71 protein-coding genes (1 of these 71 running past the window's edge) are annotated in these 52,140 nt (G+C 69.6%); 29 read left to right on the top strand and 42 right to left on the bottom strand.

All coding sequences use genetic code 11. From position 1 onward, the window contains the following. Window positions 1-245: 245 nt before the first annotated feature. The 20 genes from MED01_RS20490 to MED01_RS20395 all read right to left on the bottom strand — a co-directional run bounded on the left by MED01_RS20490 (window position 246) and on the right by MED01_RS20395 (window position 8,338). Entirely contained in the window at window positions 246-464 is a 219-nt protein-coding gene (locus tag MED01_RS20490; protein ID WP_238670164.1) for a hypothetical protein, read from the bottom strand. After that, a complete protein-coding gene (locus MED01_RS20485; protein ID WP_238670163.1) occupies window positions 457-882 on the bottom strand; it encodes a DUF3307 domain-containing protein in 426 nt (141 codons plus the stop codon). The genes MED01_RS20490 and MED01_RS20485 overlap by 8 nt, the downstream gene beginning before the upstream one ends. Further along, window positions 875-1,414, bottom strand: a complete 540-nt coding sequence (locus tag MED01_RS20480; protein ID WP_238670162.1) for a DUF1643 domain-containing protein — start codon at window positions 1,412-1,414, stop codon at window positions 875-877. The genes MED01_RS20485 and MED01_RS20480 overlap by 8 nt, the downstream gene beginning before the upstream one ends. 5 nt (window positions 1,415-1,419) lie before the next feature. Beyond that, a complete protein-coding gene (locus tag MED01_RS20475) occupies window positions 1,420-1,761 on the bottom strand; it encodes a hypothetical protein (RefSeq protein ID WP_238670161.1) in 342 nt (113 codons plus the stop codon). Continuing rightward, entirely contained in the window at window positions 1,758-2,066 is a 309-nt protein-coding gene (locus MED01_RS20470; RefSeq protein ID WP_238670160.1) for a hypothetical protein, read from the bottom strand. Before MED01_RS20470 ends, MED01_RS20475 begins: the two co-directional genes overlap by 4 nt. Then, window positions 2,056-2,433, bottom strand: coding sequence for a hypothetical protein (locus MED01_RS20465; protein WP_238670159.1), 378 nt, complete (start codon window positions 2,431-2,433; stop codon window positions 2,056-2,058). Before MED01_RS20465 ends, MED01_RS20470 begins: the two co-directional genes overlap by 11 nt. Then, on the bottom strand, window positions 2,430-3,032 hold the full coding sequence (locus MED01_RS20460; protein WP_238670158.1) for a hypothetical protein: 603 nt from the start codon (window positions 3,030-3,032) through the stop codon (window positions 2,430-2,432). The genes MED01_RS20465 and MED01_RS20460 overlap by 4 nt, the downstream gene beginning before the upstream one ends. Next, complete coding sequence (locus tag MED01_RS20455) at window positions 3,029-3,337, bottom strand: hypothetical protein (protein ID WP_238670157.1); 309 nt, start codon at window positions 3,335-3,337, stop codon at window positions 3,029-3,031. Before MED01_RS20455 ends, MED01_RS20460 begins: the two co-directional genes overlap by 4 nt. A 1-nt stretch (window position 3,338) precedes the next feature. Next, the gene (locus MED01_RS20450; RefSeq protein ID WP_238670156.1) at window positions 3,339-3,608 is read right to left on the bottom strand and encodes a hypothetical protein; all 270 of its coding nucleotides are present in this window, start codon (window positions 3,606-3,608) and stop codon (window positions 3,339-3,341) included. Window positions 3,609-3,641: 33 nt separating this feature from the next. After that, window positions 3,642-4,013, bottom strand: a complete 372-nt coding sequence (locus MED01_RS20445) for a hypothetical protein (protein WP_238670155.1) — start codon at window positions 4,011-4,013, stop codon at window positions 3,642-3,644. Between the two features lie 202 nt (window positions 4,014-4,215). After that, entirely contained in the window at window positions 4,216-4,431 is a 216-nt protein-coding gene (locus MED01_RS20440; protein ID WP_238670154.1) for a hypothetical protein, read from the bottom strand. 223 nt (window positions 4,432-4,654) lie between these two features. After that, window positions 4,655-5,458 (bottom strand): hypothetical protein, encoded by an 804-nt coding sequence (locus MED01_RS20435; protein ID WP_238670153.1) that lies wholly within the window; start codon window positions 5,456-5,458, stop codon window positions 4,655-4,657. Then, complete coding sequence (locus MED01_RS20430) at window positions 5,418-6,017, bottom strand: VUT family protein (protein ID WP_238670152.1); 600 nt, start codon at window positions 6,015-6,017, stop codon at window positions 5,418-5,420. The genes MED01_RS20435 and MED01_RS20430 overlap by 41 nt, the downstream gene beginning before the upstream one ends. An 89-nt stretch (window positions 6,018-6,106) precedes the next feature. Further along, window positions 6,107-6,286 (bottom strand): hypothetical protein, encoded by a 180-nt coding sequence (locus tag MED01_RS20425; RefSeq protein WP_238670151.1) that lies wholly within the window; start codon window positions 6,284-6,286, stop codon window positions 6,107-6,109. Next, a complete protein-coding gene (locus tag MED01_RS20420; RefSeq protein WP_238670150.1) occupies window positions 6,283-6,471 on the bottom strand; it encodes a hypothetical protein in 189 nt (62 codons plus the stop codon). Before MED01_RS20420 ends, MED01_RS20425 begins: the two co-directional genes overlap by 4 nt. Then, window positions 6,468-6,719, bottom strand: a complete 252-nt coding sequence (locus MED01_RS20415; RefSeq protein ID WP_238670149.1) for a hypothetical protein — start codon at window positions 6,717-6,719, stop codon at window positions 6,468-6,470. Before MED01_RS20415 ends, MED01_RS20420 begins: the two co-directional genes overlap by 4 nt. Before the next feature lie 119 nt (window positions 6,720-6,838). Next, complete coding sequence (locus tag MED01_RS20410; RefSeq protein WP_238670148.1) at window positions 6,839-7,621, bottom strand: phage antirepressor KilAC domain-containing protein; 783 nt, start codon at window positions 7,619-7,621, stop codon at window positions 6,839-6,841. After that, the gene (locus tag MED01_RS20405; RefSeq protein ID WP_238670147.1) at window positions 7,618-7,794 is read right to left on the bottom strand and encodes a hypothetical protein; all 177 of its coding nucleotides are present in this window, start codon (window positions 7,792-7,794) and stop codon (window positions 7,618-7,620) included. The genes MED01_RS20410 and MED01_RS20405 overlap by 4 nt, the downstream gene beginning before the upstream one ends. Next, the gene (locus MED01_RS20400) at window positions 7,791-8,105 is read right to left on the bottom strand and encodes a helix-turn-helix transcriptional regulator (RefSeq protein WP_238670146.1); all 315 of its coding nucleotides are present in this window, start codon (window positions 8,103-8,105) and stop codon (window positions 7,791-7,793) included. Before MED01_RS20400 ends, MED01_RS20405 begins: the two co-directional genes overlap by 4 nt. Then, window positions 8,102-8,338, bottom strand: a complete 237-nt coding sequence (locus tag MED01_RS20395) for a helix-turn-helix domain-containing protein (RefSeq protein WP_238670145.1) — start codon at window positions 8,336-8,338, stop codon at window positions 8,102-8,104. Before MED01_RS20395 ends, MED01_RS20400 begins: the two co-directional genes overlap by 4 nt. Before the next feature lie 184 nt (window positions 8,339-8,522). On the opposite strand from MED01_RS20395, the gene MED01_RS20390 reads away from it, so the two are divergent. Continuing rightward, window positions 8,523-8,882 carry a helix-turn-helix domain-containing protein gene (locus tag MED01_RS20390; RefSeq protein WP_238670144.1) on the top strand — a complete coding sequence of 120 codons (360 nt, stop codon included), beginning with the start codon at window positions 8,523-8,525 and terminating at the stop codon, window positions 8,880-8,882. On the opposite strand, the gene MED01_RS36160 is transcribed toward MED01_RS20390, so the two are convergent. Beyond that, window positions 8,879-10,255: a tyrosine-type recombinase/integrase gene (locus MED01_RS36160; RefSeq protein WP_308193528.1), complete on the bottom strand. Its 1,377-nt coding sequence runs from the start codon at window positions 10,253-10,255 to the stop codon at window positions 8,879-8,881. The genes MED01_RS20390 and MED01_RS36160 overlap by 4 nt on opposite strands. Window positions 10,256-10,515: 260 nt before the next feature. After that, entirely contained in the window at window positions 10,516-10,860 is a 345-nt protein-coding gene (locus MED01_RS20375) for a hypothetical protein (RefSeq protein WP_238670143.1), read from the bottom strand. Window positions 10,861-11,105: 245 nt separating this feature from the next. Between MED01_RS20375 and MED01_RS20370 the strand changes: the two genes are divergently transcribed. Further along, window positions 11,106-11,816, top strand: a complete 711-nt coding sequence (locus MED01_RS20370; RefSeq protein WP_238670142.1) for a hypothetical protein — start codon at window positions 11,106-11,108, stop codon at window positions 11,814-11,816. 47 nt (window positions 11,817-11,863) lie between these two features. Further along, window positions 11,864-12,223, top strand: coding sequence for a hypothetical protein (locus tag MED01_RS20365; protein WP_238670141.1), 360 nt, complete (start codon window positions 11,864-11,866; stop codon window positions 12,221-12,223). Window positions 12,224-12,287: 64 nt separating this feature from the next. Here the strand turns inward: MED01_RS20365 and MED01_RS20360 are convergent, their stop codons facing one another. Continuing rightward, window positions 12,288-12,929, bottom strand: coding sequence for a hypothetical protein (locus MED01_RS20360; RefSeq protein ID WP_238670140.1), 642 nt, complete (start codon window positions 12,927-12,929; stop codon window positions 12,288-12,290). 56 nt (window positions 12,930-12,985) lie between these two features. On the opposite strand from MED01_RS20360, the gene MED01_RS20355 reads away from it, so the two are divergent. Further along, window positions 12,986-13,696 carry a cytidylate kinase family protein gene (locus tag MED01_RS20355; protein WP_238670139.1) on the top strand — a complete coding sequence of 237 codons (711 nt, stop codon included), beginning with the start codon at window positions 12,986-12,988 and terminating at the stop codon, window positions 13,694-13,696. A gap of 6 nt (window positions 13,697-13,702) precedes the next feature. Here MED01_RS20355 and MED01_RS20350 read toward each other — a convergent pair whose 3' ends face one another. Then, window positions 13,703-14,119: a hypothetical protein gene (locus MED01_RS20350; protein ID WP_238670138.1), complete on the bottom strand. Its 417-nt coding sequence runs from the start codon at window positions 14,117-14,119 to the stop codon at window positions 13,703-13,705. A gap of 117 nt (window positions 14,120-14,236) precedes the next feature. On the opposite strand from MED01_RS20350, the gene MED01_RS20345 reads away from it, so the two are divergent. The 3 genes from MED01_RS20345 to MED01_RS20335 all read left to right on the top strand — a co-directional run bounded on the left by MED01_RS20345 (window position 14,237) and on the right by MED01_RS20335 (window position 16,009). Further along, window positions 14,237-14,743 carry a hypothetical protein gene (locus MED01_RS20345; protein ID WP_238670137.1) on the top strand — a complete coding sequence of 169 codons (507 nt, stop codon included), beginning with the start codon at window positions 14,237-14,239 and terminating at the stop codon, window positions 14,741-14,743. A gap of 173 nt (window positions 14,744-14,916) precedes the next feature. After that, a complete protein-coding gene (locus MED01_RS20340) occupies window positions 14,917-15,465 on the top strand; it encodes a hypothetical protein (protein ID WP_238670136.1) in 549 nt (182 codons plus the stop codon). After that, window positions 15,455-16,009, top strand: a complete 555-nt coding sequence (locus MED01_RS20335; RefSeq protein WP_238670135.1) for a hypothetical protein — start codon at window positions 15,455-15,457, stop codon at window positions 16,007-16,009. Before MED01_RS20340 ends, MED01_RS20335 begins: the two co-directional genes overlap by 11 nt. 30 nt (window positions 16,010-16,039) lie before the next feature. Here MED01_RS20335 and MED01_RS20330 read toward each other — a convergent pair whose 3' ends face one another. The 3 genes from MED01_RS20330 to MED01_RS20320 form a co-directional block, all read right to left on the bottom strand. Then, window positions 16,040-16,492 carry a hypothetical protein gene (locus MED01_RS20330; RefSeq protein ID WP_238670134.1) on the bottom strand — a complete coding sequence of 151 codons (453 nt, stop codon included), beginning with the start codon at window positions 16,490-16,492 and terminating at the stop codon, window positions 16,040-16,042. A 16-nt stretch (window positions 16,493-16,508) separates the two neighbouring features. Continuing rightward, on the bottom strand, window positions 16,509-17,129 hold the full coding sequence (locus MED01_RS20325) for a dihydrofolate reductase family protein (protein ID WP_238670133.1): 621 nt from the start codon (window positions 17,127-17,129) through the stop codon (window positions 16,509-16,511). 80 nt (window positions 17,130-17,209) lie between these two features. After that, entirely contained in the window at window positions 17,210-18,130 is a 921-nt protein-coding gene (locus MED01_RS20320) for a hypothetical protein (protein WP_238670132.1), read from the bottom strand. Window positions 18,131-18,282: 152 nt separating this feature from the next. Here MED01_RS20320 and MED01_RS20315 point away from each other — a divergent pair, with 152 nt between their 5' ends. From MED01_RS20315 to MED01_RS20295, 5 genes are all read left to right on the top strand, one after another. Beyond that, a complete protein-coding gene (locus tag MED01_RS20315; RefSeq protein WP_238670131.1) occupies window positions 18,283-21,033 on the top strand; it encodes an AfsR/SARP family transcriptional regulator in 2,751 nt (916 codons plus the stop codon). 94 nt (window positions 21,034-21,127) lie between these two features. Further along, on the top strand, window positions 21,128-21,847 hold the full coding sequence (locus MED01_RS20310) for a hypothetical protein (RefSeq protein ID WP_238670130.1): 720 nt from the start codon (window positions 21,128-21,130) through the stop codon (window positions 21,845-21,847). A gap of 43 nt (window positions 21,848-21,890) precedes the next feature. Continuing rightward, window positions 21,891-22,775, top strand: coding sequence for a hypothetical protein (locus MED01_RS20305; protein WP_238670129.1), 885 nt, complete (start codon window positions 21,891-21,893; stop codon window positions 22,773-22,775). Between the two features lie 146 nt (window positions 22,776-22,921). Beyond that, window positions 22,922-23,230 carry a hypothetical protein gene (locus MED01_RS20300; RefSeq protein ID WP_238670128.1) on the top strand — a complete coding sequence of 103 codons (309 nt, stop codon included), beginning with the start codon at window positions 22,922-22,924 and terminating at the stop codon, window positions 23,228-23,230. A gap of 230 nt (window positions 23,231-23,460) precedes the next feature. Continuing rightward, window positions 23,461-24,678 carry an Imm21 family immunity protein gene (locus MED01_RS20295; protein ID WP_238670127.1) on the top strand — a complete coding sequence of 406 codons (1,218 nt, stop codon included), beginning with the start codon at window positions 23,461-23,463 and terminating at the stop codon, window positions 24,676-24,678. Window positions 24,679-24,700: 22 nt separating this feature from the next. On the opposite strand, the gene MED01_RS20290 is transcribed toward MED01_RS20295, so the two are convergent. Both MED01_RS20290 and MED01_RS20285 read right to left on the bottom strand, forming a co-directional pair. After that, window positions 24,701-25,285 carry a hypothetical protein gene (locus MED01_RS20290; protein WP_238670126.1) on the bottom strand — a complete coding sequence of 195 codons (585 nt, stop codon included), beginning with the start codon at window positions 25,283-25,285 and terminating at the stop codon, window positions 24,701-24,703. A gap of 30 nt (window positions 25,286-25,315) precedes the next feature. Then, window positions 25,316-26,503, bottom strand: a complete 1,188-nt coding sequence (locus MED01_RS20285; RefSeq protein ID WP_238670125.1) for an NAD(P)/FAD-dependent oxidoreductase — start codon at window positions 26,501-26,503, stop codon at window positions 25,316-25,318. 252 nt (window positions 26,504-26,755) lie between these two features. On the opposite strand from MED01_RS20285, the gene MED01_RS20280 reads away from it, so the two are divergent. From MED01_RS20280 to MED01_RS20270, 3 genes are all read left to right on the top strand, one after another. Continuing rightward, window positions 26,756-27,343, top strand: coding sequence for a hypothetical protein (locus MED01_RS20280; RefSeq protein WP_238670124.1), 588 nt, complete (start codon window positions 26,756-26,758; stop codon window positions 27,341-27,343). A gap of 198 nt (window positions 27,344-27,541) precedes the next feature. Next, entirely contained in the window at window positions 27,542-28,555 is a 1,014-nt protein-coding gene (locus MED01_RS20275) for a sensor histidine kinase (protein ID WP_238670123.1), read from the top strand. After that, window positions 28,552-29,226 (top strand): response regulator, encoded by a 675-nt coding sequence (locus MED01_RS20270; RefSeq protein ID WP_308193527.1) that lies wholly within the window; start codon window positions 28,552-28,554, stop codon window positions 29,224-29,226. Before MED01_RS20275 ends, MED01_RS20270 begins: the two co-directional genes overlap by 4 nt. A gap of 16 nt (window positions 29,227-29,242) precedes the next feature. Here the strand turns inward: MED01_RS20270 and MED01_RS20265 are convergent, their stop codons facing one another. Further along, window positions 29,243-30,187 (bottom strand): RNA polymerase sigma-70 factor, encoded by a 945-nt coding sequence (locus MED01_RS20265; RefSeq protein WP_238670122.1) that lies wholly within the window; start codon window positions 30,185-30,187, stop codon window positions 29,243-29,245. A gap of 234 nt (window positions 30,188-30,421) precedes the next feature. On the opposite strand from MED01_RS20265, the gene MED01_RS20260 reads away from it, so the two are divergent. Continuing rightward, the gene (locus MED01_RS20260; protein WP_238670121.1) at window positions 30,422-31,015 is read left to right on the top strand and encodes an HD domain-containing protein; all 594 of its coding nucleotides are present in this window, start codon (window positions 30,422-30,424) and stop codon (window positions 31,013-31,015) included. 6 nt (window positions 31,016-31,021) lie between these two features. On the opposite strand, the gene MED01_RS20255 is transcribed toward MED01_RS20260, so the two are convergent. The 4 genes from MED01_RS20255 to MED01_RS20240 all read right to left on the bottom strand — a co-directional run bounded on the left by MED01_RS20255 (window position 31,022) and on the right by MED01_RS20240 (window position 33,891). After that, complete coding sequence (locus tag MED01_RS20255; RefSeq protein WP_238670120.1) at window positions 31,022-32,242, bottom strand: MFS transporter; 1,221 nt, start codon at window positions 32,240-32,242, stop codon at window positions 31,022-31,024. Window positions 32,243-32,315: 73 nt separating this feature from the next. Continuing rightward, on the bottom strand, window positions 32,316-32,795 hold the full coding sequence (locus MED01_RS20250) for a hypothetical protein (protein ID WP_238670119.1): 480 nt from the start codon (window positions 32,793-32,795) through the stop codon (window positions 32,316-32,318). A gap of 9 nt (window positions 32,796-32,804) precedes the next feature. Beyond that, window positions 32,805-33,278 (bottom strand): GNAT family N-acetyltransferase, encoded by a 474-nt coding sequence (locus tag MED01_RS20245; RefSeq protein WP_238670118.1) that lies wholly within the window; start codon window positions 33,276-33,278, stop codon window positions 32,805-32,807. A gap of 10 nt (window positions 33,279-33,288) precedes the next feature. Continuing rightward, window positions 33,289-33,891: a TetR/AcrR family transcriptional regulator gene (locus tag MED01_RS20240; RefSeq protein ID WP_372493690.1), complete on the bottom strand. Its 603-nt coding sequence runs from the start codon at window positions 33,889-33,891 to the stop codon at window positions 33,289-33,291. A 137-nt stretch (window positions 33,892-34,028) separates the two neighbouring features. On the opposite strand from MED01_RS20240, the gene MED01_RS20235 reads away from it, so the two are divergent. The 5 genes from MED01_RS20235 (at window position 34,029) to MED01_RS20215 (ending at window position 38,237) form a co-directional block, all read left to right on the top strand. Beyond that, on the top strand, window positions 34,029-35,048 hold the full coding sequence (locus MED01_RS20235) for an aldo/keto reductase (RefSeq protein ID WP_238670117.1): 1,020 nt from the start codon (window positions 34,029-34,031) through the stop codon (window positions 35,046-35,048). Between the two features lie 48 nt (window positions 35,049-35,096). Continuing rightward, window positions 35,097-35,651, top strand: coding sequence for a Uma2 family endonuclease (locus MED01_RS20230; protein ID WP_238670116.1), 555 nt, complete (start codon window positions 35,097-35,099; stop codon window positions 35,649-35,651). Between the two features lie 41 nt (window positions 35,652-35,692). Further along, complete coding sequence (locus MED01_RS20225; RefSeq protein ID WP_238670115.1) at window positions 35,693-36,487, top strand: class I SAM-dependent methyltransferase; 795 nt, start codon at window positions 35,693-35,695, stop codon at window positions 36,485-36,487. A 443-nt stretch (window positions 36,488-36,930) separates the two neighbouring features. Next, window positions 36,931-37,200: a hypothetical protein gene (locus MED01_RS20220; protein WP_124859437.1), complete on the top strand. Its 270-nt coding sequence runs from the start codon at window positions 36,931-36,933 to the stop codon at window positions 37,198-37,200. Then, complete coding sequence (locus MED01_RS20215; protein ID WP_238670114.1) at window positions 37,200-38,237, top strand: hypothetical protein; 1,038 nt, start codon at window positions 37,200-37,202, stop codon at window positions 38,235-38,237. The genes MED01_RS20220 and MED01_RS20215 overlap by 1 nt, the downstream gene beginning before the upstream one ends. 47 nt (window positions 38,238-38,284) lie before the next feature. Here the strand turns inward: MED01_RS20215 and MED01_RS20210 are convergent, their stop codons facing one another. Further along, window positions 38,285-38,815, bottom strand: coding sequence for an SRPBCC family protein (locus MED01_RS20210; RefSeq protein ID WP_238670113.1), 531 nt, complete (start codon window positions 38,813-38,815; stop codon window positions 38,285-38,287). Continuing rightward, entirely contained in the window at window positions 38,816-39,127 is a 312-nt protein-coding gene (locus MED01_RS20205; protein WP_238670112.1) for an ArsR/SmtB family transcription factor, read from the bottom strand. Window positions 39,128-39,225: 98 nt separating this feature from the next. Between MED01_RS20205 and MED01_RS20200 the strand changes: the two genes are divergently transcribed. Continuing rightward, window positions 39,226-40,155, top strand: coding sequence for an LLM class F420-dependent oxidoreductase (locus tag MED01_RS20200; RefSeq protein WP_238670111.1), 930 nt, complete (start codon window positions 39,226-39,228; stop codon window positions 40,153-40,155). A 33-nt stretch (window positions 40,156-40,188) separates the two neighbouring features. On the opposite strand, the gene MED01_RS20195 is transcribed toward MED01_RS20200, so the two are convergent. Beyond that, the gene (locus tag MED01_RS20195) at window positions 40,189-40,611 is read right to left on the bottom strand and encodes a hypothetical protein (RefSeq protein WP_238670110.1); all 423 of its coding nucleotides are present in this window, start codon (window positions 40,609-40,611) and stop codon (window positions 40,189-40,191) included. Window positions 40,612-40,761: 150 nt separating this feature from the next. Here MED01_RS20195 and MED01_RS20190 point away from each other — a divergent pair, with 150 nt between their 5' ends. Together MED01_RS20190 and MED01_RS20185 are read left to right on the top strand one after the other, a co-directional pair. Then, entirely contained in the window at window positions 40,762-41,484 is a 723-nt protein-coding gene (locus MED01_RS20190; protein WP_238670109.1) for a hypothetical protein, read from the top strand. After that, complete coding sequence (locus tag MED01_RS20185) at window positions 41,481-42,752, top strand: FAD-binding protein (RefSeq protein WP_238670108.1); 1,272 nt, start codon at window positions 41,481-41,483, stop codon at window positions 42,750-42,752. The genes MED01_RS20190 and MED01_RS20185 overlap by 4 nt, the downstream gene beginning before the upstream one ends. Here the strand turns inward: MED01_RS20185 and MED01_RS20180 are convergent. The 3 genes from MED01_RS20180 to MED01_RS20170 are packed head-to-tail and all read right to left on the bottom strand — an operon-like array spanning window position 42,737 to window position 46,081. Further along, the gene (locus tag MED01_RS20180) at window positions 42,737-43,882 is read right to left on the bottom strand and encodes a site-2 protease family protein (RefSeq protein WP_238670107.1); all 1,146 of its coding nucleotides are present in this window, start codon (window positions 43,880-43,882) and stop codon (window positions 42,737-42,739) included. The genes MED01_RS20185 and MED01_RS20180 overlap by 16 nt on opposite strands. A gap of 19 nt (window positions 43,883-43,901) precedes the next feature. Next, window positions 43,902-45,170 carry a 7-cyano-7-deazaguanine synthase gene (locus MED01_RS20175; RefSeq protein WP_238670106.1) on the bottom strand — a complete coding sequence of 423 codons (1,269 nt, stop codon included), beginning with the start codon at window positions 45,168-45,170 and terminating at the stop codon, window positions 43,902-43,904. Window positions 45,171-45,211: 41 nt separating this feature from the next. Beyond that, window positions 45,212-46,081, bottom strand: coding sequence for a hypothetical protein (locus MED01_RS20170; RefSeq protein ID WP_238670105.1), 870 nt, complete (start codon window positions 46,079-46,081; stop codon window positions 45,212-45,214). A gap of 264 nt (window positions 46,082-46,345) precedes the next feature. Between MED01_RS20170 and MED01_RS20165 the strand changes: the two genes are divergently transcribed. Beyond that, window positions 46,346-46,753: a hypothetical protein gene (locus tag MED01_RS20165; protein ID WP_238670104.1), complete on the top strand. Its 408-nt coding sequence runs from the start codon at window positions 46,346-46,348 to the stop codon at window positions 46,751-46,753. Between the two features lie 182 nt (window positions 46,754-46,935). Beyond that, window positions 46,936-47,397 (top strand): hypothetical protein, encoded by a 462-nt coding sequence (locus MED01_RS20160; RefSeq protein WP_238670103.1) that lies wholly within the window; start codon window positions 46,936-46,938, stop codon window positions 47,395-47,397. Window positions 47,398-47,500: 103 nt separating this feature from the next. On the opposite strand, the gene MED01_RS20155 is transcribed toward MED01_RS20160, so the two are convergent. Beyond that, on the bottom strand, window positions 47,501-48,274 hold the full coding sequence (locus tag MED01_RS20155; protein WP_238670102.1) for a hypothetical protein: 774 nt from the start codon (window positions 48,272-48,274) through the stop codon (window positions 47,501-47,503). A gap of 336 nt (window positions 48,275-48,610) precedes the next feature. Between MED01_RS20155 and MED01_RS20150 the strand changes: the two genes are divergently transcribed. Further along, entirely contained in the window at window positions 48,611-49,420 is an 810-nt protein-coding gene (locus MED01_RS20150) for a hypothetical protein (RefSeq protein ID WP_238670101.1), read from the top strand. 17 nt (window positions 49,421-49,437) lie between these two features. On the opposite strand, the gene MED01_RS20145 is transcribed toward MED01_RS20150, so the two are convergent. Next, complete coding sequence (locus MED01_RS20145; RefSeq protein ID WP_238670100.1) at window positions 49,438-50,292, bottom strand: alpha/beta hydrolase; 855 nt, start codon at window positions 50,290-50,292, stop codon at window positions 49,438-49,440. A 281-nt stretch (window positions 50,293-50,573) separates the two neighbouring features. Between MED01_RS20145 and MED01_RS20140 the strand changes: the two genes are divergently transcribed. Then, window positions 50,574-51,473: an ABC transporter ATP-binding protein gene (locus MED01_RS20140; RefSeq protein WP_238670099.1), complete on the top strand. Its 900-nt coding sequence runs from the start codon at window positions 50,574-50,576 to the stop codon at window positions 51,471-51,473. Window position 51,474: 1 nt separating this feature from the next. Next, window positions 51,475-52,140 carry the 5' portion of an ABC transporter permease gene (locus MED01_RS20135; protein ID WP_238670098.1) on the top strand. The gene runs 135 nt beyond the window's last position, so 666 of the gene's 801 nt are visible here — the first part of the coding sequence; its start codon is at window positions 51,475-51,477; its stop codon lies off the right edge, out of view.

Below are 52,140 nucleotides of genomic sequence, written 5' to 3'. Positions count from 1 at the left end.
CTCGGCCGCCCACCCGGCCAGCAACCCGCGCCGCTCCGCCAGCTTCCCGACGCACGCCGGGCACCATGACAACCCGGCCGGCGGCACCAACGGCATCGGATCCAAGATGATCGGGTCTGACCGGCGGCCAGCCCAACCGGGCACACCGCACAGCCCCTGCCGACCAGCGAAGTTGCCGTCTTCCCGCATGATGTGCAACCGGCAAACACGGGTTGACCGGTAGCCCCGGTAGAAGGCGCGGGCCATCAGCGGCCACCGCCCCGAGTCAGCCGGTCCCGCTGCTCCCGCAGGACGCTTTCAGCCCGCCACTGGAAGACACCGGCCAGCAGGAAACCGAGCCCGGTCCCCACCACAGAACCGGCGAGCGGCCAGCCCTGCGCGAGGGCACCGGCACCGCAGGCGACCAGCGTCACGCCGGTAGCCACCCGATCAGCGGCGGAAAAGGCACGGGTGCGATCAGCCACCGACACCCACCACCAGCAGCGCCGCCACGAACAGGCACACGATGTGAAGGCTCTGATCGGCCAAGTACGGGCCGTGCAGCGGGGTTTGTGAGGCGGCGAACGCGCGCGACCCGGTGTGTTCGAGGATCCAGCGCACCGGCCACCGGCGGTCAAGGAACCCGTGCGTGACCGCCGAGAAGACCAGCCCGACCGCGCAGCCCTGGAAGGTGAGGGGCACGCCAGCAGCGACCAGCCCGAGCAGGGCTGCGACCATGCAGGCGTGGTAGCCGAGCAGGTGACCGGCCATGGCTCGCACACCCAACCAACCCGGCCCGGCCTTGTGCTTGGCCTGCCAGTCGGTCTGAGCCACGTGATCGCCCACGTGATGCCCGGCGAACAGGGCGCAGAACACGGCGGCAATGACGGCAGCCTCAGCCACGACCATCACCGCCCGGCCACGTCGTCAGCTTCGTAGCGCCCGGCACGTACAGCGGATGCCGGGGGTGCCCTTCCTTCGTCGTGCCGAGACACACCAACTCCCGGCCTGCGGCACGCACCAGCTCGGTCACCTGGGCGGCCCGATCCTGGTAGGTGGCGTGCACACCCCACGCTGCGACGACCGGGCCCGACAGCCGCCCCAACCACTCGGCAATGACCGTGTCGTTGTCCGGGCCGACCGGGTCCGGGTGCACCTTGAGCGCCGCCGGGTCGGTTGACCGCAGCGCAAAGCAGTTCAGGACGAGCAAGCCGCCGAACCCCCATCTGCGGGCGAAGTCCATGCACCTGGCCACGGTTCGGTCGACCTTGAACGCGTCTGCGACCGAAGGGTTGAGCATCAGGAATGTGACGCCCGCGCCATTCGGCTGCCACCTGCGGGTCAGCGAGTACCGCCAGGTGCGGCACGCCGAGAACGTCGCGGTCGACCCGCCGAACAGCGACGGGGCTCGGTCGGTTACCAGATGGTCAGCCACGGCACTCATCGGCTGGCCGAACGCGGCCGTGGCACTCGCGGGTGCACCATCGTGGCGTCCGGCTCATCCGAGCGCAGCGCGAACAACTGGGTGGGGGCGTCGTCGTTGGCATAGGCGGCGTCTTGCAAAGCCGTCAGCCGGTCGTTTTGGCAAGAGTTCGCCCGGCGCTGCGGACCCATCACCGGGTGCCAGTAGCCCGGCGGCGGACCCACCTCGGCGTGAACCTCAGCCCGCACCCGCCGGCCACCGAACACGCACAGCAGCAACCCCACGGCGCACACGATCAGCACCCCGCCGGCTGTGAACCCCAGCGCACCCGGGTTGATCCACTGAACGGCGGCCGTCACGGGCGTGTCTCCGCCGGCTCGATGACCTGCGTGTCGTCGTTCGACCGGTGGTACTGCGGGGCGTGGATGGTCGCAACCACACGAGGTCCCGAACGGCGGGGGATCTCCCACGTCTTCAAAGCCTCGGGCGCGTCAACCTCAACCGGGGTCGGGGTGGTGTCCGGCTTCTCCGGCCAGAACACCCACGCCGTGACAGTGACCGCGAGCAGGGCAACGAGCATCCCCACCCCGACAGCCACCGCGTAGTCGGCGGCGGTAATCGTGTAGACCTCGATCGGCGTGGCAGCGTGCAGCTCAACGGACATGGGCGGCCTCCTCAGGCTTGGCAGTGAAAGCGGGGGACAGGCACCCGCGAAGATCAGCCGCAAGGTCCGGCGGCAGACGGTCGGCGAACTGGTGGGCGGCGGTATTGCGGTGGATGACCGTGTTGCTCCACGCCCGCTCCCGCTGGATCTCCGCGATCAGCGACTCGTTGGCCGCGTTCAGCGATTCCGCTTCACGGCGCAGCTCGGCCACGTCGGCGCGCGCCATCTCCAGCTCAAGTTCGTGGCGGGCGTCATCACGGCGTTTCCGCCGGGCCGCCCACTCCACCTGCTCCGACAGGGACACCACCCGGGCGGTCAGATTCGCCTGGGTGGTGAACCACGCCCGTAGGCAGCGAAGCCACCTCATCGGGCACCGTCCCGGCGGGTCGGCACCAACGGCATCCAGCCGGTGCGGTCCGGGTCCGCCAACCAGGCGTCCTGCTCGGCGCGCTTGCGGTTGATGTCATCCCACGACGGGCGCTCCACCACCTGCGCCACACCAACCGCACGGGGCTTCACCGCTAGCGGAGGCAGACCGGCGGCGATGAACTCCTGCTGCACCTGGGCGACCATCGCCTCCGACAGGTCAGCGCGGGCCTCAAGCTGGCGCCGCACCTCACGAGGCGACCACCCCTGTGTGTGCGTGTGCTTCCCCGACGACTCGGCGAACCGGTCACCGCGGCCCACCAACCCACGCAGCACCGTCCGCGCATCCGAGGCGTACCCCCGCAACCGGTCCGCCCGGGTCGGGGTGGGTGGTTCCGTGGCGGTCGGGAACAGGGTCGACTCCGAGCCGGTGGCGTCACCCCACGCGGGGCCAGGCTGGGGCGTGGATCGGGGCGCCGACACCCGGTTGATTCGGGAGTGCAACCACATGGCGAGCAGCAGCAGAATGCCCACACCCACCAGCCACATCAGGACAAGGCGGGTGCTCGCGTCAGCGACCGGACCGGCAGCGGCGATCATCGGGCCACCCCCACCGGCAGGTACGCGGCCTCGATCTGCGGTGTGACAGCCGCCAGGTCGTCGAGGCCGGCGATGGCGTCGAACCACAGGCGCATCTCCCAGTGGATGGCGTACGCACCCTCAATGCCCGTCGGGTAGTCGAACCGCTCGGGCTGGGGGCGGTCGGCGGGCAGGGTCAGCAGCACCACCTCGCGGTCTTGGCGGCGGGGGCGGGGGCCGGCGAACAACAACGCCACCGACATGACCAGCAGCCCGGCGGTCACCGCGTACACGATCACAGCGGGGTCGTTCAACAGGCCGCCCATGTCAGGCCACCCGCTGCCGTGTGAACCGGGCCGGCACCACGTTCGTGTCCGGCGCCCGGTGGCGGCCATCGCGGGGTGTGTACCGGCGGCCCTCGTTCACACCGGGCTCACCCGCACGGGGCAGGCGAATGGTCGGCCCGTCGATCTCCCGCACCCGCGGGACACGAACGGTGGCACGGCCGGCGGCCATGGGCAGCACGTTCGCGGGCAGGGGAGCGGGGGTGAGGGCTTCTCGGATTGCGTTGTGCAACTTGCCGGTCAAACGAGTCAACAGGTTCACTGTGGTGCTCCCCTCAAGGGACGGTCAGGGATTGGTGGTGGTGCGCTCCGACACCGGCACGCGCAGTGCGGCCGTGTCGGGCTTGCGGTCGACGGCAGCCCAGTCAGTGCGCGGACGATCAACGTCGGCGAACCGGGCGGCGTGCCGCCGGTCGTAATAGGTCGTCAGCTCGTCGCCCAGCCGGAACACCTCACCGCGCGACCGCTCCAACTCGGCGCCCACGGTGATCAGCGCCGCCGACACCACGGCCAGGCGGTGCAGCAGACGCCACCGGCCAGCCAGCACACCGAGCGGGAACATCAGGGCGGCGGCTGGCAGCCACAAGTCGGCGACAGCCAAGGCAACAGCAGCAGCGAACACGCTGCCGGCCGCGTAGCAGGCGAACCGGGTGCTCACGACGCCAACACCGGGCGTGGGGCGGCAACCCGGTCCGTGACCTCCCGGAACGGGCTCAAACAGTGCAGCCGGTTCGGGGTGTGCAACCACTGCGACGGGCTCGACCCCGCCACCACCAGCCGCACAATCGGCTCCCCGCAGTACGCGCACGGGCCACCACACTGATACCGGGCACCCAAAGGCGGCTTGGTCAACGCCCGGGTCACCGCACACCACCCGGGGCAGGCCGCTCAACTTGCAGCAGGACCCCCGCGATCAAAAACTGGGGCAGGAACACCGCCGCCAACGCCACAACAACCGCGCCCTGCGGATCGAAATCAACGTTGAGGACCGCAGCCGCGGACAGCGGCGCAACCACACCCGCCACAAGAGCGGCAGCCGACGCAGCCAAGCAGCGGCGCACCATTCGGCGGGTCATCGGACGTCACCAGCAGGCCGCCGAGCGGTCAGCACCGCCCGCCTGAACCCGCAGTTAACGCACCTCGGCTGCTCGCCGCCGTCACAGTTGCCGCAGAACCGCCGCCCGTCAGGCTGCACAAAGGTGTCGCCCGCACCGCTGCGGACCTTGCCGCAGCAGTCACATCGGGCTGCGCACTCTTCCGCCTCGTACCAAGCGATTGCCTGGCTCAGGTCGACAGCCATCACGCCACCGCCGCAAAATCGAACAACTGGCCCTGACTGAAAAGGTCGTCTGGTAGGCCACGTTGGGCATGCTGGGCGGTTGTCGGTCGCTGCTCGGCGCGCATCCACCGGAAGTCGTCCGGGTACAGCCAGCCGAGCAACCGGATCAGGTTGATGTCCGGACCCTTCGCGATGTACGTGCCGTCGCCGGAGTCGACGCCCATCTCCCGTGCCCGCCGGATGCGCTTATCGGAGTTGACCCGACCCATGTGCACCCACTTGCCGCGCCGCTTCGCCTCGGCGGTGATAGCGGCGGCCATTGCGGAGACCTTCCACTCCTCCATCCGCACACGGCAGCGAGGGCACGGGTTGCCTCGGGCTTTAAGGTCGCGCAGCTCGGCGAGGTCCGGCACCAGCCCGCAGGGCACACACTCGACGATCCCGGCCAGGAACACGGCGTCGATGTAGTCCCACGGCATGTCGTCGGGGGTGGCCCCGTTCTGGGCGCAGAGGGCGACGCGGCCGACGACCTCGCGGATGGGCCGCAGCATCGGCCACGACCGCTCCAACGTCGCCTGGTGGTCGGCGACGACGTCCGGGGCAACGGCGAACCGGCAGCGGGACCGGTAGTCGGAGAGTTCTTCGAGCATCCGCAGGTAGCCCAGGTCGCCGGGATACTCGTCGGAGTAGATGCTGTTGTCGACGATGAACGTGACCCACTCCTCGTACCGGTTGCCGGCTGCGGGGGTGACGATCTGCCCGAGGTAGTCGGCGCGCATGGCGTCACGCACTCGCTCGGTGGAGGCGGTCCCGAAGTACATCACCGCTGGTCACCTCCTTGCGGGGCTTCTCGACCAGGAAGTACAGGCCGGTGACGATGAGGCCGATGACGAACTTGACCGCCGTCTGCGCCCACCAGCCGCCGACCGGGAACCCGGCGATCCACAGGAACAGGACACTGTCGATGGGCGCGGCGACGAGGTTGGACAGGATCCACGCCCCGGCTCGGGTGCGCTCTCGCAACCAGATGAACACCCGCATGTCGCTGCCTTCGGCGAACAAGCAGCCAATACCGGATGCTGCGGCGATCCGCCACGGCTGCGGGTGGTCCGTGAGCGCGTAGGTGAGCAACGCAGAGATAACCGAGCTGGCGGCGATCGCGGCGAAGACTGCCGCCCTGCCACGCGACTTGCCGAAGGTTTTGGTAGCCACCTCGTGCAAGGCGTCGCGGAAAACGAAGGACGCACCGAAGGCGAGAGTGCCTGCCGTGACTTCAACAGGCGGCCAGCCGATGACGCCGACCCATGCGGTGGCGAGGTTCGCGGCAACGATCGTTGCGATGTAGGCGGCGCCGAGAAGGGCGGTGCGCTGGGTACGGGTCATCGGGAATCTCCTGACAGGCTGAGGGCGGGGGGAGCGGTTGCGGGCTGCGGGAACGTCACGCGCCTGCGCTCCGACAGCGGGTGGATCACTCACGCGGCGTCACCGCCACCGACCACGAACTCGACCCGGCGCCGACCCGACCGCACCGACTGAGCAGCCGCGTACCGGCCCAGCAGCCGCAACGCCGCCGGCACGTCTTCGGCCTTGAACGGCAGCACCGTCGGCGGGCGGCCATCCGTCGGCACCAGGCGCAACAGTCCGGCGGTCATACGACCTCACCGCCGTTCAGCAGCAGCAGCGCCGACACCAACACCACAGCCGCCACGGCAGCACACCCGAGAATCCACACCCACTGGCGCCGGTTCTCCATCCGCTGCCACTCCGCGTGCGACGCGCGGGCCTCCGACTCGTCCCACGACGGCACCGAATCCCCGGAGATGCGGCCGGTGGTCACGCGGTCACCTCGTGCCGGACCGGCGACCACCGGGCGTCCTCGATCCAGGTCAGCTCAGCAGCCGGGTTCCGGTAGGCGACCTGCCCCCCGGCGCACTCGCCATACGGGCAGCCGTGCTGCGGCACCGGGTGGGCGAGGGCGTGCGCCCGCTCATCGACGGTTACGCGGGCAATGTCGGCCACCGTCTCCGCAGTCCACGCCGCGTCATCCGACGGGCCGGGCAGAACACGGGTAGCGGTATCGGCCAAACGGTTAGGTTGGTCTATCGTTGAAGTCGTCATCGTCATCCGAAGTCCTCACTGTGGATCGGGTGTGGTGATGGAGCGGCAGGCGCTCACCGGTGGGCCCCGGTGGGCGCTCGCTCATGTCAGGGGTCGATCTGCGGCACGCTGGTCGCGCCCAGGTGGCGGTGCAGTTCAGCGATGCCCTTGGCCGTCACACGCACCTGAGGCGGGTCAAGGACCAGTTCGCCGGTGCGCGGGTGATAGTGGGAAGACGGCAACTCAGACAGCCGTCCGGCTTCGATGTGCTGCTGATAGACGCGCCAGCGTTGGTCGCCGCGCTGCCGGTACAGCCAGCCCAGGTCACGGAGGACCGTGAACAGGCGGCCCTGACCGAGTTTGATCACCGGGTCGCGGCTGAGAATCTTCGCGGCGTCACCGACGGAGAAGTCACCATCAGCGGACGCGAGGGTGTCCCACGACTCGGCCTTGAGGGCGGCGACGGCCAGCTGCGCTTGTGCGGCGTCGCGCTGCTCGACCGTGGACGCCAGCTCCCGCAGAGCCGCCGCGTACGTCTGCGGAAGCGCGGGAGCCTGTGGCGCCTCGTAGCGTCCGGTTGATCGGATCGCGGGCAGCACCTCGTTGGTCACCCAACGGCGGAACGACCGCGCCTCCGGCTTCCGCGACTGGAAGACCAGCTCGTACAGCCCAGACTCGCTGGCGATGCGCGCCTGCTGGGTGCGGCCCATGCCGTCGATGACCTCAGCAGTGCTTAGGTCATCGGCATCGAGACGATTCGCGGCCATCGTCGGGTTGGACAGATCCAGGATCCGGCAGAGGTCCGCGACGACGAACCACGGCTTGCCGTCAAGCGAGAGCGTGCGGATCTGGGTGGCGTCGTACTCGAACACCTGCGCGAGGGTCGTCATCGGCGTGCAGCCTCAGCGTTGGCTTTGGCCCGCAGGTTGAGCAGTTCGAGCACCTGGGGCGCGCCCTCAACAACGTAGGGCAGGTAGTCGCCCACCTCGACCGAGTAGTGGTCGGGCATGGTGAGCAGCCGTTTGGCGGTGCCGGCTTCGTGGACGATCAGGTCGGGGCTCATGCGGCACGACCCGTGAGGCGGCGGGCGTTCAGCCGGCGGGAAGCCGCGCGAGCCTCGGCCAGGGGGTCAACCGGTTCCACCTCCGGTGGCTGCGTCCCCGCCCGCGCCAACGGCTGGGTGGCCCCCTGCCTGCGCGCTTCGAGCAGCTTCTCCACCTGATGCGGGTACATGCGCCGGTGCTGCTTGATGGTGCCGTCGCCGATCGGCGTGTGCTCGATCGTGCCGTTGCGGCAACCGCGCTCGATCGAGCGCAGCGAAAGCCCGGTCAACGCGGCCACCTCGGGCAGTGTCAGCGGCGTGTCGGCGTTCACGCGGCTGCCCGCATCTTGTGCAGGGTGGTGCGGTCTTCGATGCCGAGCGCGTCGCAGATGGTGATGTAACGGGCAGGCGGCACTGTTGGGCGGTCCCCGCGTTCGATCGCCGCGAGGTAGCTGAAGGAGATGCCGAGTTTGTCGGCTAGTTGGACGACGTTGAGCCCGGCGTCCTTGCGGAGTCGGCGGAGCTTTGTCCCGTCGATCTCTACGCTGGCGTGCTCGTAGGTCATGTCCAACACTGTACAACAGTGTGCAACGCCTGAGCTAGGGACGCGGCCAAGCAAGTTGCATCATGTTCAACCCGGACCAATCGGGTTCAACCTTCGCCCCCCGCCTTTCATTGCACATCCTTGTACTGCGACGATTCGATGCGTGGTTAACGCTGGGGAGTGGCAACCAACACTCGGAGCCATCGTGCGCGAGCGCCGAGAACGCCTGGGCTTGACCGTAAACACCGCCGCCGACCAAGCCGGAATCGCACGCGGAACATGGATCAACCTCGAATCCGACGCGCGCAAAACACTGCCCCACAACTACGCAGGAATCGAACGCGCACTCGAATGGGCGCCCGGCAGCATCCGAAGCATCCTCGGCGGCGGGCAACCCACACCCCTCGAAGGCCCAACCCTCAGCCAGCTCGAAGAGGCCGTGCGCGCGATCGGCGCCAACCCGAACAGATCGGGGCCGCTGCGCCGGTGGGCCGACTCGCTGCTCGAACAGATCACCCGGCTGCGGGAGGCCGAACAACAGGAAGCCCGCGACCGCGGGGCTTAGGCCGCCTCGTCGTCCAGTAGAAGCTTCTTCCTGCGGCGTTCCGCCAACTCGTCGAGCATCTTCCGCTTCGGCCCATCCCACGCGTGCCCGTAGATCGTGAGCGTCGTGACCGGCGAGGCGTGGCCCAACCGCCGCTGCACATCGTGCAGCTCCCAACCGTCGCGGATCAGGTCAGTGGCATGAGTATGTCTGCCGTCATGCAGGCGGGGCCGGCGGCGCAGCACCCCAGGGCATGCACACGTCGACACCTCGTCAAAGCGCAACCTCCGACGCGGACCCCGGGCCGGCTTCGGCGGCTCCGGCGGCGGGTGCTCCGAACACCGCATCGCCTCCGCAACGGCCGGCAGCCAATGCCTGCGGTACAGGTTGTTCTCCGCCCACGTCTGCTCCGCGCCCCTAGTCCGCTTCTTGCCCGGACACGGAAAGATCAACCCCCGGGGCCCCTTACCCTTGCACCGCGCCGCGAGCACAGCGGCCACCTCCGTGGACACCGACACCGCCCGAACTGACGTCTCCGACTTCGGCAACCCGATCGACCCGTCGCTTTTCAACGCCCGCCGAACCCGAACCTCAGGCTCCTTGCCCTCCACGGTGACGTCCTGAACCCGCAACACCAACAGTTCACCCAACCGCAGGCCGGTGCTGACAAGGACGAACCACAGGTCGCGGATCTGGTCGTCGCAGTACTGGGCAATCCGTTCGACCTCCCACACGTCGAGGAACATGCCCTCGAACGCTCGCGCCTTCGGCAGGCCGAGCCGGTTCTTCCGCTCACCACCCTGCCGGGCGACCGGGTTGAACGGGATGAAACGCGGCACCGCGGCACCCAGCACCATGTGCAGGACGACGTGTGCGGCACGGACGGAGCTGGCGGAGATCGGCTTCCCGCCCGGGTTGCTCTTCGTGCGCTTCACCCGGGACTTCCGCAGCGCCCGCACCCACTCCTTGAGGGTCTTCTCACCGCTCTCTTCGGCGGTGAGTTCAGCCAGGAACTTGTGACCGAGATACGGGAGCACTCGCGACCGCAGGATCTGCATGTACTTTTCAAGAGTGTCGAGCTGGATGTCATCCATGCCGGGCACGTCAGGGTTGACAGGCTTGCGGTCCTCGTACCAGAGCTTTGCCCAGTCGGCGAGGGTGATGCCGCCAAGGGTTGAGGTTTCCTCCTCCTCAGGCAGGATGATGCGCAGCACCTCGTCGCGGGTGATCCGGTGCTCGTACGCCTCAACGAGCTTCTTGGCCTGCATCGCCAAAGCGAGAGCCGCCACCGGGTCAGCCGCGGTGAACGGCGCGGACATGCGCGCGCCGTCGCGGGTGCCGCCGAGCCGCCAGCACACCCGCACCGATTGGGCCCGATGCTCGATCGTCGCCATGCGTTGGAAGGTAGCCGAACTTGGTGACCCCATGGGGTCACCAAATGCGCCTCCCAGGTCGTTGTGTGTCGTCCCGTGTCGTGCCAGCACCACTGCTGACCTGCGGTGGGGCAATCCGACGCAGGTCAGGCCCTACTTCCGGCACCGACTCATAATCCCTCGGTCGCGGGTTCGAGCCCCGCCCGCCCCACCATTCGTAGCGTGGCCAGTTCGCCCCAGCGCAGGCTGCTCCGAAACGCGACGCGCGATTGTCAGGCGTGTCAGGACCAGTTGAACATCCGTACTGGTAGGAGTACGAGAACGACGGTCGCGGCGACGGCCAGCAGAACGCGCACTGTGCGAAGACCTCGCCACCACGGAATGACCCAGAGCAGCAACCACATGCCGCCTGAGATGACCACATGTACGCCGACCACCCCGAGGCTGGTCTCCTCGCACATGTTTTCCGCCATGGCCTCCTTGCACAGGGCCGGTGGGCCGTTGTGGTCCCCGAGGCTTCCCAACACCCCGACGAGGCAGGCCAACACTGGAGCGGCTACCAGGGTGAACAGCGGCGTCACCAACCACCCGGCGAGATCACGGTGCCGGTCCACTAGCCGTCCCACTGGGAGAACGCTACAGCTGGACATCGGCGCCTCTCAAGCTGACGCTTCGGGCCCCCGCGCTAACGGCACGATCCTCAGACCACCATGGGCCCAGCTTTGGCAGCGCCGTAGAAGTGTGGCTCGGTCATGTCACCTCGACGCCCGCACCGTCGAGCCGACGAGGAGATTCGCCCCAACCGCTGTGACACCCGAGCTTCGGAATCCTGATCTTGACCATCGCCGTCGCGGTGTCGGAGGGTGACCTGATGACGTCGAAGGTCTGGCTCGACCGTGACGAGGACTTCCGCCCGGGTGTCGAACTCTTCCGCAGCGAGCGGCTGTTCGCGCTGTGGTCGTACTCGGCGACGTACGGCCAGCTTCTGCTGCGGGCGGACCAGATGCCCGAGGGTCGCGGCCGGCTTCCGACGACGATCGAGGTGCTGTTCAACCCGGTCGATGCCGTGCAGATCCAGGCGGCGTACCACGGGCTGGTGATCCGGTGCGCGACCAGGGACGAGGCCACGCGGATCTGCGGTGACATCAGTGACGACGGCTACCGCTCGGAGAATGCCAGGGTGCTCGTGCTGGAGAGTGAAGGGGTGACCGGCCACGTCATCACCGTCAATGTCGGGTGGTGCGAGGGCGAGCTGTCGGATGTACAGCCCTCGTTCTTCAACACGTTCAGTCCGTACGACCCGATGTGGCCAGTCAAGCCGCTCAGCGGAGTCGGCGGCGAGCTGGACATCGCCTCGCCACAGAAGGTGGCGGATGCGTTCCTCACCGGTCTACCAGAGGGCGTACGCCGGGAACGACACCGCTACCTGCACCTGCTGACTGCATTGACCGAGCAGGACGGCCGTCGGAGGTGGCACAACCTCGGCGTCTTCCTCACCGAGAAGGATGCCGAGGAGGCCAAGCGACTGGTTGAGCCCCACGTGACGATGTGCGGCATCGAACTGGTCCCGGTGGTGCTGTAGCGGGCCGCAGCCTAGTGGACCGAATGAATGACGCCTAGCATGAGCCGATGATCGAGCAGAGCCAGCGACGCATTCCGATGCCGGTCGCCGTCGCCGCCGTGCTTCTGCTTGTGGGCGCCGTCATCCCGGCGTCGATGATGTTTGCGAATGGTCCATCCGTTGCCACCGGGTTGATAGGCGTACTTCTTCTCCTGGCGTTGGCTTACGGCTTGTGGCGTGGGAGCGGGCGGGCCCGGTTTTGGACGACCGTCTTCTCGACTGTCAGCGTGGGGTACAGCGTCGTCACGATCACCGAGGCTGGTGGGTTAGGGCTGCTGCAGATCGTCGCTGCGGCAGTCATCGTCGGCCTGTTGCTGGTGCCCGCCTCGTCCCGCCGGTGGTTTCACGACTTGCCGGCGGAGGGGTAGCGCCCCCCGCCACGCACACCACGAGCCTGGAGTATCGAGGTCCGGCGCACCTGTGCGCCGAGTGTCAGCGTGTCCGGCTGACGGAGGAGACCCTCGGGTCCTCGGAGTAGCGGCGGACGACGTCGTCGGCGTCGCCGTCGGTGGCACCGGGGTCGAAGAACACTTCCAGGCACGGCGCTTGCGGCCCTTCTGACCCGAAGCCCGCAACCACGTTGTTCGGGTCGAAGCGGTGGCTCTCGCGCACCAGCTCCTCAGCGGAATCCCCCTGCGGCACGCAGACCACCGCCTCGGGCTGACCACCATCCCAGGCCAGTGCTGGAGCCGACACGCCGATGGTGAGCGCCAGCGCCGAGCCCACGCCGATCACCGTCGCCCGGCCGAGCCCTGGCCGGCTGACCGGCGCGATCACCGCGACCAGGGCGGACAGTGCGTACACCCAGAGGGCCCGCTTGTCGGTCGAGTCGTGGAGAGCCAGCGCGACGACGCCGGCTCCGACGGTCTGTGCGACCAGGCTGATCGGCCGGAACCTCGGCGAGTCGACCAACGCCGCTGGTATCGCGGCAAGCGCACCGAGCAACAGGAGCAGCACGACAAGCCCGTACGCACTCCATTCACGGCGCGCGTCCAGGGTGAGCAACACCAGGGCAACCAGTTGTCCGCACACGACGAGCGGTGGGCGAAGGTGCGCCAGGATCCGTGCCATCATCGCCAGACCGTACGTGATGTGAACGACCTTGATGGATGTCGTGAGGACGGGGAGTCATGGTTCAAGGCACTCGTGACGAGTTGCTCGGGCACCTGGCTGAGGTGGTCGGGTCCGTCGCTGTCGCCCACCCGACGCGGGTCGCCATCGACGGGCCGCCCGCCGCCGGGAAGACCACCCTCGCCGATGAGCTGGCCGTCGTCCTGCGCGAGAAGGGCCGCGACGTCATCCGCGCGACTATCGACGACTTCCTCTTCCCCCGGGCGCAGCGTTACCCGCGCGGTGAGTACTCGGCCGAAGGTTGCTACTACGACACCCACGACTACGCGGCGCTGAACCGGGTGCTGCTCGATCCGCTGGGGCCGGGCGGAGATCGGCGCTTCCAGCCCGCTGTCTACGACCGCAACGCGGATGCCGTGCTGTCCCCGCCGGTCACGACCGCCCCGGCCGACGCCGTGCTCGTCTTCGACGGCGTCTTCCTCCTGCGCCCGGAACTGGTCGACCGGTGGGACCTGCGCGTCTTCGTGTCGACGGCACTCGAGAAGACAGTGGACCGTGCCGTGATCCGAGAGCGCCGGGTGTCGAGCCGGGTCGATATCGAGCGGCGCTGGCGCGAGCGTTACATCCCCTCGCAGCAGCTCTACTTCGCTACGGCTCGCCCCATCCGGAACGCCGACATCGTCGTGCACAACGACGAGCCCCAGCGGCCGGTCTGGGAGACTCCCCGGCGAGAAGACCCGCACTCCGAAGTCCGGGCGGCCGGTGAGTGACAGCGCCTACGGGTGGTCCACATAATCGCCGAACGGCTCGACGGATCCGTCCCAACCGTTCCAACCCTGTTGGGTGATCTGCCCGTTCGCGTAGGCGTAGGACCAGCGGGTACCGTCCTCGCCCTGAATCTGGACCGTGCCGGAGCGAACGAACGGCGCGATCCCGACGTAGAAGGCCGTGGCCTGGTTCGACCACTTGGGGTCGCCCTCGTCGTCATGATTGAACTCGATCCAGTCCCCGTCACGGGTGATCGAGGCCCTGGCCTCGCACGCTATGTCGACAAGCGTGTCATCCGACGGAGACGCATCGGGTCTGTACCAAACAGAATGTTCAGCCATGGCGGCTTTGGCGGCGGCGACCGCGGCGGTGTCGTCCGACTCCGGTAGATGCAAACGGCCTGACGGCCACACCGTGTATCCCACGGCGGGCATCCTACGACTGTCGATGTCCATCACATCAAAGGCGTTGGCCGGAGGCATCGACGAGTGGCGTGGTCATGCGATGATCAGCGCGAGTGCCAGGTAGCGGAAGGAAAGAGCGTGACTGATCCGCAGCACGGCTCCGGTCGACGGGAGCCGTTCTGGCAGACGATGGCCGGGATGCTCACCGCCATCGCAGCCCTGATCACCGCGATCGTGGGTGCCGCGGCCTTTGTGCACCAGATCGGCGGCTTCGGCGCGGACGGCGGTCAGCAGACGTCCACCGGGGCGACTTCGACGCCTTCCATCGCGCCCAGTTCAGCGGGGACGACGCCAACGCGTCCCGGTCCGGTCGACCGAGCGGGCGCGGGGCCGTACGAGGTGCTCTTCGCCAACAACGGTGTCGACCTCGACGCGGACCCACCGAAGGTCGCCACGGCCCCGGACCCGAGCATCGATATCTACTACGCCGGAACTTTGTTGCAGAGCTACCCGGCCTGGTCCGGTCTGGCGAAGTGGGACAAGCCCGGTGCACCGCAGCGACAGGACTGCATCTCGCAGCTCAACAGCTTCGCGACGAGCAACTCAAGATTCGCCAAGGGGAGTCGGTACTGCGTTCGCACGTAGGGCGACCTGCATGTCGCAGTCGTCGAGTTCGTCGAGCCCATGAGCGGCGGGTGGAAGATTCGTGTCACGGTCTGGCCTGGCACGGCGAGCTGACAGGGTAGGCATTCGGTCTCCCCGAGACGCTGGTGCGTCGGCGCTACCTTGAGTGCGTCACACCCACCGAGGAGCGCCGCATGACCGCCGCACCGCGCAAGGCCGTACGCCGGGGCCTCATCGTCCTTCTCGTTCTGCTGGCGGTCTCCGGCTGGACCTATCTCGCCGTCGGTGACCGGTGGAAGAGCAACGTCGCTTTCTTCACCCTCGACGAGGGCGACAACTACCGGCTCCGGGTCACCGGTTCGTTCGATGTCCGCTGCGCCAAACTTGAGCGGGAGACGTTCTCCGACCCGTACGTCAACTGGCGAGAGGCGGGCAAGGACTGCGCCTGGCCACGGGTGGCAGACGGCGACGGCTGGCTGGCTGGTGGGCGGGCCGAGCAGGTCCACTCGGAGCGTCTGGGCCGGCGCCTGCCGGAGGCGATCCTCTACGGCATCGTGCCGGCCGCCGCCACGTCAATCCAGATCACCCTGAGCGACGGAACGCCACGCGAGGCGGCCACCATCGCATCGGGTCACGACGCCTACCGGGTCTACGCCGTGTACGTACCCGACGCCGGCGACCGGGTCGAGGTCGTGTCGCTGCGGCTGCACGACGCGCAAGGCGGTGATCTGCTTGTCTACTAGCCGCACCCGCACCGTGGTGGCCATCGTGGTGGTGTTCGGTGGTCTCGCCGTGGTCGGCGGCCTCAACTGGGAGGGCTGGGACGGGCGTCGGCCCGCCGTCACCGGTCCCCGGTTACTCACCGAAGGCACGACCGGCGGCGTGAACTGGTCGGTGGTCCAGGTTCGGGAAAGCACCTGGGGCGAGTGTCTCTACCTGCGTCAGGACGGCGCGACAGTGGAACGCACCTGCACCGAGTCCGGAGTTCTGCAGAACTACGAGCTCAGCGTCCGTACGCTCCGCGGCGCCGCCGCCCCGATCCTCTTCGGCATGCTCCCCGCCGCGGCCGCCCGAGCGGAGGTGGCCGCGGACGGCGGCGATGTCCAGGCCCGCTTCCGCAACGCCGAACTGGTGCCTCTCAAGGTCCACGGCTCCGACGGGTCCAGGCGCTTCGTGGTGCAGGCCGCACCAACCGGCCCGGACTGGTCTGGCAAGAACTCGGTTTCAGTCGCCGTTCAGGACGCGGCCGGTCGGTCCCTCACCCGCCGCGACAGACGGTCCCGGTAGTCGCCGGGCATCCGACGACAGCCGTCGCCCTCAGCCGATGTGCAGCAGCAACACGTCGTCGTCGCTGAGTTCGGAGATGCTGTCGCGCAACAGCCTCAGCGTGTCCAGACCGACTGTGCCGCTCTCCTCGAAGTCCATCCCCATGTCCTCGAAGTGGGCGGTCAACTCCTCTTCGCGGTGCGCGCCGGGATCGAGCTGGGCCAGGAACCGCGGGGCTGGAGTGATGAGCGTGGTCAGGCCGTACGCGCTGTTGATGGCCTCCGACTCGGCATGCAACTCCGGCGGTTCCAGGTCGATGCCGCGTTCCTCCAGATAGGTCAGGACGTACAGCATGCAGTAGCCGGACCAGTCGTACTCCTGCCGCGCCCTGCTCCCGTGTTCGGCCAGGTACGCGCGGAACGACGATGGCGATGTGCGGGCCAGGCGAGCCAGCTCGGTGATGCTGTCCCTGGGGATCACTGTCAGTGACGCGATGGCAGACAACGCATCCTCCGTCGGTTCAGGAGAGCACGCGGTAGGTGACGTGCAGGACCGTGCTCGCCGCACGCGCCGTCACCTGTTCGAGGTTCAGCGGCGGGACGCCCTCGAACAGCCGGACGCCGGCGCCGAGGGTGCCCGGCACGATGTGCAGCCGCAGCTCGTCGACCAGACCGGCGGCGAGGTACTGGTTGATGGTGGTCGCACCGCCGTGGATCAGGATGTCGCCGCCACCGGCCGCCGCGCGAGCCTGCGCGAGCGCCGACTCGATCCCGTCGGTGACGAAGTGGAAGGTGGTGTCGCCCGTCATCGGCTGTGGCTCGCGTGCGTGATGGGTGAGCACGAACACCGGCTTGTGGAACGGTGGGTCGTCACCCCACCAGCCGTTCCACTGCCGATCCCATCCGCCGCGCACCGGGCCGAACATGTTGCGGCCCATGATGACCGCTGAGGCGGCGTTGCTCAGTTCGAGCTCGGCCTGGTTCTCCTCGGCGGCGTCGAACATCCAGGCGTGCAGCCCACGGCCCCAGCCGTCACCACCGTCGTCGCCGAACGGGCGTTCCTCGCTCTGGTTCAGCCCGGCCGAGTACCCGTCGGCGAAGATGGTCTGGTCGGCGATCACCTTGCCGTTACGTGTGGTCACAGCGCCCTCCATCGGCGACTCGTGGGCGAGGCCAGCCTACGGCCATCCCTGATCCAGATCGTGCATTGAAGTTCTGGCACCTATCGGAAGGACGGGGACGGTTGGACGTTGGCGCCTTCGGTCGTCGGCCACGGCACGACGGGGTCGACGGCAGTCGGACGGTCGGGCTGCGCTCGAACGAACATGAAGAGCAGCGCGGCGACCATCACCACGGGGGCCAGCGCGCACGCGACACTCACCACCACCGCCGTGACCCGAGAGCTGGAGTCGGTCTCGGTCTCGCGTTTCGGGAAGGCATACACGCCGACCAGGAGGAGCACGAGCCACAGGGGCACCAGCAGGGCAGCGAGAGCGGGCCAGACGGGCCAGACCGGCTCGGTGACGATGCCCGGGCCCAGGGCCGTCCAGGTGAGGGCGACGCCCGGGAGGAGGCCAGCCGTCACCAGGGTGCAGACCAGCAGGCGTACGGGTCGACGTCGCCGTGCCACCCACCCGAACAGCGCCGCGCCGGCTGCGGCGCCCGCGAGGGTGCCAGCGACCGTGCTGGGTAGGAACTTGCCGGGAGCGGCCGGTGCGATGGTCAGCTCTGCTCCGCTCGCCGAATAGTCGAGCGTGACCGTCAGTCCGTCGCGCTCGGCCCGCCAGCCGTCGCACAGGTAGCCAGGGACGCGGCGGAGGCCCTGCCACCCCTGCGTCACGGCGCTGCGCCGCAGCTTCTCGGCGAGCCCACAGTCGTCACCATCGTGGTACCAGAAGGACGTGTGGCCCGAGCCCAGGTCGTCGGCAGCGAGACTGACGCCCCACCGGTAGCCGTGCTCGACCAGACTCGAGTCGCCCGGCACCGCGCCAGGAAGCAGGTGCGCTGCCAGGCTCTGCGCCTGGTCGTCGCTGGGCGGCGTGACACCGCGACCGCCGTACCAGGAACCGAGGCTCAGGCCGACCGTACCCAGCAACACGGCACCGAGCAGCAGCATCGCGACGCGCCGCAGCCGATGGCCCATTGGCGCACCTCCCTGCCGTAGTGCGCTAGACGGTAGCTCCCGGAGTCCGTTTCTGGTGCCCCGTGGATCGTGTCCATTACGCGACGAATAGATCGAGTTTGCTGGGCTGGGGACGTTAGTTTGATTCGGTGATTTCGATGGTTGGTACGGGCGTGCGCGTCAGGCTGCTCGGGCCGGTGGAGGTGGTCGTCGGCGGCAGTCCGCAGGCGGTGAACGGCGTGCGCCGCAAAGCGGTACTGGCCACGTTGGCGCTGAACGCGGGCCGTGTCGTCAGCATCGACCGGCTCATCGACGTGGTCTGGGGCGACCAGCTACCGGCCACCGCGGCGAACACGTTGCAACGCCACGTCTCCTACCTACGCGGGGTGCTCGGCGAGCCCGGATCGATCGTCGCGCGGCAACCTGGATATCTGCTCGACACCGGGCCGGATTCCACTGATGTCCAGGCCGCCGAACGCCTCATCGAGCTGGCCCGGCGCTCGACGGACCGCAACGAGCAGGTACGGCACCTGACGGCCGCCGTGGCACTGTGGCGGGGCCCACCGCTGGCCGATGTGGCCGGGTCGGCCTGGCTTGAGGAGCAGGCCGAACACCTGGCACGCCTACGGTTGGAGGCCGAACGATCGCTCGCCGAGGCCCGGCTGTCCGTCGGTGAGCACGCCAGCCTCGTCCCCGGCTTGGAACGGCTCGTCCGACAGCACCCCTTCGACGAGCACCTGCACGCGCAGCTGATGCTCGCCCTGTACCGCGACGGCCGACAGGGGGAGGCGGTCGCCACGTACCGGCGGCTGCGCGACAACCTGCGGGAGAACCTCGGCCTCGACCCGGGTCCGCGGCTACGCGACCTGGAGTGCGCCATCCTGCGCCAGGACACCGCTATCGCCGCACCGGCCACGGCGGCACCACCGCGGGTCGCGGCGCAGTTGCCTCCCCCCGTACCCACGTTCACCGGACGCGACGCGGAGCTCGCGGCCCTCGACGCGCTGGTCGACCGGGGCGGCGCCGTCGTGGTGTCCGGGACCGCCGGCGTCGGCAAGACCGCCCTCGCCGTGCACTGGGCGCACCGCGCGGCCGAGCGCTTCCCCGACGGGCAGCTCTACGTCAACCTGCGCGGCTTCGACCCGGCGGGCACACCTACCGAACCGGCGCGAGCGCTGCACGGCTTCCTGGAGGCGCTCGGCGTTCCGGTGGCCCGGATGCCCCGCGACACGGACACGATGGCGAGCTTGTACCGCACGACGGTGGCGGGCAAGCGAGTGCTGGTGGTGCTGGACAACGCCCGCGACGCGGAACAGGTCCGGCCGCTGCTGCCCGGCTCACCGGACTGTCTCGCCATCGTCACCAGCCGCGACCAGCTCATCCCGCTGGTCGTCACCGAAAGCGCCCAACCGGTGCCGCTCGACCTGCTCAGCCCCGGCGAAGCCCGTGACATGCTGGTCCGCCGGCTCGGGGAGCGCCAGGTCGCCGCCGAGCCCGCCGCTGCCGACACCATCGCCGACCGGTGCGCGCGGCTGCCCATCGCCCTGGCCATCGTGGCCGCCAGAGCCGCCACCAACCGGCACTTCTCGTTGGCTTCCGTCGCCGACGAGCTGGGCGACCTGGACGCCTTCCGCGCAGGCGACGAGGCCACCGACGTGCGGGCGGTCTTCTCCTGGTCGTGTCGGACGCTCAGCCCACCTGCGGCGCGGCTGTTCCGGCTGCTGAGCCTGCATCCCGGCCCGGACGTCTCCGCCCCGGCCGTGGCCAGCCTGGCCGGTGTCGACGGGCAGGCGGCCGGCTCCCTGCTCACCGAGCTGACCCGGGCGAATCTCTTCACCGAGCACACGTACGGGCGCTACGCGTTCCACGACCTGCTGCGCGCGTACGCCGCCAGCCTCGCCGACGAGGCCGAGCCGCCGGCCGAGCGTCGGGCCGCCATTCACCGGCTGCTCGACCACTGCCTGCACACCGCTCACGCCGCCGACCTGGCACTGCACCCGCACTTCAGCGAGATCAGCCTCCCGCCACCCTCGGCGGGCGTGACGCTGGAGCGCCGCAGGGGCCGGTCGACCGCGGCGGCGTGGTTCACCACCGAGGTCCCCGTCCTCCTCGCCGCAATACCGCTCGCGGCGCGCTCCGGGTTCGAGGGACACGCCTGGCGGCTCGCCTGGACCATCGCCGGTTTCCTGCACCGGCAGGGGCACTGGCAGGACTGGCTCGGCACGCAACGGATCGCGCTGGCCGCCGCGTCCCGCATCGGGGATCAGGCGGGGCAGGGCCACGCGCACCGCAGCCTCGGTCTCGCCTGCTCCCGGCTCCGACGGTACGACGAGGCCGACGACCACCTGCGGCGCGCGCTCGACCTGTTCACCGACCTCGGTGACGACGCCGGGCGGGCGCACACCTGCCTGAACCTCGGTCAACTGGCCGAGCGGCAGGGGCAGCACCAGCAGGCGCTGCGCCATTCCCGGCGGGCGCTGACCCTTTTCCGGGGGACCGGAAACCGGGCCGGGCAGGGGTACACCCTCAACGCTGTCGGTTGGCAGGAAGCGCTGCTCGGCGACTACCACCATGCCCTCGCATCGTGCGGCGAGGCGCTGCGGATGTTGCAGGAGGTGGACGACGTCCAGGGGCAGGCCGACACCTGGGACAGCCTCGGCCACGCCCACCACCAGCTCGGCGACCACCGGCGCGCCATCGCCTGCTACGAACACGCCCTCGAACTCTTCACGCAGGTGAACGACAGGTACGCCGAAGCGAGCACGTACGTCAATCTCGGCGGCAGCCACCGGGCGCTCGGCGACCTCCCCGCCACCCGTGCCGCGTGGCGCCGGGCCCTGACCATCCTCGACGAGCTGGGCGACGCCGACGCCGACGCGATCCGCGCCGACCTCGACCAGCTCGACGCCACGCGGCTGCACTGACGTACGCCGCTTTCAGCGCCGTTTCCGGGCCGCTTCAGCCTTCCCCGCCACTCTTCGGACACCAGTTTCTTCCGCATCAGGAATGGAGCGTTCGATGAGTCGTTTGGCACACCGCCTCGCGGTGATCGGGGTGGTCAGCGGGACGGTGCTGGCCATGTCCTCCGCCGCCGTGGCCCAGACCGAGAAGCCGCCGCAGAAGGGCGCCGACTGCGTGGTCCAGCACGTCGACGAGCGCGGCGAAGTCGTCCGTACCGACACCGCGCCCGAGGGCCGGGAGTACGGCCAGTTCCGCTGCGTCGCCGGGCAGTGGACGTTCGCCTGGGCGCCGTTCGCAGCAGACGACATGATCACGGCCGGCGAGATCCGGATCGACCCGGCGGGTGCCGTCTCGGTGCGGCGGTTCACCGGGCCGGCGCTCGGCAACGACCTCACGGTGGGCGAGATGACCGGCATCGCCCAGGCCGTCAGCGGCAGTCGAGAGGCGCTGATCGACCGCGCGATAGTGGCGGTCGACGACGGCAAGGAGCGGACCCCGGAGCAGGTCGAGGCGCTGCTGGCCGGCAAGGACACCACCGGGGTACGGGTGCTGGACATCATCGAGAAGCCCAATGCCGCCATGTCGACGAAGGACGTCATCGACGAGGCCGGCGGCACCCCCGAGACGACAGTCGTCTACTTCAGCATCTGGGGCGCGATCAAGGCGGCGATCGCCTGGATCGTGGACACCATCAGCGACATCGGTGGGTGGATCGACGACCACTGCGACCTGGGGTCCCCCAACGACTTCGGCGACATCGTCACGTGTCGCTGGTAGCCCCGCCCACCCCGCCGACACCGATCACCGAGATGAGGACAGGATGACAACTCTGCGGGACATCACCAGGCGCGCCACCATCGTCACGACCGCCCTGATCGTCGGGCTGACCGCTTCGTACGCACCGTCGCAGGCCGCCGAGGGGGAGGCCCGGACGACGATCACCGACCACCCCGGTGCCCCGGGCACGATGCTTCGACAGTTCGAGGACCTGACCGGCCGACCCGTCGGCGACCTGGACAAGGTGCTGGCCGTCGACACCGGCGGGCGGAACCTCACCGGCGACCAACTCGAAGCGCTCGCCGCCGGCAAGGAGGTCGACGGGGTCACTGTCGTCGGCACGATTCCGGGCAGCCGGGGCGTCCTCGGCACCACCATGGCCGACCTCGCCGACGGGGCGTACGACGGCAGCGGCGACAGCGGGACGGCGACGTCACTGCTCTTCTCCTCCTCCACCCCCGACGGCCGGGAGTGGTGCCTGACCATGTGCGTCGCGTCGGGCAAGACCATCTGGGAATGCCTGTTGTCGCGCCGAACGGGCGAACTGATCCTCACCCTCGACCTTGATGGCAGCACCACTGTGGGCGGGACGAAGGCTGCCTTCGAGAAGGCCAACGGCGTCGCCGCCGACGGTCCGTACACAGTGGAGACCCTCATCGGCGAACGTGAGCCCACGGCGGACGAAATCAAGACGCTGCTGGACGGCAAGGACATCGAGTCGATGCGCCGGGTGGCGACAGTGGACGGGCCGGACCCCGGGTGGGCGCTGGCCGACATCGCCGAGAAGTCCGGCGTCGTGTACGCGAAGACCCGGGGCCACCTCTTCACCCTCAACCTGCCCATCCTCGGCAAGATCCTCATTTGGTGCGTCTCGCAGAACGGCGGGAAGACCTGGAAATGCTCGGCCAAACAATGGGGCGGGTTCTAACCGGTAGCCCGTCGACGGTCCCGCTCCGCCTCGACCTCCCTGGTCGAGGCGGAGCGGGATCCCGGTTCGCTTGCCACCGGACGGCAGCGCCGACGAGTGTCTGACAGGGACGGACGGTGACCGGGCGTGTCCCCGATACTCGGCAGGTGATCAGTAATGACCCTCGCGTCCCGTGGTTGCCTCGCGCGTCCCACCCAGCCGACGGCTCGACACTGCCGCTCTACATGGTCTTCTTCTTTCTCCTGGGCCTCGTCGGGTTCATGATTTATGGGCTGAGCGACGGCGAGGGAGCGCTCATTCTCGCGAGCATCATCTCGGGAGTGTTCTTCGCGTGCTTCCTGATCCTCTTCGCGATCTACTGGATCGGATACCTGCTCAAGGGACACGCCATCTGGCTGGCCGAGCGCCAGGCCGGGTCCGACGGGCCGTCCGTGGGTCAACAACCGGAGGAGTGAGCCCGCCGGCTTGAGCCTGGCGTGCGATCCTCCACTCAACCCGGAGGCCGCCGGTGGATACGGTCAGCGACGCGGGAGGTCTGCCGTGCGACAGCCTGGCCACCCGGGTGACGCCCTGACGCAGCGACGAGCGGGCCGAGCCGTTCCCCGGACGGCTCGGCCGCGCCGCCACCACGTCGGCCTCTAGGATCGGCAGCCTTGATGGCGAAGACGGCCTGCGGGAGCGCATGGTGACAAGCGAGGCAGAACGGCCACCCGACCGGCTCGCCGACATCGCCGAGCGGGCCGAAGCCGTCCTCGTCGACTTCGACGGTCCGATCTGCCGCCTGTTCGGCAGCAAGGCCGCGCCGCGCATCGCCGCCGACCTGCGTCAGCTGATCGTCGGCCGGGGCGTCGTCCTGCCCGATGAGCTGCGCGACGGAAACGACCCGCTGGAGCTGTTCCGCGCGATCGCTGTGGTCGCGCCCGAGCTGGTCGGCGTCGTCGGTGCGGCCCTGGCGGCGGCGGAGGTCGAGGCGGCGGCGTCCGCGGAGACCACGATCGGAGCCTTCGACCTGGTCGCGGCGTGCCTGGCGACCGGGCGTCCCCTCGCCATCGTCAGCAACAACTCCGCCGCCGCCATCGGCGCCTATCTCGGGCGCCGCGACCGGGCCCGCTACTTCGCCGCCGTCATCGGCCGAAGTGAGCATCCCGATCTGCTGAAGCCCAACCCGGCGCCCGTTGTGCAGGCCCTGCAGGCGCTGAAGGTCCCACCCGGTGCCGCTGTTCTGGTCGGTGACTCGATCACCGACATCGCCGCGGCCCGAGCAGCCGGTGTCGCGTGCGTCGGGTACGCCAACAGACCCGGCAAGGCCGAACGCCTCGCCGCCGCCGGTGCCGACGCGATCGTGACCGACATGACCGACATGGCCGGCGTCCTCGCTCGTACGCGTAGGCCGGTCAGTCAACTGCCGTGGGTCGATTCGGGCGGCGGACCGCTCGTCGTCGTGCCGACGACGGCGCTCGGCGACTGGAAGGGCGCGTCGGACGACGACGACGACTCCTGGGGTGACTACGACCGGGCCTGCGAGGTCGACGGTTACGCGGGGGTGCTCGATGTCGGTGCCGACCAGGCGCTCGTTCTGGCCGACGAACCGGCTTCCACCACGTACCTCCCGGACCAGCGGATCTTCGTGCGGTGGCTCTACGCCGTCTCCGAGGCGGAGGTCGTCCGCCTCGTTCCCCGGGCGGTCGAGATCGCCGGCTGGGAAGACGCGGGCACGTGGACGACCAGCGGGCCAGCCGAGTTGTTCGACTCCGGCTACACCGGCGACGGGCTGGAGCACACCACCCACCTCACTGTGGACCTGGCTCGTGGCACGTACCTGATCCGCACAGCCTTCGTGCAACCCGACAAGAGGACGGCGCTGATGCTGGTGCACCTGGTTGACCGGACGACGTCAGAGTGAACGCAAGGCTGCCGGCTTCCGGTTATGAATCCAGTCGGGGCTCGCACAGCTGCAGGGCGTCCTCCTGCCAGGCACTTCCGACGAGAGCGACCGGGTAGCGCACCTCTCTGAGCCGATTGTCCTCGGTCTCGACGGAGAACCGCACCGACAACGGCTCCAGGTCGAACGCCGTCGCGCACTCCAATTGCAGATCGACGCGGATCTGGCCGGTGCCACCCGGGCGGACGTGCCGGGACTGGCTCATGCCGCGTACCTGGACGCCCGGCCTCTCTGCCTGAACCGAGCGGACCGTGATCGGCGCGGGGCCGGTGTTGATCAGTGTCAGCTGCCCGTTCAGCAGGACGCTTCCCCTGCTGGTTGAGCCTCCCGAATAGCCCGACTCGGGTAGGGCCACGAGGGAGACCACAGCGGACCGCTCGCGCTGCGCACGAGAGTCTCGCAGCTCACCGACACCGATGCCGCCGAGCACCGCACCGACCACGAAGGCGGCGACGAGTTGTAGGAGCACGCTCCGCCTGTTCGCGACGTTCCCGTGGGTGATGTCGCTCCGTTCGGCCGGTTCATGACCCTGTTCGTCGAGATCGATCACCACATGCTCCGCCGCCATTGCGACAGCCTAGGGCCGGCGAGCATCCGATCAGGACACGCCGGTGCGGACCTCCGATCGGGTCGGGACGATGCGGTGGCGGCGGACCGGGTACATGATCGGGTGCGCGATGCTCCAGGCCGCGCCCATGCAGACGAACTCCTTGTAGCGGGCCGCCAGCTTCCCGGTGAGGAGGGCCGGCCTGGCCCGGTCGTCGGCGGTCACGTACTGGATGATGCCGTCGCGGCGGCCGAGGCTGATGCACTGGTTGAAGTAGCGCAGCGGGGCCTTCGGGAACTTCGCCCGACCGGTCAGGCGTGCGGCGATGGCGTCGGCGGCCTGCCAGGCCATCGGGATGCCCGAGGCGCAGGACATCCGCAGCGGCTTGCCGCCCGGTCCTGCGGCGATCGCGGCGTCGCCCACCGCGTACACCTCGGGGTGTGAGACCGACCGCATGCTGTCGTCGACGATGATCTGCCCGGTCTCGGCGACCGCCACAGTCGTGGCGGCGGCGATCGGGTGCACGGCGAAGCCCGTCGTCCACACCGTCACCTGAGCCGGGATCTTCCGACCGTCGCGGGTGACAGCACCGTCCGCCTCGACCCGCGCGATGTCGCTGTGCTCGTGCACTGTGATGCCGAGCCGGTCGCAGACACCACGCAGGTGCTGCTGCGCCTTGCCGTTGAGCCAGTCGCCGAGACCGCCGCGGGCGGCGAGCGCGACATCGAGGTCCGGCCGGGTCTCCGCGATCTCGGTGACCGCTTCGAGGCCGGTGAGGCCGCCGCCGACGACGAGCACGGTCCCGCCGGCAGCGAGGTGGGCGAGGCGGTCGCGCAACCGCAGCGCCGAGGGCCTGCCGGCGATGTCGTACGCGTGCTCGGCGACCCCGGGGACGCCATGGTCGGCGGTGACGCTGCCGAGCGCGTAGACGAGCGTGTCGTAGGTGATCTCGTCGGTGCCGTTGTCGTCGACGAGCGCGACGGTCCGGCTGTCGACGTCGACGGCGGTGACCCGCGCCAGTCGGGGCTTGACGCCGGTGCCGGCGTAGACCTCGCTCAGCGGACGTGGTTTGAGGTCCTGTCCGGTGGCGAGTTGGTGCATGCGGACCCGCTCGACGAAATCCGCGTCGGCGTTGACGAGGGTGATCTCGGTGTCGTCGGTGTGCAGCCGCTTGGCGAGGCGCCCGGCGGCCATGGCTCCGGCGTACCCCGCTCCGAGGACGACGATGCGGTGCTTCATGGTGGCACTCCTGTCTCGGTGGGTGGTCGCTTCCTGAACCGGACAGCGGCGCGATTCCTGACAGGCCGCGGCTATGACCTGGGTCACCAGCTTTCGATCTCACTCGCTCGCGCGAGGGAGGAGCTCATGCGTGCGGGGGAGGTGCCGGACGGCGGCAAGATCGCCGGGCGGAGCGATGTCCGCGCGGCGGCGAAACGGCAGGCTCAATCACGTCGAACACACGACGTGAACGTCTCCCAAGGAGTCACCACAATGCAGTTTCGCCCCGCATTCGTCGCCGCCCCGGTCCTGGTCATGGGCTACGGCATCGTCCGTCTGATCGACGGCCTGGACGGTGTTCGTGGTCCCGGCCCGGCCTGGACCATCGGGCACCTCGCGTTCCTCGGCGCGCTCGTCGCGTTCATCTCGGTGTTCTGGCAGATGCGCCGCATGGCTGGCGGCCGGGCCCTCGCGACGGTGAGCGCCACGGCCGGCACCTTCGGGGCGTTGGCGCTGATCACCCAGTTCTCGATCGACCTCGTCGCCGGCTTTCTGGCTACCGACAACTACGGCATGAGCATGATCATCCACGACGTGCGCACAGTGCCCGGCATCGCAGAGCTAGCCTACGACTTCGGGCCCTACGCCTTCTACCTCGGCCAGCTCGTGCTGGTCGTCCTGCTCGCCGTGCAGCGCCGGGTCAAGCTGTGGACGCCGATCCTTGTGCTGGCCGACCTCGCCACGCCGTTCATCGACAAGGACCTGATCCCGCTGGGCTCCGCCCTGCTGCTGGTCTCCTTCCTCCCGCTGGCCCGGGGCGCCGCCGCCACCCCGACGCAGCCGGTGCCCGCCCTCGCCTGAGCGGCGAGTCCCGAACCGATCCCCCCACCACCGGGGGGATCGGGTGCCAGTGGGGGAGGAGGTCAGGGGCTGTGAATACTGTCGCGATGTCGCTTGCCCGCCTCGTGCGTACCACCAATCCGTACCTGGTGGACGCGGCGATCACCGTGTTCGTCCTGATCGCGGTGTCAGTGCCGTTCGTGCTTCCCGGACCGGGTGGTGAGCCAGGGCCGGCCGCTGGCCTACCTGCTGACCGCCGGTACGGCGATCCCGCTGATCTGGCGCAGACGGGTGCCGCTCACGGTCCTGCTGGTGGTGGCACTGGCCACTATCGCGGGCAAGGCAGCGGATGCGCCGGGGCAGCCGCTCGCGTACGGCGGGCTGGTCGCCCTCTACACCGTCGCCGCGCTCGGTGGTCGCCAGCAGCGCTGGTGGGCACTCGGCGCGACCTTCCCTGGGGTGGCCGCAGGGGTGGCGTTCAACTCCAACCGCGTCAGCGAGTACTTCTACACCTTCCTGGTGTTCTTCACCGCGTACGTGCTGGGTCGGCTCAGCGCCGCCCGGCAGGAGCGCGCGACAGCCCTTGAGGACCGGGCGCTCCGGGCCGAGCGGGAGCGCGAGTTCGAAGCCGATCGGGCCGCCACACGCGAGCGGGCCCGGATCGCTCGGGAGATGCACGACGTGCTGTCCCACGCGGTGAGCCTCATGATCGTGCAGGCCGAGGCCGGGCCGGTCGCCGTACGCACCGCACCGGAGCGGGCCGAGGCGGCGTTCGACGCGATCGCCGCCGCCGGCCGCGACGCCATGGTGCAGCTGCGCGGCATGCTCGGCCTGCTGCGCAACGAGCCCGGTCCCCGCAGCCCGCAGCCCACCCTGGCCCAACTGCGGTCGCTGATCGACCGTGTACCGGTGGCCGGCCTGCGGGTGACCGGCGAGCCGCGCCCGGTCTCGGCCGACGTGGAGTTGGCCGCGTACCGGATCGTGCAGGAGGCCCTCACCAACGCGGTCAAGCACGCGGCGGCCAGCACCATCGACGTACACCTGGGCTGGTCGCCCGATGCCCTCACTGTCACGGTGACCGACGATGGCGCCGGAACCGGCGGCCCGGGCGGCGGGCACGGCCTCGTCGGCATCCGGGAACGCGTGATCGCCTGCGGCGGTACGGCGAGGGCCGAACCGGTGACAGGTGGACGCGGGTTCACAGTCGAGGCTCGGCTACCGTTCCCAGCGTGACGATTCGGGTGGTGATCGCAGACGATCAGGAGCTTGTCCGCAGCGGATTCTCCATGATCCTCGACGCCCAGCCGGACATCACAGTCGTCGCCGACGTCGGTGACGGTGCCGCGGCCGTGGCCGCCGTCCGGGAGCACCAGCCGCAGGTGGCGCTCCTGGACATTCGCATGCCGACGATGGACGGTATCGAGGCCGCCCGCCGCATCTGCGCGGAGAGCGCCAGTCGGGTGATCATGCTGACCACCTTCGACCAGGACGACTACATCTACGAGGCGCTCTACGCCGGCGCCAGCGGATTCCTGCTCAAGGACGTACGCCGCGACGACCTCGTCCACGCGGTACGTGTCGTGGCCGCCGGCGACTCGCTGCTGGCTCCGTCGGTGACCCGGCAGATCATCTCGGACATCACCGGCCGCCACCGACCCGGGCCGCCCCGGTCGGCCGCCGCGCCCGACGCCCGCCTCAACGTGCTCACCACCCGCGAACGGGAGACCCTGCACCTGCTGGGCCGCGGCCTGGCCAATGCGGAGATCGCCCAGACCCTGGTGGTCAGCGAGCACACGGTGAAGACCCACGTCAGCAACGTGCTGACCAAACTCGGCCTCCGCGACCGCACCCAGGCAGTGATCTGCGCGTACGAGACCGGCCTGATCACCGCCGGCGAGAACTGAGCGGCGTCACCGCAGGTCACCACACGTGCAGGGTGGGCTCCTCGTGCTCCGAGGCGGACCACTGCCGGGTGGCGCGGACGAGCTTGTCGGGGTTGACCTGGTTGTGGATGGCCGTGACACCCTCGGGCGTCACCTCCAGCGACATCACGCCGATGACCCGGTCGTCGATCACGACCACCACCGCCGGAGCGCCGTTGGCGGTGGTGACGTACATGGCCGGGCTGCCACCGACCAGGTCCCGTTTGACGTCGGCGGGCCTGAACAGGCCACGCAGGAACTTCGCCACCGCCAGCGCGCCGACGATCGGCGCGGCCCGGGCCGGGATCTTGCCGCCGCCGTCGGCGGTGCTCGTCGCGTTGTCGGTCAGCAACTCCACCAGCCGCTGGATCTCGCCGTTGTTGGCCGCAGTGAGGAACTCCGCGACGATCTTCCGGGCGGTGGCCCGGTCGACATCCGCGCGGGCCCGTTCGGCGGTGACGTGCTGCTTGGCACGCCGGTAGGTCTGCTGGCAGTTCGACTCGGTGATGCCGAGGATCTCGGCGATCTCACCGTGCGAGTAGCCGAAGGCCTCCCGCAGCACGTACACCGCGCGTTCGTTCGGCGACAACCGCTCCAGCAGGGTGAGCACCGCCATCGAGACCGACTCGCGCTGCTCGGCGGTGTCGAGCGGACCGAGCATCCGGTCCCCGGCGAGGACCGGTTCGGGCAGCCACGTGCCCACATAGGTCTCCCGCCTGGCCCGTGCCGAGGTCAACTGGTTGAGGCAGACGTTGGTGAGGACCTTCGTCAGCCACGCCTCGGGCGTCTCGACGTGTTGCCGGTCCGCGCCCTGCCAGCGGAGAAAGGTGTCCTGGACGGCGTCCTCCGCGTCGCTGGCCGAACCCAGCAGGCGGTAGGCGATCGCCTCCAGGCGGGCCCTGGAGTGCTCGAACACCTCGACCTCGTCCGGACTGAGCGGCATGACTAGACACTATCCACGAGTGTCGCGGCGCCGTCCCGGTGCCCGTCACACCGGCCGCGGCTGTGACCGCCCCGGCCGCCGGGTGTGGGCTGCCGGGACACCGGGCCGGGGTCAACCCGTCCCACCGCTCGCACCATGATCAAGTGATGAAAAGTAGCTTTGAGCGCCGTTCCTGACCTATTTTTCATCACTTGATCAACGGATCGCACGGCGGTTGGTCGTACCCTTGCCGCGGTGACGTCCGATTTGTTGCGCCGTGCCCTCACCGCACCCGCGGACCCGCCGCTACGGCCCCTGCCCGACCAGGCCGTCGCCCTACTGGAGGCCCTGCACGCGCCGCCGCGCCTCGCCGCGCACCTGCGGGCCGTGCACGACGTGGCCGCGCAGCTCACCGCCGCGATGGCGCACCGGTTCCCGCAACTCCCGTTCGACAGCGAGGCGGTGCTCTTCGGCGCCGCCACCCACGACCTCGGCAAGGTCCGGCATCCGGAGGAGTTGTCCGGGCCCGGGTCCGCGCACGAGCCCGCCGGTTACGAGTTGCTGCTTCAGCACGGCGTCGCCGAGGCCTCGGCCCGGTTCGCGCGCGACCACGCGTCCTGGCACCGGGACGGCATCGGCGTCGACGACCTGCTGGTCAGCGTGGCCGACAAGGTGTGGAAGGGAAAGCGGGTCACCGACCTGGAAGAGTTGCTCGTGGACCGGCTTGCCGACGCCACCGGCCGCGAGCGCTGGTCGGTCTTCCTCGACCTGGATGACATCCTCGACCGGATCGCCGCCGACGCGGACCGTCGACTCGCCTTCCAGGCGACCCATCCGGTACGCGGCTGACCCCGGTCAGCGGCTCGCCGGACCCGTTCCCGCCGTTCGGCGTGGTGTGGAGGCGGTAGGAGTTTCGTCGGGTGGCGTCGACCGGCGGCGGATCGTGGCCACCACCGCGGCGGTCAGGCAGATCGCCGCGGCGGCCATGAGCGGCGGGCGGGCGCCGAGGTGGACGGCCGCGGAGCCGAGCGGGATCGCGACGACGAGTGGTCCGAACATCGCGGTGTTGGCTGTCGCGGAGACCCGGCCCAGCAGCGCCGACGGCGTGTGGGTCTGCACGGCGGTCACCGCCGCGACCAGGGTCCAGGGCAGCCCGACGCCGGCCACCATCGCCCCGACGACGGTGGCCGGCCACCACGGCAGGCAGCGCGCCAGGCAGCCGATCGCGAACAGCGCCGTCCCGGCGACACCGACGGCACCGGGACCTCTCGCCGCGATGAGCCGGCCGACGATCAGGCCACCGAGAATGGAACCGGCGCCCTGCGCGCTGGCCAGCACACCCAGGAACGTCGTCGGCAGGCGCAGCTCGGTGACGACGATCGCGTAGATTCCCGCGGTCGTGAAGCCGGACATGGCGATCGACACCGCGGCGAGCACGACCGGCAGTCGGGTCGCTCGCTGTCCGAACAGGACCACCAATCCGGTACGCGGCCCGTCGCCACGTTCGGTGGGCCGGTCGGTGGGCGTCCGGTCCAGGCGAAGGAGCGCGTACAGGGTGGCGACCAGGACCGGCATTGCCGCACTGAGGGCGGCGGCAGCATGGCCGCCCCGCCACGCGTAGAGGCCGGCCCCGGCCAGGGGAGCGACGAGCTTCATGCCCTCCTGCGCGCTGGAGCGCCACCCGTTGACGTCGCCGAGTTCGGCTGGCGCGAGTGCCGACGGCAGCAGCGCCGTCTCGCCGGCGTCGATCAGCACGTAGCTGACGCCGTAGGCGCACGAGACGGCGAAGATGAGCCAGGTCTGCCCCGCCCCGCGCACCGCAAGGAGCGCCAGCAGGGCGGCTGCCAGCACGAGGTTGACGGCGATGACCAGCGGTCGCCGGGGTGCCCGGTCGAGCAGACCGCCCAGCCACGGGCCGGCGAGCACCGGGGCGTAGACGCAGAGCCCGGCGAGGGCGGCGAGGCTGGTGGAGCCGGTGAGGTCCAGGATCCAGATGCCGGCGACCAGGGACATGGCGCTGCTGCCGAAGCCGGACAGCAGGGAGATCGCCACGAACAGGCAGGCGTTGCGACGCATGAGCACTCCGAGTTGAGTCGAGGTGACTCATCCTCGAGCTTGAGCCAGGCGCAGGCAATGCCGCTGGGAAATGTCAACGATCCATTGACAGGGCGAGATTGATCTTCGTTGCGGCGCTCCGGGCGGGCGCTGGCAGTCGCTCACCCGCTTCGGCGAGATCGGTGGCGAGGAGCACTGCCAACGCGTGCAGCGAGCCCGGGGCGGCGTCCAAGGCGGCGTCCACCGTGCTCCGGACGAGCGCAGCCCGACGAAATCGGCTGTCCCACCGCTGATCGGCGCCGATCCACCGGCCGAGATCGGCCACCGCCGCCCGCAACGCCGCGATCTGCGCAGGCATCCGCAGGTCGAGCTGCTGCCGCCGCGACCACCGCGCCGCCACCAGTCGTTGTCGACGTTGCTCGGCGGCCTGGCGGCTGCCGAGGCCGAGGGCGGTCGCGATCTGGGCCCATGTCGCACCGTCGTGGCGCGCGCGGTCGATGATCTCCAGCTCCTGCTCGTCCAGGCGGGCGCGGGCAGCGCGGACCTCCGCCAACCGAGCCAGCCCCGACGTCATATGTCAACGTTACATTGACACTGGCCGGGCCTCGGCGGTGATCGTCCTGGGAGCGCGGACCATGAACACGTCCACCGGATCCTCGGTGTCGACTGCGAAACCGTGCCGCTCGTACAGCCTCCGGGCCCGGCTGCCCCGCAGCACGTTCAGCCGCACCGGCGTGCCGGCACTGTCGCACCGATCCAGCAGCTCGCGCAGCACCGCCGTGCCGATGCCGCTGCCCTGTAGCCGCGGGGCCAGGTAGAAGTGCTCCAGCCAGTGGGCGTCCGCGTCGGGCCGCAGCGCCACGCAGCCGGCGAACGCGCCGCCCACCTCGACGACCCAGCTGTACGCCGGTGCGAAACCGTCCCGCAGGCGCTGCCGCACCCGCTGTTCGTCGTACCGCCCGAGCCGCTCCAGATCGGCCCGCAGCACCACCGCCCGCAACTCGGCCACCGCCTCGACGTCCGCCGCCGAGGCCGGCCGAAGCTCCCAGTCCTTCATGATCAATAAGTTAGCGCGGCCCGGCGCTCTGGCGTTGACGCAGCCCCGCGACGAGGAGTTCGACCATGCGACGCGCGTCGTAGCGGGGTTGACCAGCGCCGATGCAGAGATTGCCGACACCGCGCAGCAACTCGAAGGCTGTCACGTCGGGGCGGATCTCGCCCGCTGCGGCAGCGGCGTCGAGCAGTTGGGCGCACACCGGCACGAGGCGGTCCAGGAAGTAGGCGTGCAGCGTCTCGAAGGCCGCGTTGTCGGACTGCAGCGCCTCGGCGAGGCCGTGCTTCGTGACCAGGAAGTCGACGAAGAGGTTGATCCATTGCGCGAGTGCGGCATGCGGTGTGTCGCTGTCGGCCAGCAGTGTCGGGCCGGCCTGCGCGCATGCCTCGACCTGGTGCCGGTAGACGGCGACGATGAGGTCGGCGCGGGTCGGGAAGTGGCGGTAGATGGTGCCCACACCGACGCCGGCCCTGGCGGCGATGTCCCGTACCGGCGCGTCCACGCCCGCGCTGACGAAGGCCGCGGCGGCGGCGTCCAGCAGCGTCGCTTCGTTTCGCCGGGCGTCGGCCCGCTTCCGCGGGCTCGGCCGTCCTGATCCGCTGTCGATGTCGGCCACCGCGCCGTTACCCCCGTCACTCGCCTTGGCAAACGGAACGCTGTTCCGTATTGTTCTTAGCGGAACATGGTTCCACTTGTTCAGGATGCCAGAGCCTGTGGGCCAGCGCCACATCACCCTTCAGTGGAGGAACAGCCATGCAGTACCGCACCCTGGGGCGCACCGGCGTCCAGGTCAGCACCCTCGTGCTCGGCGCGATGAACTTCGGCAAGCTGGGACACACCAGCCAGCGCGAGGCGACGGCGATCGTCGACGCCGCGCTGGAGGCCGGAATCAACCTGATCGACACCGCCGACATGTACAGCCAGGGCGAGTCCGAGCAGATGGTCGGCACTGCCATCGCCGGCCGTCGCGACGACATCGTGCTGGCCACGAAGGCCGGCATGCCGATGGGCGACGAGCGCAATCAGCGGGGCAGCTCGCGCCGCTGGCTGGTCACCGAGTTGGACAACAGCCTGCGCCGTCTCGGCGTCGACCACGTCGACCTCTACCAGATCCACCGGTGGGACCCGACCACCAGCGACGAGGAGACCCTGTCGGCGCTGACCGACCTGCAACGGGCGGGAAAGATCCGCTACTTCGGTTCCTCGACCTTCCCCGCGTACCGCATCGTGCAGGCCGAGTGGGCCGCGCGGGAGCACCACCTGAGCCGGTACGTCACGGAGCAGCCCAGCTACTCGATCCTGCAACGAGGGATCGAGGCCCACGTCCTGCCAGTGACCGAGCAGTACGGGCTGGGCGTGCTGGCCTGGAGTCCGCTCGCCTCGGGCTGGCTCTCCGGCGCGATCCGCGCCGGCCGGGAGATCACCACCAGCCGCTCGACGCTCCTGCCCGCCCGCTTCGACCTCAGCGTCCCGGCCAACCAGGCCCGGCTCGACGCCGTCGAGCGGCTGGCCACCGTCGCCGACGAGGCGGGGCTCACCCTGATCCAACTCGCACTCGGGTTCGTCACCGCGCACCCGGCCGTGACCAGCGCGATCATCGGCCCCCGCACCATCGACCACCTGCACGCCCAACTCGCCGCCGCGGACACCGTGCTCCCGGCCGACGTGCTGGACGCGATCGACGCCATCGTCGCACCGGGGGTCGATCTTGCCGCCGACGAGAAGTTCGACACCCCGCCCGCCCTGCTCGACCCGGCGCGGCGGCGTCGCTGAGCCTTCGGGTGCGGTGGTCGGCGCCAGTGGTCCCCTAGGATGAGACCCATGAGCGCTGAGGCTGTCGGCATGCACATGCCAGCCGTTGTGACGCTCGACGACGTGGCGGCGATGAACGCTGCCGATCCGAACGGTCACCGCTACGAGACCAGCCCCGAGGGGGTCCTGTCGGTCATGCCGCCGCCAGATTCGGAACACGCCATGATCGCTAGTCGCCTCTTCGCCTGGCTGATCGTGGCGGGGTGGCCCGCCGAGCAGGTGCTTCAGGCAGTCGGTGTGCGCATCTCCGGACCGGACGGTGACGGTGGTCGTATCCCTGATGTGAGTGTCTGGCGTAAGCCGCCCTCCCGCAGCGTCTGGGCCACGGTCACCGACGTCGTACTCGTCGTGGAGATCGTCTCGCCGGGCTCCGAGGCGATGGACTCGGTGACCAAGGTCCGGGAGTACGCGTCGGCGGGGATCCCGCAGTACTGGGTGGTCGATCGGGACGCCGCGCAGACGGTCACCCTGCACCGGCTGAACGGGGATGGCACCTACGAGGCGCAGGCACGGATGCCGCTGGCCTGGCTGCTCCAGACCGCCCCCGCCGACCATCTCGACTGAACGCCGGCATCGGCAGCCCCGGCCTGTCGTATCGTTCCGGGATGGTGCAGCCGGTGTGGGCGGACGGTGACGCGTACGAGGCGTACGTGGGTCGGTGGAGCCGCCTGGTCGCTGTGGACTTCCTGCGCGGGTTGGCCGTTGCGCCGGGGCGGCACTGGCTCGACGTGGGCAGCGGCACCGGAGCGCTGACCTCGACGATCCTCACCCACAACGATCCGGCCGAGATAACCGGCATCGACCCGTCGGAGGGTTTCGTCGCGGTCGCGCGTACCCGGGTCACCGACCCCCGGGCGGCCTTCCAGGTCGGTGACGCCCGGGCGCTGCCGCTGCCCGATCGCGTCGCGGACGTGGTGGTCAGCGGATTGACGCTCAACTTCGTGCCGGAGCCCGCGCGGGCGGTGGCGGAGTTCGCCCGGGTGGTCCGGCCGGCCGGGGTGGTGGCCGCCTACGTGTGGGACTACGCCGAGGGGATGGCGATGATGCGGCACTTCTGGGCCGCCGCCGCACAGCTCGACCCGACCTCGATCGAGCGGGACGAGGGCAGACGCACCACTGTGGGCCAGCCCGACACGCTCCGCACGCTGTGGGAGCGGGCCGGATTGCGGGACGTGTCGGTCTGGCCGGTCGACGTACCGACGACCTTCACCGACTTCGCCGACTACTGGACGCCGTTCCTCGGCGGTCAGGGGTCGGCGCCGGGGTACGTCGCGACGTTGGCCGAATCCGACCGGGCCGCGCTGCGCGAGTCGCTGGCCACGCGGCTGCCGGTCGAGCCGGACGGGTCGATCCGGCTCACCGCGCGGGCCTGGGCCGTGCGCGGGACGCCGCCCGAGTAACCGTCGCGCCGCACCCTTCCGGGCCCTTGTCGCAATTCGGACAAGACGGTAAAGCCCCTGGTAGAGCACCCTTGGGGCAGGTGGAGGTAGACGGGTGGCGGGCCACATCCCGATCCTCCGGCCCGGTGGGGACAACATCGTCCGCACCGGTGCCGCCCTCACCCAGCCCGGCCTCGAAGCCGTGGCGGTCACGGCACAGCCGCCGTGCCGATCGCGCGTACGACAGGGCGTGGCTGTCACCGACACCCCTGCGGGCGCCCGCAGCGGTGCCTCCGCCCATCGGGACAGGGACGTCTGCACCACAGGCAGTCAGGCAGCGCCGTCCGCCGGTAGTGCCTATCGTCCCCGTGCCCCGCCGGCCTTTCGCACTGTGGACCCCGCCGGGGTCCGGCGTAGCTCGACCGCGCGCCGAGACCCGGCGACCGAGCAAGAAAGGGCCCGACATGGCCGCTCCCACGGCAACCGCAGCCTTGAACGCATCCGTCTTCGCGCCGGGTGACCAGATGCTGCTGACCGTCACCTACTCAGACGCCGACACCAAACCGCTGACCGTCACCATCGTGGTCACCGACGCGCAGGGCAACAGCAGCGCGCCGGTCAAGGTCACGGCGGTCATCGACCCGCTCACCGTGACCGTCACCGACAACTCCGGACGTACCTGGACCCGGGTTTCCGACAACGGCTCCGTGGCCGTGTATCGGTCGGTGGCGTGATGCCCCGGGTAACCGTCCAGGTCCGCGACGCCGCCGGCAACACCGCGACGGCCGCCGCCGACTACAGCCTGGGCCAACCCGTGCTCGGCGGCTACTACCTCTCCGGCGGCGCCGACCCGACTGCCGACATGGCCGGCGGCAACTTCCGGTCACTCACCCAGTACCGCAGCCTCGCCGACGGCTTTATCTTCCCCGGCTACAACCGGCCCTGGTTGGTCAATCTGGGCAAGGCCGGTGTGCAGATGAACATGGTCCTGGAGTTGAAGCACTACGGCACCCAGAATCAGGGGTCGCAGAGCTTCACGGTGGACGGCGCCACCTACACGGTGCCGCCGCCATCGATGACCATCCAGCAGCGAGCCGGTACGACCTGGCCGAAGGCGTACGGGTACGACCAGGTGCTCAAGGGGCAGTGTGACGGGTTGTTCGCCCGCGCACTGTCGCAGTACCGGACGCTCGGCTTCGGGGTGAACATCCAGCTCGCCTCGGAGTTGGACACCGACCACGAGTTCGGCACCACCGAGAACGGCAAGGCGTACACCTGGGCCGAGTCGGACGCCCGGGCGGTGCAGGCGATGAACTACATCGTCACGTGGTTCAAGGCACGGACGCTGCCGGCCGGGACGACCTTCTCGGTGGGGCTGGGCGGCTTCGACCGGGCCTGCTTCCAGCGCACCCACCCGGAGTCGCTGATGTCCCGCCTCGACTATCTCCAGTGGAACGCGTACGGCACCAACGCCAGCCACACGGCGCTGGCCCGGTTTCGTCGTACCAAGGACTGGGCGGTCGCGGATCTCGGCCCGGTGGCGCTGTCCCGACCGGTGATCATCGCCGAATGGGGGGTCAGGTCGGCCGAGATCCCGGACCAGGCGGCCTGGATCGCCACAGTGCCGGCGGCGATCGCCCAGCTCAACGCCGAGCGTGGGCCACGGATCGTGCGCACCAACTACTTCAACTCCGGGTGGGGCACCCTGACGCCGAAGGCGGTCGGGTTGGCCGCGCTCCGCGAGGCGTACGCCAAGCGGCCGTACGTCTGACCGGGTTCCGGCGGCTCCGGGCTCCGGGGCCGCCGGAACCGCGCCGGTCAGCCCTCACCGAGCCGTTCGGCGTACGCGTCGCGCAGCTCGGGCCAGCCGTGGTCCTTGGCCTCCGCGCCGCGGATCGGGCCGACCGGGTCGCCGTCGAGCAGCCGGTCGGCCACGTCGAGGCAGAGGTGCCAGCCGGCCGCGACCATCGGCAGCATGCCCCGGTCGGCGACTGTGTGCCGAAGGGTGAGCCGGGTGCCGCTGCCCAGCGGGCTCAGCTCCCAGCGCAGCAGGTCGTCGCCCCAGGTGTACTCCAGCAGGTGCGGCGGCTCGGCCCGGCGTACCGTCGCCGGGTCCTCCTGGGTGGTCTCGCCGTCGACGAGGGTGAGCACGGCCGCGCCGGCGTTGCCGAGATCGCGGTCGGCGAGGAACGGCGCCCACTGCGCGAGCTGGGCCGGGTCGGTCAGTGCCGCCCAGACGGTGGCTGGCGGATGCCGCAGGTCGCGGACGAAGACCAGTGTCGCGCCGGCGTCGGTGGGCTCGGCGCGCACGTCGGCGGGTGGGCTCGGGCGGAACGCGTCGCGGTCCATTCACTGCTCCTGACTGTCGAGGTGCCGTTCCAGGGCGTCAAGGTGTCGGGCCCAGAGCCGTCGGTACGGGTCGAGCCAGCCGTCGACGTCCCGCAGCGGGCCGGGGTCGAGGCGGTAGATCCGCTGTCGGGCTGCTGTCCGGCAGGTGACGAAGCCGGCGTCGCGAAGCACCCGCAGGTGTTTGGAGACGGCTGGCTGGCTGACCCCGAGCCCGTCGACCAACTCGCCGACGCTGCGTTCGGCGTCGAGGAGCTGATCGAGGATCCGGCGCCGGGTGGGCTCGGCGAGGACCGTGAAGGCGTCGGTGGACACCTGCCCAATATGCCTTCTCCGTCATATGACTGTCAAAGCATACGACTACAGCCGCCGTCCCGACGCGGTACCACCGATCGGCTCCCTATGCTCGGATCATGGAACTTCGGATCTTCACCGAGCCCCAGCAGGGCGCCAGCTACGACCAGTTGCTCACCGTCGCCCGCTGCGCGGAGGACGCCGGCTACGGCGCGTTCTTCCGGTCCGACCACTACCTGATGATGGGCGACGTGAGCGGTGAGCCCGGCCCCACCGACGCGTGGACCACCCTCGCCGGCCTGGCCCGGGAGACCAGCCGCATCCGGCTCGGCACGCTGATGACCGCCGCCACCTTCCGGCTGCCCGGCCCGCTGGCGATCACAGTGGCGCAGGTCGACCAGATGAGCGGCGGCCGGGTGGAGCTGGGCATCGGCACCGGCTGGTACGCCGAGGAGCACAGCGCGTACGGCATCCCCTTCCCGCCGCTGGCCGAGCGGTTCGACCGGCTGGAGGAGCAGCTCGCCGTCATCACCGGGCTCTGGGCCACGCCTACGGGGGAGCGGTTCGACCACGACGGCCGGTACTACCCGGTCCGTGACTCGCCCGCCCTGCCCAAGCCCGTGCAGCAGCCGCGTCCACCGATCCTGCTCGGCGGGACAGGCCCGAAGCGCACGCCCCGGCTGGCCGCCCGCTACGCGGACGAGTTCAACCTGCCGTTCGCCTCGGTGCCGGACACTGCGGCGCAGTTCGACAGGGTCCGCGCGGCCTGCGTCGAGATCGGCCGGGACCCGGCCGGGATGGTCTGGTCCAACGCGCTGGTGCTCTGCTGCGGACGCGACGACGCCGAGGTGGCCCGCCGGGCCGCCGTCATCGGCCGGGACCCGGACGAGCTGCGCGCCAACGGTCTGGCCGGGACGCCCGCTGAGGTGCTGGACACCATCGGCCGGTACGCGGAGATCGGCAGTGAGCGGCTCTACCTCCAGGTGCTGGACCTCAGCGATCTGGAGCACCTGGAGCTGGTCGCCAGCGAGGTGATGGCGAAGCTCTGAGTCAGCCCGATGGCGGTGGGACGACGCCGCCGGTCAGGCGCGGTGCGTGCCCGTCCCGACCGCGTTCGGGTCGCCCAGCACCGTGTCCAGCCGCCCGTCGCGGTCACTGTCCACGTAGGTGATGTCCGGGATCCCGTCACCGTCCACGTCGATCTGGACGACGTCGGCGACGCCGTCACCGTCGAGGTCGGTGACCACCTCCACCGAGCCGTCCAGGTGACGGGTCACGATCGACTGTGCGCCACCGGCGCGCGGCGGCGGGCCGGGTGCCGGCACCGGCGTCGGGGCGGGCGCCGGTGCCGGTGTCGGTCGAGGACCGGGAGTGGGCGACGGGTGGCTCGGAAACCCGCCGGCCGGCGGCGCGCTGGCCTGCTCGACCTCGGTGCCGGTGGGGTCCAGCTCCTCCTCGGAGGGGAAGACGTCACCTCGTGCGGCCGGATCGCGGTAGCTACTCATGGGCGTAGGGTTCCCCGACGACGACGAGAACAACCGTGCCCGATCGACCGGTGTCCCTGGTGCCCGGTCTGGCGGAAGATGTCGGGACCGACGCCACGGTCATGAAACGGGGGTCCGAGCGTGGAACTGCGCCGGAATCGGGGGGCCCGTGTGCTCGCCCTGGTGTGCGTACTCGGTGGAGTGCTGCTGTTGGTCTATCCCAGCGACGGCGCCCTGCTACGGACGATCATCGCGGTGGGGGCGATCGCGCTCGGCGCGGTGGCGCTGGTCAGCGCGATGCGGCCGTTCCGATTCGGGATCCACGCGGACGGGCTCACCATCCGGCGGCCGGGCCTGCGTCGGGAGATCGGGTGGGCCGAGGTGGACGTGCTGGTCCTCGACGAGCCGCCCCGGCGCGACGGCCATCCGGAGCCGCCGCGACTGCTGATGGTGCCGGTGCAGGGTGTGCCGCGTGAGCTGGTGACCGCCCGCCACCCGCTCGACGGCCGAGCGGCAGTCGAGTTGCTCGTCCTCGACCAGGTCCGTGAGCAGCCCGAGCAGGTGTCGGCCGCGCTCACCCGCTATGCCGGCGACCGGTTCGTCGACCTGCTCGCGGTGCGCCGCGCCGCCTTCGAGGCACCGGAGCTTACGGTCGGCCTGCGTGGCTACCAGATGGACCGGGTCGACCGGTTGATCCGACGCGGCCAGGACGCGCTGATGACCGGGGACACGTCAGCCCGGCAGGCGGCCCGGGGAGAGATCGAACGCGCCACCACTGCCGGTCTGCCGATCGCCCAACGTGGTTACAGCACATTCCAGACGGATACCGTTCTGGACGCCCTCGTCACCGCGTTGGCCGACCACCAGAGCACCGATCGGGAGACCGCCACATGACCGCGCAGGGATCGCACGCCGCGTCGGCCACCGACGTTCCGCGCCGCAACTGGGCCGGCAACGTGCAGTACGCCGCGAAGGCGTTCCACAGCCCCACCTCAGTCGACGAACTGCGGCGGCTCGTCGCCGGCAGCAACCGGATCCGGGCGGTGGGCAGCGGGCACTCCTTCAACCGTCTCGGCGACACCGACGGTGACCTGGTCAGCCTCGCCGGCTTGCCCCCGGTCGTCGAGGTGGACCACGAGCGGGGGCAGGTCACAGTGAGCGGCGCGCTGCGCTACGGCGACGTCGCCCGACAACTGCACACCCAGGGGTACGCGGTGGCGAACCTCGCCTCACTGCCGCACATCTCGGTGGCCGGCGCGGTGGCCACCGCCACCCACGGCTCCGGCCAGACCCACGGCAACCTGGCCAGCGCGGTCGCCGGCCTGGAACTGGTCACCGCCGACGGCGATCTGCTCCGGGTCGACCGCGGCACCGACACGTTCGCCGGCATGGTGGTCGGGCTCGGCGCGCTCGGCCTGGTCACCCGGATCACGCTGGACGTCGTGCCGACCTTCGCGCTGCGCCAGTACGTACGCCTCGACCTGGACCGGACGGCGTTGGACGAGGCACTCGGCTCGGCGTACAGCGTGAGTGTCTTCACCGACTTCCGTGAGCCCCGGCTGCGCGAGGTGTGGCGCAAGCAGTTGGCCGACCAGCCGCCACCCCCTGCGGACTGGCTGGGCACCACAGCCGCCGACCAGCCCCGGCACCCGGTGCTCGGGATGCCGGCGGAGAACTGCACCCCGCAGCTCGGCGAGCCGGGCCCGTGGCACGAGCGGCTGCCGCACTTCAAGCTCGGCTTCACCCCGAGCAGCGGCGACGAACTGCAGTCCGAGTACCACGTCGCGCGGACGGCGGCGGCCGACGCGCTCGCCGCGCTGGACGACCTGGCGGACCTGATCGCCCCGGTGCTGCTGGTGTCCGAGCTGCGCACGGTGGCGGCCGACGAGCTGTGGCTCAGCCCGAACTACCGGCGGGACAGCTTCGTGCTGCACTTCACCTGGGTCGACGACACCGCTGCGGTGCTGCCGGTGGTGGCCGCCGTGGAGGAGCGGCTGGCGCCCTTCGCGCCCCGCCCACACTGGGGCAAGGTCTTCGTCACCGACCCGGCCGAGCTGTCCGCCCGCTACCCGCGCTACGCCGACTTCGCCGCCCTCCTGACCAACCTGGACCCAAAGGCCAAGTTCCACACCGACGCCCTGGACCGCTACTTCCCCCGCTGACCGCCCTGGCCAACCAGGGTGCTGCGTTGGACAGCGCGGCTGATGTCGCTGGGGGAGACGATCCCGGTCAGGTGGCCGTTTTCGGTCACCACGAGGGCGCGGCCGTCGGCGCACTCGGAGAGTCGGGGGAGCAGGTCGTTGAGCTGTTCACCGGGCTGGGCCAGCACCAGTTCGTCGGCTCGACAGGCCACCTCGGCCAGCGTGGTCGACGCCCGCCGCTCCGGCGGCACGCCCCGCACCCGGTCGACGGTGACCAGGCCGGTCGGTCGGCCGTCCTCGGTCAGCGGCAGCGCCGAATGCCGGTACGCGAACAGGTAGTGGTCGACGAAGTCCGCGACAGTCATCTGCGCCGAGGCGGTCTGCGGCTGCGGGGTCATCACATCGCCCACCCGAATCCCGCGCAGCGCGTTGCCGGTGCGGGCCTGACGCTCCTCCATCCCGGCCGCCCCGATCAGGAACCAGCCGATCAGCGCCAACCAGAGCCCACCGAAACCGACCCCGGACAGGAACTGCCACAACCCCAGGCCGATCAGCAGCACACCCAGCACCCAGCCGGCCCGGGCGGCGACCACTGACGCTCGGGTCCGGTCACCGGTGGCCTTCCAGACAGCGGCACGCAGCAACCGACCACCGTCCAGGGGCGCGGCCGGCAGCACGTTGAAGACGGCCAGCAGCACGTTGATCCCCGCCAGCCAGGCCACCGCCCCGAACAGCAGCCCGCCCTGCCCGGCCAGCGCGAGCAGCGCCGCGATGGCACCGAAGAACGCCCCGATCAACAGGCTGACGAGCGGGCCGACGCCCGCTATCCGCAACTCCGCGCCCGGGTCACGCGGCTCGCCCCGCAACTCGGCCACACCGCCGAACAGCCACAGCGTGATGCCGTCGACCTCCAGCCCGTTGCGCTTGGCCACCACCGCGTGCGACACCTCGTGGGCGAGCAGGCCGACGAAGAAGACCACCGCCGCGGCCAGCCCGGCAAGCGTGTACGCCACCGGCGAGCGGTCGGGGTACGAACGGGGGAACTGGTTCGCGGCCAACCCCCACGCGATCAACGCGAAGATGACCAGCACGCTCCAGTTGACGCCGACCGGCACTCCCGCGACCCGGCCAAGCCGGAAACTGGCCCTCATCCCAGGCTCATACCCCTACTTAGTCTGCCCATGCCAGCCGACGAGGTGGCGTCTCGATGGGTGTGATCGGTTGCCCGTGCCGAGCGAACATCTGCCCAAGTTCCGTCCGACCGCGCTCAACGACCTCAAGCAGTGGGCCAGGGTCGATGGTGTCCGGCAGCGGAGTGTCGGTGGTCAGGTCTCGAACGGAGATGGGGCGGCACAACCACTGGTGCAGCGCCCGCCGATCGATGGCAGCCTTCTCCCGGTCGCCGAGCATCCACACATCCGTCTTGTACGGCGTGCTGTCGCTGCCGAGCGCGGAAAGAAGACCAGAATGGCGTACCAGACAGGGGTAACAGGTCCCGCAGTGATAGTGCTCGGCGACCGGTCGATCCCGTGGTGGGCGCCCACAGCTGATGGTGGCATGGGTGAGCGTTGCCGGGGCCAGACCGGCGTTCAGGGCCTGCTGGCAGACCTCTCCCTTGGTGAGGTGCAGGTACGGGTTGACGACGGTCACCCCGCCGCCGAGCGCGTCGATCAGTGAGTTGAGCAGATGCAGTGTCCTGGGATGTACGGATTTCGTAGAGCAGGCGGCCGCCCGGGCCGGTGTGAGCGGGGGATTGACGGCGAGTTGCCCGTTCTCCGGTACGACCACCTGTGGCACCCCGTGGGCGGCGGCGAGGTAGATGGCGGTGGCGAGATAGAGCAGCCCGCGGGTACGCGCGGATTTTTCCAGCTTCCTCGTGAGACGGACCTGCTGCGACGCCTTGAGCTGCTCGATGTCGCGACAGGCCGAGCTCTCGATCGCACTGAGAGTCTGGTCCTGCTTGCTGCCCCACTGGGGTTCGAAATAGGAGACGAGCAGGAGGGGGTCGGCCGCGACCTTGGCCCGCTCTGCCGCCCACGCGGTGGAATCGAGCCCTCCGGAGAACAGAGCCACTTCTCCCACCTCGGCGTAGGTGGTCCGTCCCTGCTGGGGCCATCGCTGCCCGCCGGCCCGGATGTTGATCGTCCATTGATCCGCGCTTAACGTCTCCGCGAGGCGGGACAGCAGCCGCAGCGTCGGCGGGCTCCAGACGGAGGGGTCGACCACCTCCACGGAGAGGTCGATCCTTCGGGTCCAGCCGTCGACTGCGTACTCGCGCAGCGACAGCTTGTCGGCCAGGTACACGGCTCGGGCGATCTGCAACAGGTCCTGGGCCCAGTCCGGGCGGTCCTGGGGTACCTCCGCCAATTTCTGCAACCGCTCGTCGGCGTGCTCCAGCAGTGGCCATCCGATGGTCTCCCGCTTCCTATCGGTGGACACGCCGCCCCGGGCTGCGTAGTGATACGCGAGGCTGGCCCGGCTCACGCCGCCAACTCCAATCCGCTGTCGCCGAGCCCGAGGGCCTGCGCCACGGTGGTGGTCAGCAGGTCCTTGGCGACATCGGCGAGCCGTGGTGGCTCCGGCCCATGTTTGACTGCCTCGGCGCAGGGGTTGGGCAGCACCTTGACTACCTGGTCGGCAACGAAGCCAGCCACCACATCGGTCGGGTCGAGGATGGCCAGTGCCGGTACGGCGATCTTGACGTTTTCCGCGATGAGGATGTGTACGAATTCGCCGACCACCTCACCGAAGAACGCCCGATACAACGCGCAGAACAGCTCGCCGGTGACCGGTCTTGGACGGCCAGGGTCGGCGAGCGGTCCTTCCTGAGTCACGAGGTGTTCCGCGACGCGTCGGGCGGCCCGGCGGACGGCGGCGTCCACGATGAGTTGGCCATCGCCGGCGATCTGACCGACGAACCGCCGGACGAACTCGTCGGCGTCATCCCCTACGGCCAAGTCCCCCACCAGCGAAAGATCCGCTCGCCCGAGGCCATCGAGGAACTCGATCAGCCGTCCGCCGGCCTGCTCCGCTGCCGCACGGATGCCGAACGCCTCCGGATCTGCGTTCAGGGCGTCCCGCAACGATCGCTGGTACTGGGCCGCGATCGCCTCGGCGCGCTGTTGGTCATGCTCGAGTAGTTGATCGGGTCGGCTGGTGGCGTCCGGTGTCCAGGTGCCCAGCCGGCCTTTGGCAGCGGTCCAGCTGCCGTTCTTCGGGCCTGGTAGACGCGTCGAGGTGCCCATGCCGACCTCCCGAGGGGATGGGAAGGACGTCGAGCAGAGTCTATTGATACCCAGCGTGTTTGACCAGATGCACAACGTACGCGAGTGGTGGTTTCCGCTGATCAAGCGGCGAAACGGTAAGTGCGCAGCCTGAGCCGGAACATGACGGCCGGGGCGGAAGGGTCGGCGCATGCGGGAGGATTCACCGCGCTGGGAACAGATCAACTCCAGCTCGTACATCTGGGAGCAGGACGGCCGCCCGGGAAGCCCTTGCAGATGCCCTCCTGACGCTGCTGGAACTCGACGATCCGGTAGCGGCGGACGTGCAGCGACGACTGGAAGATGTCGGCTGGGAAGAGCTAGGTGCCGGAGCGAACCGGGGAGAGCCAGATGGATGATCCGATTCTCGCGGCCATCGCGGTGGCCCTGTCGACCCGTGCCGTAGAGGGCATGGCCGACGCAGGAAAAGCAGCGTTTGCCTCGTTGGTGCGCCTTGTTCGCCGCAAGGCCGCGGACCACTCTGGCCTACGGACCTTGATCGAGGCCGAGCCAGCGTCATTGACATCCGATGACCGAGATGTTGCTCTACGGCGGGCGCTGGTCGACGCGGCCGCGCAGGATCCGCTCTTTGATCAAGAGCTACGCCGGCGCTGGGAGATCTTCCAGCAGGCAACCGTGAGGGCCGACACGGTGACCAACACGGTCTCGGGCCGCGTCGCCGGACCAGTGGTGCAGGCGCGCGACATCTTCGGCGGGGTCAATCTGGCACCACCTCCGCAACAGCGCCACGAGCCGTGATTCCGGCAAGACGGTTCTGCGCGATCTGGGTCATCAACGCCGAGCTGGCCCAGCTCAGCTCCGACCGTTCGGCGTTGGCGTTGGTGCGCGGGGTGCCCGAGTTGCCGTGAACTATCCTGGCTTGCTCGACTTGGCCGCACGTGCGCACAGGCGGCTTGTCCTTACCACCGAAAGGCACCTGCATGGCACCACCAACCAAGATCCAGAATGCGGATGAGGCCATTCGCTGGATCAAGGAGGGCCGGTCGTACGCCTGGATGACAGCGGAGCACGAGCGGAAGTACAACATCAGGATCAGCGCGTCCGGATGGAGTTACTTCCGCGGCAAGAATGGTCTCGACGCGCGCGCTGTCTCCGACGAGGAGTTGGTGCCATGGTCAGTCAAGCACCAGCACCGCAACAACTACTACCTGTACTGTCTGCGGCAGGAGGGCCGGCGACGTCACGGCAAGAAGCTCGACGAACACGCCGAGACTCGGGTCAACGCCTTTCTGCGCGACCTGGCGGAGCAGCGCGTGGTGGTTGATTACGATCCGAGCACGGAGAACGGCTTTCGCCTTGTTCTACGAGAGGCGCAGGACGAAGGCAGCCTGGTCCGACGGCCCGCGAAGACGGGTGCCCGAAGGCGGCGGGGCCCGCAGTAGGAGGACGCAGCCGTTCCTTTGACTACCTTTCGTGGCGACCGAGCCGGGTTGCCTCGGATAGCCGCCGTCGCCAATCCTGCGTACGACCCGACTACCGGCAATTTCAATCCGGTCTCCACGTGTTCGAAGCGTGGTTCAGGAGGGCCGTGGCCAGCAGTTGCCGTGATTCTTCTACGGAGCTCTTCGGTTGGTCACGTGCCCCGTGGTCGGATGTCTCCCACACGCTCCTCATCAGCCTTCGTACTTCTGGAATCGCATGCATGTGCTCAAACCAGACATCGGTCGCTCTGCTTACGCTTTTCGTTGAATAGCGCTGCTCGCGATCGCGCCATCCGAGTCTGTAGGCCCTGCCTTGAGAAAACGAGGAGACGCTCACTAGCCCGTCTTCCAGGTCGGCGATCTCCCTGCCGTCGCTGACGCTTCCACGAATGAAGGAGTGTTGGCTCAGCGACCGCTCCTCCCACATGGATCGCTCTGGGCCGATTGAAGCGACAGCGGTGTGCATTTTCACGCCTGGAAGAATTCCTCGCCATCCGAGCCACGGATCGTAGGTAGGCTGCCGAAATCCTACGAAACCATTAAAAGGGTCGTCCTGGTGAAAATCAGTCACGACGCAGTTGGTGTAGACGCCGAAGAGGAGGAGCGCCGGTGTATCGAAGACGTAGAAGACTGATCCCTGCTTGCGCCGCTCCTCGGCTGCGTCCCGAGCAGACGCCTGATTCAAGAACATCGCGGCGCTTCCCTGGTAGCTGCGGATCCACTTCGAGTGCCACGCGTTCCGACCCTCAAGGAGAAGGGTGACTCGCTTGGGCGCAATGCCCACGAGTACGTCGTGCTCGTCGCCATCCTCCGGCCACTGGTATGGGCTGATTCTCACCGCTCCTCCTCGACCGTGGATCATGACTTAGGCGTGGACGCGAATCGTACACCTCGGTAAGAGACTTTGTGCCTTGCGCATGGTCGGTTCGCTGGCCGTCCACGGCCGCAGGCATTCCACGTCCGGTTGCCACCGCCGCTGCGGTCGATCACGCAGTTGTGGTGCCTATTAGCTGACGATTTGCCATCTATCGTTGCCCACCACAACTCCATGATCGACGGATTATGGGAACGGAGGGCGGCGAATGGGGCCGGAGCTGAGTAGGGAGCGGGAGGGGGTGCCAACGAGCGTGATGACACGCGGGCATCAATATGCTTCAGAGTCATCACGCTCAAAGTGAACAGTGGCGTGGCGGTCTGCTGGCCGAGTTGGCGTCGCTGTCTGGGCAAACACGGCGAGGGGATGCCGACAGGCGGCATCCCCTCAACAAGTCGGCGTCAGTTGCCGAACGTCTCCCGCGCCCGGATCGAGCGCCTGGAACGGGGCTCCCGGACCGTCTTCTGGCTGCCCTACTTCCTCACCGACGAGCTGATGGGCAAGGTCGGCCAGCTCGCCAGGATCAACTACCTGCTGGGCAACGGCACCGGCGACCGGCTCAACTCGCTGGCCGCCGACTGGCCCCTCGCCGACCGGCAGCAGGGCCGGGTCTACCTCCAGCAGCGCCAGACCCAACTGCGCGGCACGCTGATCAGCGCCATGATGCAGGCGTACGGGTCGGCCACGTCGCGCGGCTCCGACGTGCAGGACGACACCATCGGGGTGTTCCACACCCTCGCCGAGGGCCTGCACGTCGGCGACCCCCGAGGCGGCACCCTCGCCGAGGCGTTCCACAACCTCACCGGCGAACTCCTCGCCTGGTCCTACCCGGGCCGTCCGGCCATGCCGGACGACGAGAAGCCCGTCACCCGTAGCGAGATGACCAAGATCCTGGAGTACGCCCGGCTGGCCGCCGCCGACCCCGCCCGCGGCGTCAGAGGTCAACGACAAGGCCCTGGACGGTCTCAAGTTCGGCGCCGCCCTGCCGAAACGGTTGGCCGCAGCCACACTGGCTGCGCGCCTGGCCGACCTAGAGGGCGCTGCCGTGGTGCTGGACGAACCCGTACGGTTCGTCATCGTCTAGTAGTGGATGCACTGGTTACTCAGTGAGTTTCGGCGATGGCGGGTCAGCGGCGGGGGGTTTCGCTGGCGATGGTCATCTCCCGGGGCAGGGCCGCCGCCCGTAGCGCCCAGTCCAGCGCGTAGTCGGCGATCTTCTCCCAGCCGTCCTGCCCGACGGTGAAGTGCGAGCGGCCGGGAAACTCCTCGTACGCGGTGAGGGCCCGGGACTTCTGGTAGAGCCCGGCGTTGGTGCGGACCACCGACGCCGGCACCACGTGGTCGGACCCGCCGGCCATCAGCAGCAGCGGCGCCCGGTCAATACGACCGACGTCGACCCGGGCCGGCGAGCGCGGGTCGAGGTTGGCGAACGCGCCCTCGAAGAAGACCCGCCCGGCGCCGGGGACGGCGTAGCGCCGCCAGGCCCGGTCGGAGTCCTCGCGGCTCATCGTGTTTCCGAAGGTGTAGGCGAAGTCGTCCGGGGTGAACGGGACGGCCTTGCCGCGGTTGGCGGGGCTGCGCAGGATGGGGAAGCCTGAGCGCAGTTGGCTCAGCGGCACCTTGAGCACGCCCTTCACCGCCGCGGGATGCACTCCCACCACCGCCGCGCCGAGTCCCCGGTCGGCGAGGACCTGGGCGAACAGGCCGCCGAACGAGTGCCCCATGATGATCGGCGGTCGGGGTAGTGCCCGGATGATCCGGTCGTAGTGCGCCACGATGGTGGCCATGCTCTGCTCCGCGATCGGGCCGGGGTCGTCGCGCAACTCCTCCACGGACCGGTCCATGCCGGGCCAGGCGGGGGCGATGACGTGCATGCCGCGCTCGGTGTACCGCTGGGCCCACCCCTCCCAGCTGCGGGGCGTCATCCAGAGCCCGTGGATCAGCACGACCGTGTCGACCTGACCCTGCGGCGTGGCACCCATCGCGTCCTCCCGGTGTCGCGGCGTCCGGCCGAGCGGTTACCCGCTGCCGCGCCGGGAATTCCTCCGCCGCTTGCTCGACACGGCGAAGCGCGCTCGGGCCGGACATGGCAGTGAGCGTGATGACTCAGGGACATCGTGATGACTCAGGGACATCACGCTCGTCGCGGTATTTGGTCGCGCGGAGGTCACTCTCCGTGACACCTGGCCCCTGACAAATGTCACGGCCGGGAGGTGACGGCCGCTCCGGGCATCGGGGTACGCGCCGCCGGAGCATCAGTGGCATGACCAGTACGCATCCGGCTGTCGAGTTGGACGGCCTCACCAAGCGCTTCGGCGCGGTCACCGCTGTCGACGGGTTGAGCCTACGGGTGCAGCCCGGCGAGGTGGTGGCCTTCCTCGGCCCGAACGGCGCGGGCAAGACCACCACCATCGACATGCTGCTCGGGCTGTCCCGCCCGGACACGGGCACCGTCCGCGTCCTCGGCGGCACGCCGGACGACGCGGTGGCCCGAGGCCGGGTCGCCGCCGTGCTCCAGACCGGCGGGCTGCTCAAGGACCTCACAGTGGGCGAGACGGTACGGATGACCGCCCACTTCTACCGGCACACCCGCCCGGCGGCGGAGGTGTTGGAGCGGGCCGGCATCACCGACATCGCCGACCGGGTGGTCGGGCGCTGCTCGGGCGGTCAGCAGCAACGACTGCGCTTCGCGCTGGCCCTGCTGCCCGACCCGGACCTGATGGTGCTCGACGAGCCGACCACCGGCATGGACGTCGAGGGTCGGCGGGACTTCTGGCAGGCCCTGCGCCGCGATGCCCGGCGTGGACGGACGGTCATCTTCGCCACCCACTACCTCGACGAGGCGGACGCCTACGCCGACCGGATCGTGCTGGTCCGGCAGGGGCGCATCGTCGCCGACGGCACCACAGCGGAGATCAAGAACCTGGCCGCCGGCCGTACCGTGCGGGCCACCCTGCCCGGCGCCGACCAGGCCGCGCTCGCCGCGCTGCCCGGGGTGGACGCCGTGGAGGTGCGCGGCGACAGCGTGCTGGTGCGGACCGGCGACTCGGACGCCGTCGCCCGGCACCTGCTGACCCGGACCGCCGCCCGGGACGTCGAGATCACCTCCCGCAACCTCGAGGACGCCTTCCTCGCCCTGACCACAGCGCAGACCGGAGCCTGAGATGACCACCTCCACCCCCACCCGCTCCGCTCTCATCGAGCCGGACCGTCGGCTGCCCGCGCTGGGCGGGTTCGCCCCCGGCGCCCTGCTCATCGAGCTGCGCCGGGTGCTGCGAAACCGCCGCACCCTCGCCTTCACGCTGATCATGCCGGGCGTCTTCTTCCTCATCTTCGGCCTGCCGCAGAGCGGGCAGTCACTGGACAACGGTCGACCGGTGACGGCGTACGTCATGATCAGCCTGGCCGTCTACGCGGCAATGGTGGCGACCACCAGCGTCGGTGGCGCGGTCGCCACCGAACGGGCGCTGGGCTGGAGCCGGCAACTGCGGCTCACCCCGCTCCGCCCGGCGGCGTACGTGGCGACCAAGCTGATCACCGCGATGAGCCTCGGTCTACTCGCGGTGGTCATCGAGTTCCTGGTGGGTGCCGTGGCCGGCGTCCGCGTCCCGGCGTACGTCTGGCTGTTGTCCGGGCTCGCCGCCTGGGTCGGCTCGCTGGTCTTCGCCGCGTTCGGTCTCTTCATCGGCTACCTGGCGCCGGCCGAGAACGTCATGCAGATCATCGGCCCCGTGCTGGCGGTGCTGGCCATGTTCGGCGGGCTGTTCGTTCCGGTCGAGGTCCTGCCGGACGTGCTCCAGCAGGTCGCGAAGTTCACCCCGGTGTACGGC

This window comes from Micromonospora alfalfae, from assembly GCF_022230925.1.
GTDB lineage: Bacteria > Actinomycetota > Actinomycetes > Mycobacteriales > Micromonosporaceae > Micromonospora > Micromonospora alfalfae.
The sequence above is the reverse complement of the archived record's forward strand: the minus strand, read 5'-3'. Positions and strand labels throughout refer to the sequence as shown.

What these genes read in the sequence shown, in the direction of transcription:
- MED01_RS20195 (WP_238670110.1), bottom strand. Translation starts at nt 40,611, where the DNA reads ATGAGTAGCTACCGCGATCCGGCCGCACGAGGTGACGTCTTCCCCTCC.
- MED01_RS20225 (WP_238670115.1), top strand. Translation starts at nt 35,693, where the DNA reads ATGGTGCAGCCGGTGTGGGCGGACGGTGACGCGTACGAGGCGTACGTG.
- MED01_RS20235 (WP_238670117.1), top strand. Translation starts at nt 34,029, where the DNA reads ATGCAGTACCGCACCCTGGGGCGCACCGGCGTCCAGGTCAGCACCCTC.
- MED01_RS20185 (WP_238670108.1), top strand. Translation starts at nt 41,481, where the DNA reads ATGACCGCGCAGGGATCGCACGCCGCGTCGGCCACCGACGTTCCGCGC.
- MED01_RS20470 (WP_238670160.1), bottom strand. Translation starts at nt 2,066, where the DNA reads ATGTCCGTTGAGCTGCACGCTGCCACGCCGATCGAGGTCTACACGATT.
- MED01_RS20395 (WP_238670145.1), bottom strand. Translation starts at nt 8,338, where the DNA reads ATGACCTACGAGCACGCCAGCGTAGAGATCGACGGGACAAAGCTCCGC.
- MED01_RS20405 (WP_238670147.1), bottom strand. Translation starts at nt 7,794, where the DNA reads ATGAGCCCCGACCTGATCGTCCACGAAGCCGGCACCGCCAAACGGCTG.
- MED01_RS20320 (WP_238670132.1), bottom strand. Translation starts at nt 18,130, where the DNA reads ATGGGCCATCGGCTGCGGCGCGTCGCGATGCTGCTGCTCGGTGCCGTG.
- MED01_RS20215 (WP_238670114.1), top strand. Translation starts at nt 37,200, where the DNA reads ATGCCCCGGGTAACCGTCCAGGTCCGCGACGCCGCCGGCAACACCGCG.
- MED01_RS20360 (WP_238670140.1), bottom strand. Translation starts at nt 12,929, where the DNA reads ATGATGGCACGGATCCTGGCGCACCTTCGCCCACCGCTCGTCGTGTGC.
- MED01_RS20440 (WP_238670154.1), bottom strand. Translation starts at nt 4,431, where the DNA reads ATGACCCGCCGAATGGTGCGCCGCTGCTTGGCTGCGTCGGCTGCCGCT.
- MED01_RS36160 (WP_308193528.1), bottom strand. Translation starts at nt 10,255, where the DNA reads ATGGCGACGATCGAGCATCGGGCCCAATCGGTGCGGGTGTGCTGGCGG.
- MED01_RS20305 (WP_238670129.1), top strand. Translation starts at nt 21,891, where the DNA reads ATGACAACTCTGCGGGACATCACCAGGCGCGCCACCATCGTCACGACC.
- MED01_RS20255 (WP_238670120.1), bottom strand. Translation starts at nt 32,242, where the DNA reads ATGCGTCGCAACGCCTGCCTGTTCGTGGCGATCTCCCTGCTGTCCGGC.
- MED01_RS20180 (WP_238670107.1), bottom strand. Translation starts at nt 43,882, where the DNA reads ATGAGGGCCAGTTTCCGGCTTGGCCGGGTCGCGGGAGTGCCGGTCGGC.
- MED01_RS20140 (WP_238670099.1), top strand. Translation starts at nt 50,574, where the DNA reads ATGACCAGTACGCATCCGGCTGTCGAGTTGGACGGCCTCACCAAGCGC.
- MED01_RS20165 (WP_238670104.1), top strand. Translation starts at nt 46,346, where the DNA reads ATGGATGATCCGATTCTCGCGGCCATCGCGGTGGCCCTGTCGACCCGT.
- MED01_RS20220 (WP_124859437.1), top strand. Translation starts at nt 36,931, where the DNA reads ATGGCCGCTCCCACGGCAACCGCAGCCTTGAACGCATCCGTCTTCGCG.
- MED01_RS20245 (WP_238670118.1), bottom strand. Translation starts at nt 33,278, where the DNA reads ATGAAGGACTGGGAGCTTCGGCCGGCCTCGGCGGCGGACGTCGAGGCG.
- MED01_RS20160 (WP_238670103.1), top strand. Translation starts at nt 46,936, where the DNA reads ATGGCACCACCAACCAAGATCCAGAATGCGGATGAGGCCATTCGCTGG.
- MED01_RS20310 (WP_238670130.1), top strand. Translation starts at nt 21,128, where the DNA reads ATGAGTCGTTTGGCACACCGCCTCGCGGTGATCGGGGTGGTCAGCGGG.
- MED01_RS20200 (WP_238670111.1), top strand. Translation starts at nt 39,226, where the DNA reads ATGGAACTTCGGATCTTCACCGAGCCCCAGCAGGGCGCCAGCTACGAC.
- MED01_RS20340 (WP_238670136.1), top strand. Translation starts at nt 14,917, where the DNA reads ATGACCGCCGCACCGCGCAAGGCCGTACGCCGGGGCCTCATCGTCCTT.
- MED01_RS20250 (WP_238670119.1), bottom strand. Translation starts at nt 32,795, where the DNA reads ATGACGTCGGGGCTGGCTCGGTTGGCGGAGGTCCGCGCTGCCCGCGCC.
- MED01_RS20365 (WP_238670141.1), top strand. Translation starts at nt 11,864, where the DNA reads ATGATCGAGCAGAGCCAGCGACGCATTCCGATGCCGGTCGCCGTCGCC.
- MED01_RS20280 (WP_238670124.1), top strand. Translation starts at nt 26,756, where the DNA reads ATGCAGTTTCGCCCCGCATTCGTCGCCGCCCCGGTCCTGGTCATGGGC.
- MED01_RS20230 (WP_238670116.1), top strand. Translation starts at nt 35,097, where the DNA reads ATGAGCGCTGAGGCTGTCGGCATGCACATGCCAGCCGTTGTGACGCTC.
- MED01_RS20455 (WP_238670157.1), bottom strand. Translation starts at nt 3,337, where the DNA reads ATGGGCGGCCTGTTGAACGACCCCGCTGTGATCGTGTACGCGGTGACC.
- MED01_RS20460 (WP_238670158.1), bottom strand. Translation starts at nt 3,032, where the DNA reads ATGATCGCCGCTGCCGGTCCGGTCGCTGACGCGAGCACCCGCCTTGTC.
- MED01_RS20145 (WP_238670100.1), bottom strand. Translation starts at nt 50,292, where the DNA reads ATGGGTGCCACGCCGCAGGGTCAGGTCGACACGGTCGTGCTGATCCAC.
- MED01_RS20465 (WP_238670159.1), bottom strand. Translation starts at nt 2,433, where the DNA reads ATGAGGTGGCTTCGCTGCCTACGGGCGTGGTTCACCACCCAGGCGAAT.
- MED01_RS20290 (WP_238670126.1), bottom strand. Translation starts at nt 25,285, where the DNA reads ATGGCGGCGGAGCATGTGGTGATCGATCTCGACGAACAGGGTCATGAA.
- MED01_RS20430 (WP_238670152.1), bottom strand. Translation starts at nt 6,017, where the DNA reads ATGACCCGTACCCAGCGCACCGCCCTTCTCGGCGCCGCCTACATCGCA.
- MED01_RS20425 (WP_238670151.1), bottom strand. Translation starts at nt 6,286, where the DNA reads ATGACCGCCGGACTGTTGCGCCTGGTGCCGACGGATGGCCGCCCGCCG.
- MED01_RS20370 (WP_238670142.1), top strand. Translation starts at nt 11,106, where the DNA reads ATGACGTCGAAGGTCTGGCTCGACCGTGACGAGGACTTCCGCCCGGGT.
- MED01_RS20265 (WP_238670122.1), bottom strand. Translation starts at nt 30,187, where the DNA reads ATGCCGCTCAGTCCGGACGAGGTCGAGGTGTTCGAGCACTCCAGGGCC.
- MED01_RS20285 (WP_238670125.1), bottom strand. Translation starts at nt 26,503, where the DNA reads ATGAAGCACCGCATCGTCGTCCTCGGAGCGGGGTACGCCGGAGCCATG.
- MED01_RS20210 (WP_238670113.1), bottom strand. Translation starts at nt 38,815, where the DNA reads ATGGACCGCGACGCGTTCCGCCCGAGCCCACCCGCCGACGTGCGCGCC.
- MED01_RS20355 (WP_238670139.1), top strand. Translation starts at nt 12,986, where the DNA reads ATGGTTCAAGGCACTCGTGACGAGTTGCTCGGGCACCTGGCTGAGGTG.
- MED01_RS20410 (WP_238670148.1), bottom strand. Translation starts at nt 7,621, where the DNA reads ATGACGACCCTCGCGCAGGTGTTCGAGTACGACGCCACCCAGATCCGC.